Consider the following 43986-nt stretch of genomic DNA (forward strand, 5'->3'; position numbering starts at 1 on the left):
GCCCGAGGCGGCGAAGCCCGCGCCTGCCGCTCCGGCCGCGAAGCCGGCGGCCGCCGGCGGCCCGAACGCCAAGCAGCTGGCCGATGCCTTCGGCATCCCGTACAGCGAGCAGAAGCACAGCAACATGCGCAAGACGGTGGCGCGCCGGCTCCTGGAGTCGAAGCAGACCGTCCCGCATTTCTACCTGACGGTCGACATCGAGCTCGACGCGCTGCTGAAGCTGCGCAAGGAGCTGAACGACCGCGGCGACGTCAAGCTGTCGGTCAACGACCTGATCATCAAGGCGGCGGCGCTGGCGCTGCGCAAGGTGCCGGCGGCCAACACCTCCTGGACCGACGAGTCGATGATCCAGTACGAGCGGGTCGATATCTCGGTGGCGGTGGCGACCCCGGGCGGCCTGATCACCCCGATCATCAAGGACGCCGACCGCAAGGGCCTGGGCACGATCTCGGGCGAGATGAAGGACCTGGCGGCGCGCGCCCGCGACGGCAAGTTGAAGCCCGAGGAGTACCAGGGCGGCACCTTCTCGATCTCCAATCTCGGCATGTTCGGGGTCAAGGATTTCGCGGCGATCATCAACCCGCCGCAGTCCTGCATCCTGGCGGTTGGCGCCGGCACCCAGCGGCCGGTGGTCAAGGACGGCGCGCTCGCCATCGCCACGGTGATGAGCTGCACGCTGTCGGTCGACCACCGCGCGGTCGACGGCGCTGTCGGGGCCGAGTACCTGGCCGCCTTCCGGGCGCTGGTGGAAGCCCCGCTGAGCATGATGCTCTGATCGCTCGCGGGGGCCGGGCCCGGTCCGGCCCCCGACCGGCGACCCCGTGATCGCCTCCGCCGGGATGCGGGTGGCAGCAAGGAGACACGACAGTGGCTGATACCAGCTTCGACGTCCTGGTGATCGGCGGCGGCCCGGGCGGCTATGTCGCCGCGATCCGCGCTGCCCAGCTGGGGCTGAAGACCGCGCTGGTCGAGCGCGAGCATCTGGGCGGCATCTGCCTGAACTGGGGCTGCATCCCGACCAAGGCGCTGCTGCGTTCCTCCGAGATCTCCCATCTGCTGAAACATCTCGACCAATATGGCTTTTCTGCCAAGGACATCAGCTTCGATCTTAAGAAAGTGGTTGATCGGTCGCGCAAGGTGGCCGCGCAGCTGTCCGGCGGCGTCAAGCATCTGCTGAAGAAGAACAAGGTGCCAGTGTTCGACGGCAGCGCCAAGCTGCTCGGCGGCGGCAAGGTCGAGGTGGCGCTGAAGGCCGGCGGCAAGGAGAGCCTGGCGGCCAAGCACATCATCATCGCCACCGGCGCGCGGGCCCGGAACCTGCCGGGGCTGGAGGCCGACGGCAAGCTGATCTGGAGCTACAAGGAGGCGATGGTCCCGCCGACCATGCCGAAGTCGCTGCTGGTCATCGGCTCGGGCGCCATCGGCATCGAATTCGCCAGCTTCTACCGCAACATGGGCGCCGAGGTGACCGTGGTCGAGATGCTCGATCGCGTGCTGCCGGTGGAGGATGAGGAGATCTCGGCCTTCGCCAGGAAGCAGTTCGAGAAGCAGGGCATGCGCATCCTGGTCGGCGCCAAGACCCAGAAGCTGGAGAAGGGCGCCGACAACGTCACCGCCACCATCGAGGTCGGCGGCAAGACCGAAAAGATCACCACCGACCGGGTGATCCTGGCGATCGGCATCGACGGCAATGTCGAGAACATCGGCCTGGAGAACACCAAGGTGAAGGTCGACCGCGGCCACATCGTGGTCGGCCCCTACCTGGAGACCGACGAGCCGGGCGTCTACGCCATCGGCGATGTCGCCGGCGCGCCCTGGCTGGCACACAAGGCCAGCCATGAGGGCGTGATCTGCGTCGAGAAGATCGCCGGCCAGCATCCGCACCCGATCGAGGTCACCAACATCCCGGGCTGCACCTACTGCACGCCGCAGGTCGCCTCGGTCGGGCTGACCGAGGCCAAGGCCAAGGCCGCCGGCCACGACGTCAAGGTCGGCCGCTTCCCCTATATCGGCAACGGCAAGGCGATCGCGATGGGCGAGCCGGAGGGCATGGTCAAGACCGTGTTCGACGCCAAGACCGGCGAGCTGCTGGGCGCCCATATGGTCGGCGCCGAGGTCACCGAGCTGATCCAGGGCTATGTCGTCGCCAAGACCGGCGAGCTGACGGAAGCGGAGCTGATGCACACCATCTTCGCGCATCCGACGCTCAGCGAGATGATGCATGAGAGCGTCCTGGACGCTTACGGCCGCGCAATCCACTATTGAGCAAAGCGAGCTTGGCTTCGTGCGGCGTTTCCCCATCTTTGGGTGAGGCGCCGCCGGAATCGGCCGCAACCCCGCAAGGACGATCATGTCCGCTGTAGAGCCCCATCTCCGCCACCCCGAAAAGGCCAACCGCCCGGACAACCCGATCCAGCGCAAGCCTGCCTGGATCCGGGTCAAGGCGCCGGTCTCGGCCGAGTACAACCAGACCCGCCGGCTGATGCGGGACCTTAAGCTGAACACGGTGTGCGAGGAGGCGGCCTGCCCCAATATCGGCGAGTGCTGGGCCAAGGGCCACGCCACGGTGATGATCCTGGGCTCGGTCTGCACCCGCGCCTGCGCCTTCTGCAACATCGCCACCGGCCGGCCCGACCAGCTCGACCCGCATGAGCCGCAGCACGTCGCCGAGGCCGCCGGCCGTCTTGGGCTGAGCCATATCGTCATCACCTCGGTCGACCGCGACGACCTCGACGATGGCGGCGCCCGGCATTTCGCCGAAACCATCCGCGCGGTCCGCGCCGCGGCGCCGGATACGACCATCGAGATCCTCACTCCCGACTTCAAGAACAAGCCGGGAGCTGTTGAAATCGTTGTCGAAGCGCGGCCGGACGTCTTCAACCACAACCTCGAGACCGCGCCCCGGCTGTATCCCTCCATCCGGCCCGGCGCCCGCTATTTCACCTCGCTGCAACTGCTGTCGCGGGTGAAGGAGCTCGACCCGACCATTTTCACCAAATCCGGCATCATGGTCGGGCTCGGCGAGACGGCGGAGGAGGTCGGGCAGGTGATGGACGACCTGCGCGCCGCCGATGTCGACTTCATGACCATCGGCCAGTACCTGCAGCCGACCACCAAGCACGCCAAGCTGGACCGTTTCATCACGCCGGAGGAATTCCAGAGCCACGAGAAGATTGGCCGGGCCAAGGGCTTCCTGATGATTTCGGCCTCGCCGCTGACCCGGTCCTCCTATCACGCCGGCGCCGATTTCGAGAAGCTGAAGGCCGCCCGCCTGGCCAAGCTGGCCGCGGCCTCCGGCTCGATCGACCTGGTCGCGCTGGCACAGGGCGCCTGAAGGTCGCACTGGCGGGAGGCCGTCGACGGTCTAATCTAGGTCGTCGAGCCGTCCCGCGGATGCATCATGCCATCATACACCGAACGCCGCGTCCTGCCCTTCACCCCCCAGCAGCTCTACGAGCTGGTGGCGGATATCGAGGCCTATCCCAGCTTCCTGCCCTGGTGCCTGGCCGCGCGCATCCGCAAGCGTGAGGGCAATGTGCTGACGGCAGATCTGGTCATCGGCTTCAAGATGATCCGCGAGCGTTACACCAGCCGGGTCACGCTGACCCCCGGCAGCCGGATCGACGTCGCCTATGTCGACGGGCCGATGAAACGACTGACCAATTGCTGGCACTTCCTGCCGCATCCGAACGGCTGCGAGATCGACTTCCATGTCGATTTCGAGTTCCGCTCGCGGGTGCTGCAGACCCTGATCGGCGCGGTGTTCCACGAGGCCTTCCGCCGCATGGTCGCCGCCTTCGAGACGCGGGCGCGGGCGCTCTACGGCGATCGCGCTTCGGTGCCTGAGGCGGCGGCCGAGGGCTGATCCAGGCCGGCCGTGGCGAAGCGCGGCGCCAGGGTGCGGTCGGCGCAGAGCGTGTCCAGCGGCGCCGCCGGCATGTCGAAGAAGCGGGCCACCAGCTCCGGCGCGCAGCTCTCCGTGCTCAGGATCGAATGGCTGCCGGCCCGGAACTCGACCACACGGCCATTGGTCAGGGTCCGCGCCGTGATATAGGCATATTCCGGCGGCGTGATCGGGTCGAAGCTGCCCGCCAGCAGCAGGGTGGGCGTGGCGCTCGACACCGCCACCGCATCGACCGCCGAGATCGGCGGCACATGCCAGGAATCGCAGACCTGCCACTCCAGCGCATAGGCGGCGTCGCCGCCATAGGGCTCGGAGGCGGCCACCGATGCGGCCAGCGTGTCGCGGGTGGCGAAGGGCCAGCTCTCGCTGCAGGCGACGCTCAGCGCCAGCCCGTCCGCCCGGTTCGGCCCGCCGCTGAACACCGGCCCGATCCAGGGGGCGAGGGCGCTCAGGTCGCCGCGCGCCACCTTGTCGATCAGCTCCGGCAGGTCGGACAGCATTGTGGGATCGTAGAAGGTGGCATAGAGCGCATCGAGCACGATGCCGTCATCAACCCGGATGCTGCGCCGGCCCTGGCGGATCGTCTCCGGCTGGGACCGCAGCTGCGCCAGCATGCCGTCGAAGCGGGCCTCCAGCAGCGGGTACTGGGCGTCACAATCGGGGCTGGACTTGCACTCGCCGAACAGCCGGCGGAACACGCGGGCGATCAGCGCCGGCTGGGTGTCGAGATCGAAGATCCCCGGCGGGTAGACGCTGTCCAGCACGGCGCTGCGCACCCGGTCGGGGAAATCGCGCATCACCGCCAGCGCTACCCGGGTGCCGTAGGATACGCCGACCAGGTTGTAGCTTTCGTAGTTCAGCGCCGCGGCGATGTCGTCGACATCGGCCGCGGCCTCGGCGGTGGTGTAGGCCGACAGGTCGATGCCGGACCGGGTCAGGCGGTCGTGGCAGCGCACTGCCGCCGGCCGTTCCAGTGCCAGCACCTCGGCCCGGCCCATCCCCGGCTTCCAGTTCCGCTCGGAGATGCGGTCGAGCTCCGGGCAGTCCAGGCTGGGCCGCGACTGACCGACGCCGCGCTGGTCGAACACGATGAAGTCGCGCGCCTCGCGGATCGGCCGGCTGATCTGCCACCAGGTGTCGGCATCGTCGCCGAAGGCGGCGTCGCCTGGGCCGCCGTTGAGGAAGATCACCGGGTCCGGCAGCGGCGACGGGGCCTGGCTGTGCAGCACCGCGACATACAGGCGGAGGCTGCGACCGCGCGCACCCTCGCGATGCGCCGGCACGGCGACGAAGCCGCAGGTCGCCCGCTCACCGCGCGGCACGGCGAAGACGCAGCGCGTGCTCTCGAAGCCGGGAGCTGCGGAGGCCGGAAAAGCGAACAGGAGAAGGGCGCCGAAGGCAAGGAGGGGCCAGAGGTTCGAGGCCGAGGACGCACGCACTGGCTCTCTACTTCCTTCGGGTGAATCTCATCGGCCATGATGCGGTGTGCTCCGCCGGCCGGCAACCCGCGTCAGCCGGCGTGGGGGGATGCGGTTTTCGCAGCCTGCGCGCCGGAGATCCGATCCGGATCCCCGGCTGTTCGGTAGGACCAGTCCTGACGGTCGACGGTAGCGGAGGCGTTGGCCAGCACAGCCTCCTTGAATGCGACGGCAATCTTGTTCACGAACGAGGCGCCGAAAGCCCCAATCGGATCGGCGGCGGGGTCGAGATAGAACGAGCACTCGGCCACGTCGCGATTGTACTCGTTGACGTAGACCCAGCAACGGGCTTTCCATTCAGAAAGTCCGCCCCTTCGGCACTCGATCTCAGGCACCTCGATCGCACCGTCGCGATCGGTCGGTGCAACCGTGCTGACCGCCAGCAGATAGAGAACGGTTTCCTTCGATCCCGCCTTCTGTACCGGCAGCAGCATGCAACAGGGGCGATCCTTCCGCCCCTCGGTCTCGCCGGCTGCCTGTTGCCGGGCCCAAAGGTACGGATACCAGATGAGTTGCCCGGTCCTAGGCGTCGCCATCAGGCTTGCCGTCGATGATGTCGTCCAAGGCCACAAGAAGCTCTGCGCGAACATCGGCAGGTTCCTTGCCCGAGACATACACCTTGCGCGGGTCTTCCGCCCGGCGGGTCAAGCGCTCGAAATCCTCGATCGCCATAAGGACCAGCCGAGGCTTGTTCCGCTGGGTGATCGTGACCGGGTGCCGCAGGGCCTCGGCGATGATGTCGCCTGACCTGCGTGACAGGTCACTGGTGGAGTATGACGACATGGCAGCGATCTCCTGTGATGCTGCAAAATACAGCAAAAGCAGCATTGCTGCAAATTCCAGAAGCGAAAATGCTATCCCTCGGACCGTGTCTGATCCAGGGGATCGATGACAGGGCCGATGCCCGCACCATACGTCAGCCGGCGTGGTGGGATGCGGTTTTCGCAGCTTGCGCGCCGGCCAGCAGCAGCTCCAGCGCCAGCCGCAGCGCCTGGGCCCGGACCGCGGCCCGGTCGCCGGCGAAAACGCGTTGTTCCGTGCGCGTCTCGGCACCCTGGCCGGCGAGGCCGAAATGCACCAGCCCGACCGGCTTGCCGGGGGTAGCGCCGCCCGGCCCGGCGATGCCGGTGACGGCCACGGCCAAGCCGACCCGGGCGTGGATCACCGCGCCCTCGGCCATCGCCGCCGCGACCTCGGCGCTGACCGCGCCTTTGTCGGCGATCAGCGGCATCGGCACGCCCAGCAGCTCGGCCTTCGCCGCGTTGGAATAGGTGACGAAGCCGCGCTCGACCACGTCGGAGGAGCCTGCGATCGCGGTCAGCGCCGCCGCCACCAGCCCACCGGTGCAGCTTTCCGCCGTCGCCAGCGTCAGCCCGCGAGCCCGGCAGGACTCCAGCACCTGCGTCGCCAAGGCGAGGTCCGCATCGTCGATCATGCCAGCCCTCCTGCCACGACCGCCGCGCAGACCACGGCGGTGACCGCGCCGGCGGCGATGTCGTCCAGCATCACGCCCCAGCCGCCGCCGAGCTCGCGGTCGAGCCAGGAGATCGGCCAGGGCTTGGCGATGTCGAGCAGCCGGAACAGGGCGAAGGCGAGGGGGTAGAGCCACGGCAGCCCCGCCACCGGAGTCAGGGCCAGCAATTGGCCGGCCACCTCGTCGATCACGATGGCGCTCGAATCCGCCTCGCCGCCGCGGCAGACGGCGCCGGCCGCCCATATGCCAGCCAGGCCGATGACGACACCGGCGATCGCCACCGTTGCCGGTCCGCCCAGCCGCCACAGCAGCCAGGCGAGGGGCAGGGCGGCGAGCGATCCCCAGGTGCCGGAGGCCACCCGGATCAGCCCGATCCCGCCCACCGTCGCCAGCAGCGTCGAGGGCTGCCAGAAGGTGCAGCCGGGCGGGAGCGGCCGGAATGACGGCATCAGCGCTCGATCCGCACGCTCGCCGAGGCCTGGGCGGCGATGCCCTCCTCGCGGCCGGTGAAGCCCAGCCGCTCGGTCGTGGTCGCCTTGACGCTGACCCGCTCGGCATCGATGCCGAGGATCTCGGCGATCCGGACCACCATGGCGGTGCGGTGCGGGCCGATCTTCGGCCGCTCGCACAGCAGCGTCACGTCGACATTGAGGATGGTGCCGCGGGACCGCACCAGATCGGCGGCATGGGCCAGGAAGGCGGCGGAATCGGCGCCGCGCCAGCGTTCGTCCGAGGGCGGGAAATGCTGGCCGATGTCGCCGGCGCCGATAGCGCCCAGCAGCGCGTCGGTCAGGGCGTGCAGCCCGACATCGGCATCGGAATGACCTTCCAGCTTGGCGAAGTGGGGGATGCGAATGCCGCACAGGATGACGGCGTCGCCGGTGATCAGGCGATGCACGTCGAAGCCGGTGCCGGTCCGGATGTCGGCGGCGCCGCCGAGCAGTCGTTCCGCGCGGGTCAGGTCCGCCTCCGTGGTGATCTTGAAGTTGTCGACATGGCCTTCGACCAGGCGCACGGCGATGCCCTGGCGTTCAGCCACCGCGGCATCGTCGGTCAGGGCCTCGCCGGCGGCGGCGCGGTGTGCGGCCAGCAGGGCGGGGAAGCGAAAGCCCTGCGGCGTCTGCGCCTGCCACAGGCCGCTGCGGTCGACCGTGCCGGCGGCGATGCCGGACTCGGCCCGCTTGATCGTGTCCACCACCGGCACCGCGGCGATCGCCGCCTCGGCGTCGGCCAGGGCGTCGAGCACGCGGTCGATCGTCGCGCGGTCGACCAGCGGCCGGGCCGCGTCATGCACCAGGACAAGCTCCGGTGCCCGCGGCGTCAGCCACTCCAAGGCCGCGCGGACGCTGTCCTGCCGGGTGGCGCCGCCGATGACCGGCTCGGGCAGGCCGAGGCCGGCAGTGGCGGTCTCGTAGATCGGCCGGTGCTCGTCACGGATCACCACGACGATGTCGTCGAACCGGCCGGTGGCGCGGAACGCCTCGACCGACCGGCGCAGCACCGAGCTGCCGGCCAGCGGGCGATACTGCTTGGGCAGGGAGCCGCCGAACCGCTCGCCGGTTCCGGCGGCGACGATGACGGCGGCGTGGCGTGGCATGATCCGCTGGGTCTCCTGGACGAAAGGCGCCGCACGATAGGGCGGCGCCCACGGTGAGACAAGCGGAAGCGGCCCGCTACTGCGGGATCAGCTCGACCCGGCGGTTCTTGGCCCGGTCCTCGTCGCTGTCGTTCGGCGCCACCGGCGCCAGCGGGCCGACGCCCGCCGGATTCAGCCGGTTGGCGGAGACACCGTATTGCGTGACCAGCGCCGCCACCACCGCCGCGGCGCGGGCTCGCGACAGCGTCATGTTGGTCTCCGTGCCGCCGACATTGTCGGTGTGGCCAACGACATGGATCTTCATGGCCGGATCGTCCTTCAGGAACTGCGCCACCTGGTCCAGCGCCGGCCTGGAGTTCGGCTTCAGCTCGGCCTTGGCGAAGTCGAAAGTGATGCCGTAGAGGGCGATGTGGCCCTGCGCCGCCAAGCCCTTCCCGATCTCGGCGGCCGACACCGTCACCATCTTGTCCTGCAGCACGCCGGATTCGATGACGTCGAGCTGGACGATGGCCTGGCCTTTCTCGACCTCGATGCCCGGGGTGTAGCCGTCCTCGAATTCGGTGACGTAGAGGACGACGTCCACCGTCGCGCCGTCCTTGGCCAGTTCGGCGGTCAGGAAATGCGCCGCCTCGGTGCTGAAGTCGAACAGCTGGGTCCCGATCCCGCTGAAGATGGCGTCCTGGCGCTTGCCGATGGCGTCGCCGTCGGCCTTGAACAGCACCGTATAGCCCTTGGCCGCCAGTTCGTTCCGGTAGTTCTCGAACACGTCGTCGGAGGAGATGCCGGCCGGGACCGTGTAGCTGAGGCGGGTCAGGGCGCCGCTGACCTCCTTCGAGCCGGTGAAGACCGGCTTGTCGCCGGCCTCGACCTCATCGGCCGGGCCAAGCGGCAGGATGTAGCGGGTGAATTTCTGGGTGCTGTAGACCACGATCGACGCGCCTTCGTAGCGCTTGATCCCAGGATAGTCCTTCGCCCCCTTGATGTCGGCGGCCACTGCCGGCGCCGCAACGGCGGCAGCCAGTGCGAACGCCAGGACGGCGATGCGGCCATACGTCCCGATCATCGAGTTCATAGGATTCTGCTCCATCGTCGCCATCGGCCTCGGGCGGCCGATCTACCGGCAGAGAAAGGCGTCAGTGCCTGTCCCGACCTTGATCAGATTTCATGTAGCGCTGCCCGCAAGGAACTTCTTCCCCCTTAGAATCGGGGGGCGAGCGTCATTTCTGCTTATTGGTTAGGCAAAACTTTCATTGGACAAAATTTAGGCGATAGGTTGATCTGGCKCCTGCCAATCCTTTCGCCGCCCATGCCCAACCTGAAACCGATCTCCATCGCCGCGGCCCAGCCGCAACCGGATCCTTTCGCGCTTCTCGCCTCGCTGCCGGTGGCGGTGCTGGCGGTCGGCCGCGACCGGGTGATCCGCTTCGTCAACCTGGCCGCGCAGCAGCTGCTCGACGCCAGCGAATCCGCCCTGCTGGGCCAGGACCTGACCGGCTTCGTGCCGGGCGACAGCCCCCTCTTCGCCCTGATCGACCAGGCGATCCAGCAGGATCGCAGCGTCGGCGATTACGGCATGCTGCTGGAGAGCCCGCGGATCGGGCGCCGCACCGTCTCGGTGACGGTGGCGCCGCTGGTCGACCCGCCGGACCTCGCCGTGCTCAGCCTGTTCGAGGAATCGGTGGCGCGGCGGATCGACACCCAGCTGAACCGCCGCCATGCCGCCCGGTCGATGACCGCCATGGCGGCGATGCTGGCGCATGAGATCAAGAACCCGCTCTCCGGTATCCGTGGCGCCGCCCAGCTGCTGGAGCAGACGGTCGGCGACGAGGACCGGGCGCTGACCCGGCTGATCTGCGAGGAGACCGACCGCATCGTCCGGCTGGTCGATCGCATGGACGCCTTCTCCGACCCCAGCCCGCTGAATCGCGACCCGGTCAACATCCACGAGGTGCTGGAGCGGGCGCGCCAGGTGGCGCAGACCGGCTTCGGCCGCCATGTCCGCTTCATCGAACGGTACGACCCGTCGCTGCCGCCGGTGTCGGGGCACTTTGACCAGCTTGTCCAGGTCTTCCTGAATCTGATCAAGAACGCGGTCGAGGCGGTGGCAGAGGATGGCGAGATCATCCTGACCACCGCCTATCAGCGCGGCGTGGCGATCGCGGTGCAGGGCACCAGCCAGCGGCTGAACCTGCCGCTGATGGTGTCGATCCAGGACAACGGCCCGGGCATCCCGGACGATCTGAAGGACCACCTGTTCGACCCCTTCGTCACCACCAAGGCGGAAGGCTCCGGCCTCGGCCTGTCGCTGGTGGCCAAGATCGTCGGCGACCACGGCGGGCTGATCGGCTTCGAGAGCGAGCCGCGCCGCACGGTGTTCAAGATTTCCCTGCCGATTCACGCCGGACCGGCGCCGACCGGCGAAGACAACGGAAGCGAAGCATGACCAGCGGGACCATTCTGGTCGCGGATGACGATCGCGCCATCCGCATGGTGCTGACCCAGGCCCTGTCGCGCCTCGGCCACGAGGTGCGCAGCACCGGCACCGCCTCGACCCTGTACAAATGGATCCAGGACGGCGTCGGCGACCTGATCATCACCGATGTTATGATKCCGGACGAGAACGGGCTGGACCTGCTGCCGCGGATCAAGAAGCTGCGGCCGGAGCTGCGCGTCATCGTCATGAGCGCGCAGAACACCCTGCTGACCGCGGTCAAGGCGACCGAGCGCGGCGCCTTCGAATACCTGCCCAAGCCGTTCGACCTGAAGGAGCTGGTCGGGGTGGTCGAGCGCGGCCTGACCCTGCCGCGCCAGGACGGGGGCGAGCGTCGGGAGCCCGAGGACGGCGAGGAGGCGATGCCGCTGATCGGCCGGTCGCCGGCGATGCAGGAGATCTACCGGGTGATGGCCCGGCTGATGGCGACCGACCTGACCGTGATGATCGCCGGCGAGAGCGGCACCGGCAAGGAGCTGGTGGCCCGGGCGCTGCACGATTACGGCCGCCGCCGCTCCGGCCCCTTCGTCGCCATCAACATGGCGGCGATCCCGCGCGACCTGATCGAATCCGAGCTGTTCGGCCATGAGAAGGGTGCCTTCACCGGCGCGCTGTCGCGCTCCACCGGCCGGTTCGAGCAGGCCCAGGGTGGCACGCTGTTCCTGGACGAGATCGGCGACATGCCGATGGAGGCGCAGACCCGGCTGCTGCGGGTGCTGCAGGAGGGCGAATACACCACGGTCGGCGGCCGCACCCCGATCCGGGCCGATGTCCGCATCGTCGCCGCCACCCATCGCGACCTGCGCACCATGGTGCGGCAGGGGCTGTTCCGCGAGGATCTGTTCTACCGCCTCAACGTCGTGCCGATCCGGCTGCCACCGTTGCGCGAGCGGTCGGAGGATATCCCGGCCCTGGTCAGCCACTTCATGCGCCGCGCCGCCGCCGAGGGGATGAGCGAGAAGGCGCTGGACAAGCGGGCGATGGAGCGGCTGACGCGGCACCGCTGGCCCGGCAATGTCCGCGAGCTGGAGAATCTGGCCCGGCGGCTCTGCGCCCTCTATTCGCAGGAGACGATCGGCATCGACGTGGTCGAGGCCGAGCTGAGCGATGCTTTGCCGCACGCCGGGATGGTCGAGCCCGGCGTGGAGCCGGCCGGAGAGGGGTTGTCGGCCGCGGTCGAGCGCCATCTGCGCGACTATTTCGCCGCCCATGCCGGCAGCCTGCCGGCCAGCGGCCTGTACGACCGGGTGCTGCGCGAGGTCGAGCGGCCGCTGATCACGCTGAGCCTGGCCGCCACCCGCGGCAACCAGATCCGGGCGGCCGAGCTGCTCGGTCTCAACCGCAACACCCTGCGCAAGAAGATCCGCGAGTTAGACATTCCGGTCGTCCGTGGCCTAAGCTAGGCCGCTTGACCGTAGCGCCTGCAGAACCGCCGATGACAACCAACGCCGCGAGCCCGACCTCTCTCTGGCGGCAGCTTTACCAATGGGCGGCCCGGGTCGGGCTGGAGAACAAGCTGGCGGTGGTGCTGATCTTCGCCGCCGTCGCGTCCGGCATCGCCACCTACACCGCGCTCAGCAGCAACTCGCTGTTCGGCAAGGATGCCGACCGGGTGTCGCTGCTGCTGGTGCTCGACCTGACCATCCTCCTGATGCTTGGCGCCATCGTGGCGCGGCGGCTGGTCGGGATCTGGGCGGAGCGGCGCCGCGGCTCGGCCGGGTCGCGCCTGCATGTCCGGCTGGTGGCGCTGTTCGCCGTGGTGGCGGTGGCGCCGGCCATCCTGGTGGCGATCTTCTCCGCCGTGATCTTCAACATCGGCGTGCAGACCTGGTTCTCCGAACGGGTCTCGACCGCGATCAACGAATCGCTTTCGGTCGCGCAGGTCTATCTCGAGGAGAACCAGAAGAGCATCCGCTACGCCGCGCAGAGCATCGCCTACACGGTCGAGCGGGCCTACGCCCAGTATCCGGAGTTCATTTCCGGCAACCGGTCCGCCCTGGTCGGCATCCTCAGCAGCATGACCTCGACCTACGGCATCCCGGACATCCGGATCATTGACCGCAAGGGTCAGATCGTCGCCGAATCCGCCTTCGCCAAGGGCCTGAAGCTGGAGATGGTCGGCCAGGAGCATTTCGAGCGGGCGATGTCGGCCGACAGCACCGGCTACGGTCCGGTCGAGCTGATCGTCGACAGCGAGAGCGACCGGGTGCGGGCGCTGGTGCGGCTGAACGGCTTTCCGTTCGAGGCCTTCCTGCTGATCGGCAAGCAGGTCGATTCGGAAGCGCTGGCCTATGTCGAGCAGACCAAGGGCGCGGTCGCCGACTACCGGGCGCTGGAGGGACGTCGGTCGCAGCTGCAGCTGATCTTCACCGCGATCTACGTCACCGTGGCGGTGCTGCTGCTGATGGCCGCGGTGTGGATCGGCCTGGTCTTCGCCGACACGCTGGTGCGGCCGCTGCGCGAGCTGATCATGGCGTCGGAACGGGTGCGGGCGGGCGACCTGTCGTACCGGGTCCAGGGCAGCGACAGCACCGACGAGCTCGGCAGCCTGGCTCGGTCGTTCAACCGCATGACCAACCAGCTGGAAAGCCAGCGCCGCGAACTGATCGAGGCCAACCGCCAGCTCGATCAGCGCCGGCAGTTCACCGAGACCGTGCTGTCCGGCGTCTCGGCCGGCGTGCTCGGCCTCGACCAGGACGGCCGGGTGCATCTGCCGAACCGCTCCGCCACCGATCTGCTCGGCCGCTCGGTCGACGAGCTGGTCGGCCATTCCCTCGAGGCGGCGGTGCCGGAGATGACCGATCTGATCGAGAGCGCCCGCAGCCGTCAGGGCCGGGTGGTCGAGGGCCAGGTGAAGATCCGCCGCCATGGCGAGATGCGCACCCTGCTGGCCCGCATCGCCGCGGAACGGCTGGATGGCGAGATCCAGGGCTTCGTCGTCACCTTCGACGACGTCACCGAGCTGCTGTCGGCACAGCGCAAGGCAGCCTGGGCCGACGTGGCCCGCCGGATCGCGCATGAGATCAAGAATCCGCTGACCCCGATCCAGCTCTCGGCCGAACGGCTGAAGCGCAAATACCTCAAGCAGATCACGGATGATCCGCAGACCTTCATCACCTGCACGGAGACCATCGTGCGGCAGGTCGGCGACATCGGCCGGATGGTCGACGAGTTCTCGGCCTTCGCCCGCATGCCGACGCCGGTGATGAAGACGATCGACCTGTCGGAGACCTGCCAGCAGGCGATGTTCCTGCAGCGCAACGCCCATGCGAAGATCGGCTTCGCCTTCAGCCAGCCCGACTCCCGTCCATTGGTGCCGTGCGATTCCCGGCAGCTGTCCCAGGCGGTCACCAACCTGCTGCAGAATGCCGCGGACGCGATCGAGGGCCGCCTCGCCGAGGGCCACGACCTGCCGAAGGGGCAGGTGCGGATGGTGCTGGATTATGCCGATGGCGAGGCCTGGATCACGGTCGAGGACAACGGCAAGGGCCTGCCCACGGTCGACCGCGACCGGCTGACCGAACCCTATGTCACCACCCGCACGAAGGGCACCGGATTGGGGCTCGCCATCGTCAAGAAAATCATGGAGGATCACGGCGGCCGGCTGGTCCTCGAGGACCGCCCGGGCGGTGGGGCCCGGGTGAGCCTCGTCTTTCCGTTGGAACAGGCGGGCGTGCCGGCCGTTCCAACCGGCGACGAGCCGGATGCATCGACCGATCGGGTGACAGCTGCGGGCTCCAAGGACGCGGTGGGCCATGGCGCATGACATTCTCGTCGTCGACGACGAGGCGGATATTCGGATGCTCATCTCGGGCATCCTGGACGATGAAGGCTATACGACGCGGGAAGCCGGCGACACGACGCAGGCGCAGCACGAGCTTGCCTCCCGCCAGCCCAGTCTGGTGATCCTCGACGTCTGGCTGCAGGGCAGCCCGATCGACGGGCTCGAGCTGCTCGACATCATCCGGCGCGACCATCCCGGCGTGCCGGTGCTGATGATCAGCGGCCACGGCAACATCGAGACTGCGGTCACCGCGATCAAGCACGGCGCCTACGATTTCATCGAGAAGCCGTTCAAGTCGGACCGGCTGCTGCTGATGGTCGAGCGCGCCATCGAGGCGGCGCGGCTGCGGCGCGAGAACGCCGAGCTGCGGCTCCGCGCCGGCACCGAGGTCGAGCTGGTCGGCGCGTCGCCGATGATCAGCCAGCTGACCCAGCAGATCGAGCGCGTGGCGCCGACCGGCAGCCGGGTGATGATCACCGGCCCTGCCGGCGTTGGCAAGGAGGTGGTGGCCCGCCAGCTGCACGCCTTGTCCAAGCGCGCCGAGGGGCCCTTCATCGCTCTGAACTGCGCCGCGATGCATCCGGACCGGCTGGAGGAGGAGCTGTTCGGCGTCGAGACCATGGTCGACGGCGCCATCACCACCCGCAAGGTCGGCACCTTCGAGCAGGCGCATAGCGGCACGCTGCTGCTGGACGAGGTGGCGGACATGCCGCTCGCCACCCAGGGCAAGATCGTCCGGGTGCTGCAGGAGCAGACCTTCGTCCGCGTCGGCGGCGCCACCAAGGTCGAGGTCGACGTTCGGGTCATCGCCTCCTCGAACAAGGACCTGCCGAGCGAGATCGCCGAAGGCCGGTTCCGTGAGGACCTGTACTACCGGCTGAACGTCGTGCCGATCGCGGTGCCGCCGCTGGCCAGCCGGCGCGAGGACATCCCGCTGCTGGCCCGCCATTTCATGCAGCGTGCCGCCGACGGCCAGGGGCTGATGCCGCGCCAGGTCGGCGAGGACGCCATGGCGGCGCTGCAGGCCTACAGCTGGCCCGGAAACGTCCGGCAGCTGCGCAACGTCGTCGAATGGCTGCTGATCATGGCGGCGGGCGACAACTCCATGCCGATCCATGCCGACATGCTGCCGCCGGAGATCGGCGCCATCGCCCCGGCCGTGCTGCGCGGCGACCGCGGCAGCGAGATCATGGGGCTGCCGCTGCGCGACGCCCGCGAGCTGTTCGAGCGCGAGTACCTGATCGCCCAGGTCACCCGCTTCGGCGGCAACATCAGCCGCACCGCCGAGTTCATCGGCATGGAGCGTTCGGCCTTGCACCGCAAGATGAAGAGCCTGGGCGTGCATGGCGCCGGCGACCGCAAGCTGGTCGACTGACGGCCGCAGAGGAACGGGAGACATCGGGGAATGGCGCGCGACGCCTATGTCAACGGGCGCTATGTGCCGCATGCCCGGGCGGCGGTGCATATCGAGGATCGCGGTTTCCAGTTCGCCGACGGCGTCTACGAGGTGGTGTGCGTCCGCCGAGGGCTCCTGATCGACGAGGACGGGCATCTCGACCGGCTCGACCGCTCGCTGCAGGAGCTGCGCATCGCCTGGCCCTGCGAGCGGCGGGTGCTGCGGCTCCTGATGCGGCAGCTGTTGCAGCGCAACGGCGTGCGTGACGGGCTGATCTACCTCCAGGTCACCCGCGGCGTCGCACCGCGCGACTTCCGCTTTCCGGCCGCGGCCAAGCCGACCCTGGTGATGACCACGCGGCGGGCGACACTGGCGCCGCATGGCCGCACCGGCGTGCGCGTCATCACCATTCCCGACATCCGCTGGAAGCGCCGCGACATCAAGTCCGTCGGCCTCCTGCCCCAGGTGCTGGGCAAGCAGGAGGCGGCGGAGCGCGGCGCCTTCGAGGCCTGGCAGGTGGACGAGGACGGCTTCGTCACCGAGGGCACCTCGTCCAACGCCTGGATCCTGACTGCGGACGGCGCGCTGGTCACCCGCCCGGCCAGCCACGAGATCCTCAACGGCATCACCCGCCAGTCGATCCTGAAGATCGCGGCGGCGGAAGGGGTGCGCTTCGAGGAGCGGCCGTTCAGCCTTGAAGAGGCTTTTGCCGCGCGCGAGGCCTTCCTCAGCAGCGCCACCAGCTTCGTCACGCCGATCCTGCAGATCGATGACCGCTCGATCGGCGACGGCACGCCCGGGCCGCTCGGCCGACGGCTGCTGGAGGCCTATGTCGCCCATGCCTCCAGTGCCGGCGCAACATGACAATGCACCATTGTTCCCTTTTCTCCGGGCCGGCGCTTCCCATATTGTCGGACGGTGCCACATCGTGTGGCTCGGGCCCCTCGGGGCTCCAATAAAATCAAGCAGCAGGATCCAACTAATGTCGGAAAAGGCACAGAACGTTCAGGACGTGTTCCTCAACAACGTCCGGAAGAACAAGATCCCGGTGACCATCTTCCTCGTCAACGGGGTGAAGCTGCAGGGTATCATCACTTGGTTTGACAACTTCTCGGTCCTGCTCCGCCGCGACGCCCATTCGCAGCTTGTGTACAAGCATGCGATCTCGACGGTGATGCCGGCGCATCCGATCCAGCTGTTCGAACCGCAGAAGGAAGAGGCCTGATCCCTTTGGGCCAGACTTCAGGGCCAAATCCCGGTGCGGATGGCGCGTCCTCGGGGCGCGCCATCGTCATCCACCCGGTTCTGCCGGGCACCCGCAACGACTCAGGGCGGACCGCCGAGGCCTCGCTGGAGGAGGCGGTCGGGTTGTCGCGCGCCATCTCGCTCGACATCGCCGAGGCCCGCTGCGTCCGGGTGTCGCGGCCGCAGCCCTCGACCCTGATCGGCGAGGGCGCGCTGGAGGAGCTGGCGAGCGTGGTCGCCGCCACCGAAGCCGGGTTGGTGGTGGTCGACGCCACCCTCAGCCCGGTGCAGCAACGCAACCTCGAGCGGCGCTGGAAGGTCAAGGTAATCGACCGCACCGGCCTGATCCTCGAGATCTTCGGTGAGCGCGCCCGCACCCGCGAGGGCCAGCTGCAGGTCGAGCTGGCGCATCTCAGCTATCAGCGCTCGCGCCTGGTGCGGTCCTGGACCCATCTCGAGCGGCAGCGCGGCGGCGCCGGCTTCCTCGGCGGTCCTGGTGAAACCCAGATCGAGCTGGACCGCCGCCAGATCGACGACCGCATCATCCAGATCAAGCGCCAGCTCGACGACGTCCGCCGCACCCGGTCGCTGCACCGCGACGCCCGGGCCCGGGTGCCGTACCCGGTGGTGGCGCTGGTCGGCTACACCAATGCCGGCAAGTCGACCCTGTTCAACCGCCTGACCCGGGCCACCGTGCTGGCCAAGGACATGCTGTTCGCCACGCTGGACCCGACCATGCGGGCGATCGAGGCGGGGCAGGGGCGGCGGATCATCCTGTCCGACACCGTCGGCTTCATCTCCGACCTGCCGACCCATCTGGTCGCCGCCTTCCGGGCGACGCTGGAGGAGGTGCAGGCCGCCGACCTGATCCTGCATGTCCGCGACATCGCCCATCCCGACACCGAGGCCCAGCGCGAGGATGTCGAGGGGGTGCTGCGCGACCTGGACATCGACATCGATTCCGACGGCAGGGTGATCGAGGTCCTGAACAAGGCCGACCTGCTGCCGGAGCCTGAGCGCGAGACCCTGTCGACCGCGGTGCGCCGGCGTGGCCATGACGCGGCGGTGATCTCGGCCCTCACCGGCGAGGGCTGCGACGGGCTGATGGAGCTGATCGCCCGCCGCATCAACGCCGACCGCGAGACCATGACGGTCAAGCTCGACATCGCCGACGGCCGCACCCTGGCGTGGCTGCATGAGCATGGCGAGGTGCTGGAGGCGCGCGACGACGGCGCCCATCTCTTCATCCGCGTCCGTCTCCACCCCAACGACGCCGCGCGGCTGCACCGCCAGCTCGGCATCGCCCCCCGTCACTGAGGACTTCACTCGGATGCGCCTGCCCGAGATCGACACGGTCGCCGCCCTGATCGCGGAGACCGCGCAGGAGCTGATCCTGCCGCGCTTTGGCCGGCTGGAGGAAGGGGCGGTGATGGAGAAGGCGCCCGGCGACCTCGTCACCATCGCCGACCAGGAGAGCGAGATCCGCCTGGCCGAGCGGCTGCCCGGGCTGCTGCCCGGCTCCCTGGTGGTCGGGGAGGAGGCCTATGCCAAGGACCCCGCCGTGCTCGATCTCTTGGATGGCGACGACCCGGTCTGGATCGTCGACCCGGTCGACGGCACCGCCAACTTCGTTGCCGGCCGGCCGCGCTTCGGCACCATCGTCGCCCTGGTGCAGCGGGGCGAGACGCTGATGGGCTGGATCCACCTGCCGATCCAGAATCGCACAGCCTGGGCGATCCGCGGCGAGGGCGCCTTCATCGACGGGCAGCGCCAGACTCTGGCCGCACCAGGACCGTTGGCGACGCTGCGCGGCGGCTTCAACCTGGCCAAGCGCCCGCCCGGCTATGCCGTGGCGGTGATGCGGCTGCGCGACGCCATGGCCTCGCACATCCATGTCAACTGCGCCGGCGCCGACTACATCGATGCCGTCGAGGGCCGGATCGACATCCTGGCCTATCGCAAGCTGTTTCCCTGGGACCACGCCGCCGGCACGCTGCTGCATGCCGAGGCCGGCGGCTGGGCCGCGGTGCTGGACGGCACCCGCTACCGCCCGACGCTGCGCCAGGGCCCGATCCTGGTGGCGCCGGACCAGGCCAGCTGGCGCGCCGCCCGTGCCGCCATGGGCGAGATCGCGGCCGCGGCCTGAGCCCGGCCGAACCCGACACCAACCCGAGAAGGAAGCACCATGTCCCGCACCACCACCGCCTCCGGGCTGGAAATCGAAGACCTCGAGGTCGGCACCGGCGACGAGGCGAAGGCCGGCGTCACCGTGACCGTGCACTACACCGGCTGGCTGCAAAACGCCGACGGCAGTGCCGGCAAGAAGTTCGATTCCAGCAAGGACCGTCACGAGCCGTTCCGTTTCCCGCTCGGCGGTGGCCGGGTGATCCGCGGCTGGGACGAGGGCGTGCAGGGCATGAAGATCGGCGGCAAGCGCCGCCTGGTGATCCCGGCCGCTTTGGGCTACGGCGCCCGCGGCGCCGGCGGCGTGATCCCGCCGAACGCGACCCTAATCTTCGACGTCGAGCTGCTCGGCGTCTGATTCACGCCTCCCGCTTGACCTCGACCCGCCCCTGCTAGGACAATAGACCGAGCGGGGGCGGCAGGCTGCCCTGAACCTAGATATTTGTCTCAATATTTTGACGTCTTATCGGGGAGAGGCACGTGGCGATTTTCAACGGCGACGACAATCCGAACGTTATCGACGGCACGTCGGACAACGACACGATCAACGGATTCGGCGGCGGCGATACCCTCTCCGGGCTGGCTGGAGACGATGTGCTGAATGGTGGCGACGGCGACGATGTGCTGAACGGCGGCAGCTTCTCCGACCCGCAAGGGGCTGATCTGCTGCACGGCGGGGCCGGCGCCGACACGCTCACTGGCGACTACTCAAAGGACGTCGCAACCTATTACGACAGCGCGTCGGGAGTGACGGTCGATCTTCTGGCTGGCACAGGCGCGAACGGCGACGCCGAAGGCGACACCCTGATCTTCTTTCTGAATGTCACAGGCTCGGATATCGGCGGCGATACCCTGACCGGCAATTACGGCGACAATGTCCTTCGGGGCGGCGGCGGCGATGATGTGCTTAACCCCGGGCTCAGCGGCCGTGACATCCTTGATGGCGGTGATGGGATGGATACCGCGACCTATTACGACTGGTCGTGGATAAAGGTCGATCTCGCTACAGGGAAAACGGATGAGTACTATGCCGATACCTTGATCGGCATCGAGAATCTGATCGGCTCTGGTACCGGCAACGACGAGCTGACTGGAAACAGCGTCGCCAATGTCCTGCGGGGCGAGGGCGGCAACGACCTGCTCCGCGGCGGGGCCGGTGCCGACACGCTCAACGGCGGTGACGGGTATGACACCGCAAGCTATTACGCCAGCGCGTCGGTGGTGACGGTMAATCTCACCACTGGCAGCGGCACAGGCGGCGATGCCCAGGGCGACACGCTGGTCGGGATAGAGAATATCACCGGCTCGAATGCCGGCGGTGACACCCTGACCGGCGACGGCAACGGCAATACCCTGATCGGCCTGGCCGGCGCCGATGTGCTGCGCGGCGGGGCCGGGAGCGACTCGCTCGAAGGCGGGACCGGCAACGACACCCTCGATGGCGGGGACGGGGTGGACACGGCGAACTATATCAACGATGCCGCGGGGGTGACGGTCGATCTCACCCTCGGGATTGGTGCGGGCGGCGACACCCTGACCGACACTCTGATCAGCATCGAAAATGTCCTCGGCTCCAATATCGGCGGCGACAAGCTGACCGGAGACAGCGGCGCCAATATCCTGCGCGGCTACAAAGGCGACGACGTGCTCCATGGTGGCGCCGGCGCCGACGTTCTCGATGGCGGTTACCTGGACCAGGACACTGCGACCTATTCCGACAGTGCGTCGGGGGTCACGATCAATCTCGCCGCCGGCGCCGGCCCGTACGGCGACTCCGGTACCGGCACGGGCGGCGACGCCCAGGGCGACCTGCTGACGGAGATCGAGATTGTCATCGGGTCCGCCTTCAACGACACCCTGACCGGCACCTGGCGCTACTACGAGACCCTGCAGGGCGGGGGCGGCAACGATCTGCTCCGCGGCGGGGCCGGCGCCGACAAGCTCTTCGGCGGTGACGGAGTGGACACCGTGACCTATTACGACAGCGTCGCGGGGGTGACGGTCAATCTCGCCAGCGGCAAGGGTGGCGACGCCCAGGGCGACACCCTGAGCGGCATCGAGAATCTCACCGGCTCGAATATCGGCGGCGACACCCTGACCGGCGGCAGCGGCGCCAACGTCCTGAGCGGCTGGGGCGGCGACGACAAGCTCTATGGCGGGTCCGGGGCCGACAGGCTCGAYGGCGGCGCTGGCATCGACTTCACGTCCTATTACAACAGCAACGCCGCGGTGCGGGCGAATCTGGCGGCCGGCACTGCCTCCGGCGGCTTCGCCCAGGGCGATGTCCTGGCCTCGATCGAGAACGTCAACGGCTCCAGCTTCAACGACACCCTGRCCGGCAGCAGCGCCGCCAATGCGCTGGGCGGCCTGGCCGGCCGTGACACGCTCACCGGCGGCGCCGGCGCGGATAGCTTCATCTATAAGGCGATCAGCGACAGCGCGGTCGGGGCCAATGCCGACCGGATCACCGATTTCAGCCACGCCCAGGGCGACCGGATCGACCTGTCGGCGATCGACGCGAATGGCGCGGGAATCGGCAACGCGGCCTTCACCTTCATCGGCACCGGCCTCTTCACCGGCGTGGCGGGGCAGCTCCGCTACGCCGTGACCAGCCCCGGCGTCACCACCATCGCCGGCGACGTCAACGGCAACGGCACCTCGGACTTCCACATCACCCTCACCGGCAACCTGACCCTCGTCGCCGGCGACTTCGTGCTCTGACAGGGCCGGCTTGACCCGGCTCCCATCCCGGCCGCCCTGGGCTACGGCGCGAAAGGCGCCGGCAGCGTGATTCCGCCGAACAGTTCGGGTCAGGCTCGCCGACCCGGTGTTCGGCGATCAGCCCGGCAGCCGTCGAAACCTTGAGACGACCACCAGCTCCTGCGGATAGGTCACATCGGGCTTGGCCTGCCCGCCGGACTTCTTCAGCTCCTCAGCCGAGAGCGTCACCGTCAGCGTGAGTTGCCGGTCATCGACCTCAACGGACAAGGTCCGCCTGGCGCCATTGCCGGCTGGGATCGGAGCCTTGATGGTTGTCGACTCGATTCGACCAGGGCCCAGCCATCGATAGGTGCCGCGCGATCCCTTGTGCGAACTGGCGGAGATCCGCCACGTCCCATCGGTGCTGAAGTCGATGGTCGAGCGATTCTGGTCCGAGACGGGCTGATCCGGATTGCCCTTTCCATCGACGACCCGGCGCTGGGAGACCAATTCCCATCGGCCGATCAGCAGCTCCGCAGGTGTCTGGGCAAAGGCCGCGGCGCAAGCCAGGAATGCGGCCAGCATCGCGGTGACGGCGGGGAGGCGGATCCTGCCTGACAGCATCGCCATTCTTACGTCGCCGTCTCGGCCTGCTTGGCGGCGACCCACAGCGCCTCCATCTCGTCCAGGCTGGCCCCGGCGGGATCGCGGCCCTCGGCCCGCAGCGCCGCTTCCAGATGGCGAAAGCGGCGCTCGAACTTGGCATTGGTGCGGCGCAGCGCGGAATCGGGGTCGACCTCATAGCGCCGGGCCAGGTTGACGGCGCAGAACAGCAGGTCGCCGATCTCGTCCTCGATCCGCTCCTTCGGCGCCCTGCCGTCGATCTCCGCCCGGATCTCGCCGACCTCCTCCTCGATCTTGGCGAGGATGTCGGCTGGGTCGGTCCAGTCGAAGCCGACCCGCGCCGCCCGCTTCTGCAGCTTCAGCGCCCGAGTCAGGCTGGGCAGGCCGCCGGCGATGCCGTCCAGCACCCCGGCCGGCCGGCCTTCGGCCTCGGCCTTGGCAGCGCGCTCCTGCGCCTTCTGCCGCTCCCACTGCGCCGGCATGCCGTCGGCATCGACCGGCGCGTCGCCGAACACATGCGGGTGGCGGCGGATCATCTTGTCGACAATCCCGGCGGCCACATCGGCGAAGTCGAAGGCGCCGCGCTCTTCCGCCATGCGCGAATGGAAGGCGACCTGGAACAGCAGGTCGCCCAGCTCGTCCTTGAGCTCGTCCATGGCGTCGCGCTCGATCGCGTCGGCCACCTCATAGGCCTCCTCGATCGTATAGGGCGCGATGGTGCGGAAGCTCTGCTCCACATCCCAGGGGCAGCCGGTCTCGGGATGGCGCAGCCGCGCCATCACCTCGATCAGGTGGCGCGTGGCCTCGGCGGCATCGGGGGGAGCGTCGGGACGGTCGGTCATCTTCGGTCTCCGGGCGGATCCCCTCTGGTATCGCATCAGGGCGGCGCCGGTAAATCGCGCTCTCGCCTTGCCAAGCAGGCATCTCCGCATTCCTATATCCGGCCGGGGCGCTTCGCTCCGGTCCGGAGGGGACAATCATGACATTCCTGCGATCTCTCAGAACCGTCGCGCTCGCGACCAGCCTGGCCACCACCGTCGCGCTCGCGGCCTGCGGCCCGAAGCCGGCGCCGGCACCGGAAGCGCCGGTCGGCCCGACCCAGCTGTTCTCCTACGAGGCGCTGACCTTCAAGCCGCTCGGCCTCGACGGCAAGAAGGCCACCTATGCCGACCGTGCCGCCTTCACCGAGCAGGTGAGGGATGCCGAGCTGCCGAAAATCCTCGCGCTGCTCAACGTTCCGGCCGACCAGGTGCAGACCGAGGTGACGCCGGGGGGCTATCAGCTCGAGACCAACGCCTCGCTGCAATCGGCCTTCGAGACTGACGCGAAGACATCCGACCTGTTCGCCGCCGCGGTCGGCTACACCTTCCGCCAATGGAGCGTGCTGGTCACCGACTTCACGCCGGAAGGGCAGGGCAACACCGCCTATGCCGTGGTCACCTTCAAGGACCACGCCCCAAGCGGGGACGAGGCGCAGGCCTTCTTTCAGCATGCGGCGTCGGTGAACAAGGGGCTCGGCGGCGGCTACACTGCTTTCGGCCGCGACCTGTTCTTCCTCAACATCGGCGATTCCGAGGGCAAGGCCTATAGCGGCCTGGACGACGCCACCTTCGTCGCCGAGCTGAGCAAGGCGGCGCAGAGCTTCACCGGCACGCCGGTATCGGTCAGCCGATCCGGCCGAGTCGACGCCCGCTTCGTCGAGAATGACTGGGACAAGTCCAAGACCGGCCAGGATTACGGCAAGATCCTCGGCCGCGACCTGACCCGCAAGCTGACCCAGCTGCGCCGCGAGCACGAGAAGGCGTTGCGCAAGTTCGGCACCGAGCACGGCTGGAAGTAGGCGAAGACGGCGCCGCCCGCTGCGGGTGGCGCCGCTTCACTCTGCGGCGGCCGGCACCGCAGCGCGCCGCCGGCCGAAGCGCTGGGCCAGGACGACGCCCAGCAGCACCAGGGCGCCGCCGGCCAGATGGTACGGGTGCAGGCTTTCGCCCAGCACCGCCACCGCGATCGCCGCCGTCATCACCGGGGACAGGTTGATGAACAGGCTGGTGCGGCTGGGGCCGAGCAGGCGGATCGCCTGCATCCACAGATACGGCGCCAGGATCGAGGTCGGGATCCCGGCATAGAGGATCATCCCGATCGCTGTCATGCTGTGCGGCGCCGCCGGCGCCAGCAGCCAGCCGGGCAGCAGGAACAGCGCGGCGAAGGCGATCTGCAGGTACAGCGACGGCCAGGCCGGCAGCGGCATCGGCCAGCGCCGCAGCAGCACGCCATAGCCGGAATAGGCGACGCAGGCGATCAGCATCATGCCGTCGCCCGGCACCAGGCCGCCGTTGAACGGCGCCAGCGGATCGCCCTGGCCCAGCAGCAGCGCCATGCCGAACAGCGACAATGCCCCGCCGCCCACCATGCCCAGGGTCGGCGCCTCCCCCAGCAGCAGGCTCGACAGTGCCATGGTCAGCAGCGGCACCAGCGAGACCACGAAGCCCATCTTGGTGGCCGAGGTGGTCTCCGCCGCGAAATAGGCGAGCCCCTGATAGGCCGCCATGCCGAGCAGCCCGAGCACCGCCAGCTTTGGCAGATGCGGTAGGATCTGCCGCCGCAGCCGCCACACCGGGCGGATCAGGAACGGCGTCAGCAGCAGCAGCGCCAGGGCCCAGCGCTCGAAGGCGATGACGCTCGGGTAGACTTCGGTGGCCGCCAGCTTGGTGACGACCACGTTGCCGGACCAGATCGTGACGGTGACGATCGGCAGGGCGAACCAGCGCAAGGGAGTGTTCGATGCGGACATGACGCGACCCTAGCGCCTGGCCGGTTCGAGATATATAACGATGATCAGACAGACGATCGGGAGGACAGGACATGGATCACATGCCCGCGCTGCGCGGCGAACCGCCCGATCCGCTGTCCTTCCGCACCGAGGATTATCCGGCCGGCATGATATGGCCGGAAGCATGCCTGCCTTGGGGCAAGCTGAACTACGCCGTCCGCGGCCTGATGGTGGCGACGGTCGGCGGGGTGCGCTACCTGTCGCCGCCGCATTACGCGATCTGGACCCCGCCCGACGTGGTGCATGCCTGCCACAACCGCGACGCGGTGCGTTACGTCTCGGTCTATGTCGTGCGCGAGCTCTGCGCCGACCTGCCGGCCGAGCCTTGCACCCTGGCGCTCAGCCCGCTGATCAAGGCGATCCTGGCCGATGTCGACGCCCGCGGCGTGAAGGTGCCGAAAAGCGACGCCGACCTCCGGCTGGCGCAGGTTCTGGTCGACCAGATCCGGCTGGCGCCGCGCCACTCCTCCTACCTGCCGCTGTCCGACGACCCGGCCCTGCGCATCGTGCTGGAGGCGCTGCAGCGCGAGCCGGGCGACCGCCGGTCGCTGGCCGAATGGGCGCGGATCACCGGCACCACCGAGCGCACGCTGTCGCGCCACTGCCAGCGCGACCTCGGCATGTCCTTCGCCGAGTGGCGCCAGCGGATGAAGCTGGTCGCGGCGCTGTCGCGGCTGGAGGAGGGGGCGTCGGTCGGCGCGGTGGCGCGCTGGCTCGGCTACGGCAACGCCTCGGCCTTCATCGCCATGTTCCACCGCCTGACCGGCACGACGCCGGAGCAGATGCGCAAGGACGGGCTGCGCCGCGACCGCGAGGCGGCGTGAAGGCCGCGAAGCCATCGGCAGGGCTGATGCCAATGGCCGAAGGCGCACGCGTTGCCTCTCCCGCCTGACAGGACCTGTTCACAATGCCCATCCCTCGCCGTCATTGCGAGGAGCGGAGCGACGAAGCAATCCAGAGGCCGGTGCGAGCGGCCCTGGATTGCTTCCCCCGGCTCAAGGCCGGGGTCGCAATGACGGTATGGGATAATTGTCAGGTCAAGTCGCCAGCCACACCCTGTTCAGGTGCATCTCGCGGGCGAAGTGGTATTCGAAGCCCTGCACCTTGTCGGTGCTGGCGGTGAAGATCTTCAGCCAGAACGGGATGATGGCGATCGCGTCCTCCTGCATGATCTCTGCCAGCCGGTGCACCAGCACCTTGCGCTTCTCGATGTCGAGCGTCGCCTGGGCCTGGTCGAGGATCTTGTCGAACTCCGGATTGGCATAGCCGGTCTCGTTCCAGGCGACGCCGCTGCGATAGCCCAGCGCCAGCACCTGCACCGCCAGCGGCCGGGTCAGCCATTGGGTCACCGAGAACGGCCATTTGGTCCAGCGGTCCCAGAAGGTGGCGCCGGGCAGGACGTTGACCTTGAGGTCGATGCCGGCCGGCTTGACCATCTCCGACAGCACCTGGGCGGTGTCGATCTCGTGCTTCAGCGCGTCCTGGCAGTTGATCTCGATCGACAGTCCGTTCGGATAGCCGGCCTCGGCGAGCAGCTTCTTGGCCTTGTCGATGTCCGGCGCCGGCAGCGGCAGGGCGGTGTATTCCGGATGGATCGGCGAGACGTGGAAATCCTCACCCGGCGTGCCGAAGCCCTGATAGGCCAGTTCGGTCAGGCGCTTATGGTCGACGCAGGCCTGGATCGCCTGGCGCACCGCCTTCTTGTCGAAGGGCGGCTCGCTGAGGCGGAAGCGGGCGACGCCGGTCTCCGCCGTCAGCTTCTCGTACTGCTTCAGCCCCGGCACGCCCTGCACCGCAGGCAGCAGGTTGACCGGCACCTGGCTCACCAGGTCGACCTGGCCGGAGCCCAGCGCCGCCAGCCAGGCGGCCGGGTCGCTGCCGAGGTCGATGTATTCGACGCCGTCGAGATAAACCTCCTCGCCCCAGTATTCCGCCGCCGGCCGCTTCTCGAACACCGCGCGCGACCCGACCGCCACGTCCTTCAGCCGGAACGGGCCGGTGCCGACCGGGGTCTTCATCAGGTTGGCGCCGGATTTGGCGAAGTCGCGATGGGTGATCAGCGCCGGATAGTCACCGAGGCTCTCCGGGAACTGCAGCATCGGGCTCTGCAGATGGAAGCGCACGGTGTGGTCGTCGACCCGCTCCAGCGCGTTCGGCGCGATCTTGACGGTATCGCCCTCCTTCACCGTCAGGCCGCTGAACCGGCCCTGGTTGGAGGAGCCGGTCTTGCTGTCGAGCCAGCGCTCGAAGGTCTTGATCACGTCGTCGGCGTTGAAATCGTCGCCGTTGTTCCATTTGACGTTCTTGCGGAGATGGAAGGTCCACTCGCTGACATCGTCATTCGCCTCCCATTTCTCGGCCAGCCAGGGCCGGGAGACGTCGTCGGTGCCGATCGACACCAGCGGCTCGACGATCAGCCGCCCGATATTGCCCTTCTCCGACCAGTCGTAGATCGCGGGGTCGGCGCAATCCATCACCGGCATGCCGATACGCAGGATCCCGCCCTTGCGCGGCGTGTCCTGCGCCAGAGCCTGCGGGATCATGGCCTCGCCGGTGATCCGCCCGGCCATGGCATAGGCGGCCGGCGCCGCCATGCCCAGCAGGGCGGCGGTGCGGATGAAGTCGCGCCGTCCGATCCGGCCGGCCTTCAGCTGCTCGGCCATCGGCGGAATGGCCGGATGCAGGCGGCCCGGGGTCTCGTCGTTGCTCATGGTCAGCTCCCTGTTTGTTGGTTCAGCTTTGTTGGGCCCGGCCGACGGCCAGGTCGTGGAAGGCGCGCGCGACCATCAGGTCGAGATGGCCGCCGCCGGCATTCTTGAACAGCGTGATCTCCTCGGCCGAGCGGCGGCCGACGGCGGCGGCGCAGAGCTCCGCCAGCTCGGCCACGACGTCCGCCGCCGTGATCGCGCCGGCGGCGATTGCCCGGGTGAACTCGCCGCAATGGCCGACCGCGAAGCGCCGGGTGTCGACGAACAGCCGGGCCCGGCGCATCGCCTCGCCATCGGCCTCGCGCATCTCCGGGGTGAAGGACCCGACCAGGTCGACATGCGCCCCCGGCTTCAGCCAGGCGCCGCGCAGCACCGGTGTGCGAGAGGCGGTGACGCAGGAGACGATGTCGGCCGCGCGCACCGCCGCCTCGGCATCCTCGACCGCGCCGATCTCGACGCCGGGGACGGAGAGGGCGGCCGCCAGCGCCCTGGCCTTGTCCGCCGTGCGGTTCCAGATCGCCACGCGGCGGATCGATGGCCGCACTGCCAGCATGTATCGGATCTGCATCTCGGCCTGCGCGCCGGCGCCGAGCACCGCCAGCGTCGCCGCGTCCGGCCGGGCCAGCAGGTCGGCGCCGAGGGCGGAATCGGCCGCGGTCTTGGCGCGGGTGAAGCTCTCGCCGGTGATCACCGCCTGCGGCCTTCCGTCCCGGCCGTCGAACAGCACGACGACCGACCGGATGTTCGGCCCGGCGCCGCGCCCCTCATTGCCCGGGAACACCGCGGCCAGCTTGGCTCCCAGCGCGGCACCTGGCTGCCAGGCCGTCCAGGTCAGCAAGCCGTTGGGGGCGCCCGGCTCCTCCAGCAATAGGCGCTCGACCACGCCGATCCCCTGCCGGTGCCCCTCGCGTAGCCGCCCGACCAGCCACAGCGGGTCGACTGCAAGCGCGTCGGCATCGATGGCGAGGATCGTGGCCATCAGACGTCCTTCAGCAGCCGCAGCGCGTCGTACACCGCGGCGTGGATGTTGCGCGAGGAGACGGCGTCGCCGATCCGCCACAGCACGAAGCGGCCCTCCGGATTGCGCCGCACCGCCTGCGGCCGGGCGGCGATCATCGCCTCGTAATCCACCGCGCCGAGATTGGACGACAGCGGCTTCAGCGCGAAATACAGCTCGTCCAGCGGCAGGGTGCCGTGCTCGACCACCACCTGGTCGGCCTGCTTCTCGACCCGGCGATGGCCGTATTCGTCGAGGAAGCTGGCGACCAGCCGGTTGCCGTCGCGGCGCACGCTCTCCAGCCGCAGGTTGATCGTGACCTGCACGCCGTGCTCGGAGAAGGCGCGGAAATAGGCCGGGTAGCTGGTGCCGCCGACATCCGGGGCCAGCATCCGCTCCGGCGTCACCAGCTCCAGCCGGCTGCCGGCCTGGGCGATGAACTCGGCCGCGGTCAGGCCGGGATGGGCGCCGTTGTCGTCGTACAGCAGCACGGTCTCGGCCGGCTTGACGGCGCCGGACAGGATGTCCCAGCTGGTGGTCACCAGATCCTCGCCGGCATCGAGGAAGCTGGTGTTCGGCAGGCCGCCGGTCGCCACCACCACGACATCGGGCGCCTCGGCCAGCACGTCGCTGGCCTCGGCATAGGTGTTGAACCGCATCGCCACGCCGTGGCGCTCGCATTCGGCCATGCGCCAGTCGACGATGCCCATAATCTCGCGCCGGCGCTGCAGGCCCGCGGTGATGCGGATCTGGCCGCCCGGCTGGTCCGCGGCCTCGAACAGGGTGACGGCATKGCCGCGCTCGCCGGCCACCCGCGCCGCCTCCAGCCCGGCAGGGCCGGCGCCGACCACCACCACCTCGCGCCGCGGCCCGGTCGTGCGGGGCACGACATGCGGCATCGTTGCCTCGCGCCCGGTGGCGGCGTTGTGGATGCAGGCCGCCTGGCCGCCATAGATGCTGTCGATGCAGTAGCCCATGCCGACGCAGGGCCGGATCTCGGCCTCGCGCCCCTCGATCACCTTGCGGGCGATGTGCGGGTCGGCCATGTGCGGCCGGGTCATCCCGACCATGTCGAGCTTGCCGCTCTCGATCGCGTGGCGGGCGGTGGCGACGTCCTGGATCCGCGCGGCATGGAAGGTCGGCACCTTCGTCGCCGCCCGCACCTCGCCGGCGAAGTCGAGATGGGGGGCGGAGCGGGCGCCCATGCCGGGGATCACATGCGACAGCGCCTCGTCGGTGTCGATATGGCCTTTGATGACGTTGACGAAGTCGATCAGGCCGGAGGCGACGAGCCGGCGCGCGATCTCCAGCCCCTCGGCCTTGGACAGGCCGCGCTGCCAATCCTCGTCGCAGACCATGCGGGTGCCGACGATGAAATCCGGCCCGACCCGGTCGCGGATGGCGCGCAGCACCTCGAAGGCGAAGCGCAGCCGGTTGTCCAGGTCGCCGCCGTATTCGTCATCGCGCTGGTTGGTGGCTGGCGACCAGAACTGGTCGATCAGATGGCCGTAGCATTCGAGCTCCAGCCCGTCGAGCCCGCCGGCCTGGACCCGCTCGGCGCCGTCGGCATAGGCGGTGACGATGCGCTCGATATCCCAATCCTCCATCGCCTTGGGGAAGGCGCGGTGCGCCGGCTCGCGCACCGGGGAGGGGGCGACGACCGGCAGCCAGTCCTCCTTCGACCAGCTGGTGCGGCGGCCGAGATGGGTGACCTGGATCATCACGGCGGCGCCGTGCGAGTGCACGTCGTCCGCCAGCTCCTTCAGCCAGCGCACCACCTCGTCCTTGTACAGCAGGATGTTGCCGAAGGCCTGCGGGCTGTCCGGCGCCACGACCGAGGAGCCGCCGATCATCGTCAGGGCGATGCCGCCCCTGGCCTTCTCGGAATGGTACAGGCGGTACCGCTCCTTCGGCAGGCCGTCCTCGGTGTAGGCCGGCTCATGCGCAGTCGACATGAAGCGGTTGCGCAGGGTCAGATGGCGCAGTGTGTAGGGCTGCAGCAGGGGATCGGCGTTCGACATGTCGTCCGGTGGCGGATCGTTGTGACGGTTTCACTCTTTCGACCGGCCGGCCGATGGTAAACCGAATTTCCTTCACGCCGGCATGAGCCCAGTCGATGCAAACCCTCCGCGGCAGCCTGCCCTCGCTCAACGCCCTGGCGGTGTTCGAGGCGTCGGCGCGGCGGCTCAGCTTCTCCAGGGCGGCGGAGGATCTGGCGATCACGCAATCAGCGGTCAGCCACGGCATCCGCCAGCTCGAGGCCTCGCTCGGGCTCGACCTGTTCATCCGCCATCACCGCCGGCTGGAGCTGTCGCYGGAGGGCGAACGGCTCTACGCCGCAGTCGCCACCAGCCTGTCCGCCATTGCCCAGGCGGTCGACGACATCACCGGGCGGTCCATGGCGGCGGCGCAGCGTGAGATCGTGATCGGAGTCTCGACCTCGATGGCCGCCCATTGGCTGCTGCCGCGCTTCGCCGTCTTCCGCGCCGCCTTTCCGGTGGTGCCCCTGCGCATCCAGACCATCGACCGCGACGCCGACCCGGGCGAGGACGGCATCGATGTCGTGATCCGGCTCGGCGACGGCAAATGGCCCGACCACGACACGATCCCGTTGTGGGAGGAGCATGTGCACGCCGTGGCCAGCCCGGCCTATCTGGCTGAGCACGGCCCGTTGCGCGACGCCGCCGACCTGCACCGCTGCCAGCTGATCCATTACGAGGATCCGCTGCGCCGCCGGGCCACCTGGGGCGAATGGTTCGCCGCGCTCGGCCTGCCGGCGCCCGGGCCGGCGCGGTCGCTGCGGGTCACCGACCATACGGTGGCGCTGCAGGCGGCGATGGACGGGCAAGGGGTGACGCTGGGCTGGCGCCCGATCATCGACGACCTGATCCGGACCGGCCGCCTGGCCGACGCCTTCCCCCGGCACGTCGCGACCGGCCGGCACTTCTACATCGTCACCGTCCGCGGCGCGACGCTGCGCAAGCCGCTGTCGCTGTTCTGCGACTGGCTGGCCGCCCAGGCCGCGGCGATGAAGGGCTGGTAAGTCCGGCCCCGCCGACCATGTCCGAAAACCGCGAGCGCGATCGTGCCGGACGTGAGATCGTCGAGGCATGGAATCGCTCGATCCCGAAGCCTGCTACCGCGCCCTCGTGACCCGCGACCCGCGGTTCGACGGGCGCATCTTCGTCGGCGTGACCTCCACCGGCATCTACTGCCGCCCGGTCTGCCCGGCCCGCACGGCGAAGTTCGAGAACTGCCAGTTTTACGCCTCCGCCGCCGCGGCGCAGGAGGCCGGATTCCGGCCCTGCCTGCGCTGCCGGCCGGAGACGGCGCCGGACCTCGCCTCATGGCGCGGTACCTCCAACACCGTGTCGCGCGGCCTGGCGCTGATCGCCGACGGCGCGCTGGACGGCGGCGAGGCCGGGGTAGAGGCGCTGGCCGAGCGGCTCGGCGTCGGCGGCCGCCAGCTGCGGCGGCTGTTCAAGCAGCATCTCGGCGCCACGCCGGTCGCCGTGGCCCAGACCCGGCGCGTGCTGTTCGCCAAGCAGCTGATCCAGGAGACGCGGATGCCGATGGCCGAGGTGGCGCTGGCCGCCGGCTTCGGAAGCATCCGCCGCTTCAACGAGACCTTCCACGACCTGTTCCGCCGCCCGCCCAGCGCGCTGCGCCGGCGGGCCTGGGCCGGGCTGCCGGTCGATTCGGTCGCCGCCGGCGGGGTGACGCTGCGGCTGCGCTACCGCCCGCCCTATGACTGGCCGGCGATGCTGGCCTATCTGCGGGCCCGCGCCATCGACGGCGTGGAGCAGGTGGTGGGCGAGGTCTACCGGCGCAGCGTCGCCGAGGGCGAGGAGATCGGCACCGTCGAGATCCGGCACGAGCCGGCGCGCGACAACTTGGCGGTGCTGGTGCGCTTCCCCTCGGTCCAGCGCCTGCCGGGCATCCTGGCCCGGGTCCGCCGCGTCTTCGATGTCGGTGCCGATATCGAGGCGATCGGCGCCCATCTGTCGCAGGACCCGTTCCTGGCGCCGCTGGTGGCGCAGCGGCCGGGCCTGCGCGCCCCCGGYGGCTGGGACGGGTTCGAGCTGGCGGTGCGCGCCGTGCTGGGCCAGCAGGTCACCGTGGTCGCGGCGCGGCAGCTGGCCGGCCGGCTGGTGGGGATCTGCGGCGCCGAGGTGCCGGCGGCGGCACGGCTGAACCCGGCCCTGTCCCGTGCCTTCCCGTCGCCGCAGCGGGTGGCCGCGGCCGATCTCGGCACGCTCGGCATGCCCGGGTCACGCCGGGCGACGCTGACCGCGCTGGCCGAGGCCGCCATCGCCGACCCGCATCTGTTCCGGCCCTTCGGCACGGTGGAGGAGGCGATCGCCCGGCTGCGCCGGATCCGCGGCATCGGCGACTGGACGGCGCAGTACATCGCCCTGCGCGCCCTGCGCGAGCCCGACGCCTTCCCGGCCAGCGACATCGGCCTGCTGCGCGGCGCCGCCGACGGCGACGGCGTGCGGCCGACCCCGGCTGATCTGTTGGTACGGGCCGAGCCCTGGCGGCCCTGGCGCGCCTATGCCGCACAGCATCTCTGGGCCGCCGATGCCGTGCCGGTGACGAGGGCGAAGCATGGCTGAGGCGCTGGTCTTCGACCGCCTGCCGAGCCCGCTCGGCGAGTTGCTGATCGTCGTCGATTCCGCCGGCCGGCTGCGAGCCATCGACTGGGCCGAGGAGGAGGGGTTGCGCGACCGGCTGGCCCGCAGCCTCGGCGGCGACGATTTTACCCTGGCGCCGCAGCGCGACCCCGCCGGCCTGACCGCGGCGCTGGAGGCGTATTTCGCCGGCGACCTCGCCGCGATCGACACGCTGCCGGCCGAGGCCGTCGGCACCCCGTTCCAGCGTTCGGTGTGGGCGGCGCTGCGCGGCATCGCCTGCGGCACCACCGTGTCCTATGGCGAGATCGCGCGGCGGATCGGCCAGCCCGGCGCCATGCGCGCCGTCGGCCTGGCCAACAATTCCAACCCGATCCCGATCGTGGTGCCCTGCCACCGCGTGATCGGCGCCGACGGCTCGCTGGTCGGCTTCGGCGGCGGCCTCGACCGCAAGCGCTGGCTGCTGGACCATGAAGGCGCCGGCAGCCGGCAATTGTCCCTGGCCATCTGAAACCAAAATCCTGGGAGAGAACCGCTCATGACCGCCACCCGTCAGGCCGATGCCCTGCAGCAGTTCCGCCGCCTGCACCAGGACGGCATCCTGCTGCTCGCCAATGCCTGGGACGCCGGCAGCGCCCGGCTGATCGAGAGCCTCGGCGCCAAGGCCATCGCCACCACTAGCGCCGGCGTCGCCTGGGCGCATGGCTATCCGGACGGCGACGTGCTGCCGTTCGACCTGCTGGCCGCCACCACCGCCGGCATCACCCGCATCGTCAAGGTGCCGCTGACCGTCGATTCCGAGGGCGGCTACAGCGACGACCCGGCCGCCGTGGGCGAGTCGATCGCCCGGCTGATCGGCGCCGGCGCCGCCGGCATCAACATCGAGGACGGGGCGGGAACGCCCGACCTGCTCTGCGCTAAGATCGCGGCGATCAAGCGCGCCGCCGCCCGCAGCGGCCAGGACGTGTTCATCAACGCCCGCACCGACGTCTATCTGCGCGGCCTGGCGCCGGAGGGCGGTAAGGTGGCGGAGGTGCTGTCCCGGGCCGGGCGCTACCGCGACGCCGGCGCCGACGGCATCTTCGTGCCCGGCGTAACGAGGCCGGACGAGATCGAGGCGATCGCCACCGCGGCGCCGCTGCCGCTGAACGTGATGTCCCGGCCGGGGCTGCCCGGCGCGACGGAGCTTGCCGCCCTCGGCGTCCGCCGCCTCAGCGCCGGCTCCGGCATCAGCCAGACGGTCCTCGCCCGGACCGCGGAGCTAGCCCGGTCGTTCCTGCAGGATGGCGTCTCCGGCCCGCTGGTCTCGGGCGCCATGCCCTATCCGGAGATCAACGCGCTGATGACGGAGCGGTAGCGGCACGACAGCCTTGGCGATCAGGCTCCGGCGCTGCCGCCCGGCCGCGCCGCCAAGCTGTCCCGGCTACGGTCAACCGGCAGGCGAACTCGGTTGCGCGGCATAGAAGGCGCGCTTCGCTTCATACATCAGCATGTCGGCGCGACGGACCACGGATTCCAGCCGCTCTCCGGGCTGGCTGCTCGCGATCCCGATCGAGAAACTGAGGGGCGGGCCCGGATAGAACTGGTTATTGATGTCCACCAGTTGATTGAGTTTATCGACGAGGGCCTCGCCCTCCTTCTCCTCGGTCCCGGGCAGGAGGATCGCGAACTCGTCGCCTCCGATCCTGGCGGCATGGGCCGGCTTATCGATCAGCTTGCCCAGCACCTCGCCCGACCGGCGGAGAAGCCCGTCGCCGGCGAGATGACCGAGCTCGTCATTCGTCGCCTTGAGGCCGTTGACGTCGGCGACGATGATCGTCACCGGGAACGGGCCTTTGCGCTCCAGACGATTGAGCTCGTCCGCATAGAAGGATCGGTTGAACAGCTTGGTCAGCTCATCGTGCTGCCCCAGATATTCGAGATATTCCTCGGCCTTCTTGCGGGCCGTGATGTCGGTGAGGGCGAGCTGGACGAGAGACCAGTCGTTCTCATGTCCCGGCAGCACCGAGAACTGTAGATGGACATGAAGCTGGGTGCCGTCGAGCGCATAGTTTACGACCTCGCGCTGCTGGAACAGCTTGCCTTCCCAGAGATCCACGAGCTGGCCTCGGAAGTGCGGCAGCATGTCAGCCCGGAAAACCTCGCCGACCCGCCGGAGCAGGGTCCTCTTGTCCGGGGAGGCGAACAGTTTGAGCGTATGCTCGTTGACATCGATTACCCTGATTTCACTGAGGCAGCGTTCGACGAAATCGGGATGAACGTCGATGAACACCCGCAGATCGCTGATGCCCCGGTCCCTCAGTCCGTCGAGCAACAGCTTGATCCGGCTGAAATCCTCCACCCACAGCGAGATCGGGGAGTGCTGAAACAGGCCCTGAGCGAAGTTCTCGCTTGCGGCGAGTGCGCGACGTGCAGTCTCCCGCCCGGTGACGTCCTCGATCGCGACCAGTACCCGGTCCCATTGCTCCTCATGGCCCGGCAACAGAATGCCTCTCAGCTGAACGTCCAGGCGCTGGCCGGAGAGGGTGTAGTTGACGGTGTGGCTGGAGAACTCGCGCTCACCATTCCACAGCTGGTCGAGTTCATCGACATGCGTCGCAAGCATGTCGGCCTGAAAGATGAGGTCAAGATTGTCTCGCAGATGCTCGAAATCCTTGGCCCCGAGGAGGGTCAGTGTCCGCCTGTTGACCTTGATCAAGCGGATGCAGTTCGAGCAGGCCTTGGTCAGTTCGGGATGCTGCGTGAGATGGGAGCGCAGATCCAAGACCCCGTCACCGCGCCAGCTCTCGAACAGAAGGCGGAGCTCGCTGTAGTCCTCCAGCCACAGGGATACCGGGGCGAGTTCGAACATATCCACGTCGTCGACGGGTGAATCTGTGTTTTGGGGCATGGGTCAGGTCAGAAGGAGGATCTAGAAGGCAATGATCGTGGTCTTGCCGACCAATATGCAAGGCCAGTTTGTCCACGCGCCCGATAAGCCGAAAATCCGGTTTCGGCATGACGACGAGATACGCCGGTCTGAATGCTTCCTGGACAGAGACCCCGCCACTGGCTGGGCGAAATTTCCGTGGTGCAGTAGGGCATCATATGTCCAGATCTTTGAGAGTGCGCATGGGCCGGTAGCGTGCCGGAGCGCCGCACCGCCAGGAGAAGAGGAGAAGGGGGATGTCCAGAGTCTCGGCTTTCGCCGCGCTCGCCGGCACGGCGTTGCTGCTCGGCGCCTGTGCCAGTTCGGCCGATGTCATCGGCCGGCGGGAGGACATGCTGGCTGCCGCCGGCTTCAGCCTGCGGCCTGCAGACACGCCGGACCGTATCGCCTCGCTGAAGGGACTGCCACCCCACAAATTCGTCTCCAGCGTTCGCAGCGGCGTCGTGACCTATGTCTATGCCGACCCGACGATCTGTGGCTGCCTCTATGTCGGCGACCAAGCCGCCTATGGCCGCTATCAGAAACTGGTGTTCGACAAGAAGATCGCCGATGAGCAGCAGATGGCAGCGCAACTGAACGACAATGCCGCGCTGAACTGGAGCGTCGGACCCTGGGGAGCGTGGCCACCCTACTGGTGACGCGCCGCTCGTCCGTAACGCAAGGCTGGCGGATGGGGTGGGATTCGAACCCACGGTGACGTTGCCGCCACGCCGGTTTTCAAGACCGGTGCCTTAAACCGCTCGGCCACCCATCCGGACCGGCCGCACCATACGGATTTGCCCCGCCGGTTTCAAACCGCTTCGTATCGTCAGCACCGCCGAGACCGTGCCGGCAACATCCGACGATTGAAATCGTGAGTTGTCGGTTTTCGCTGCGAACCGAAGCGGTTACGGGCCGTGCTGTCAAACCGGTCTGCACGCCAATACAACCTATGAGCGCAGGCAGAAATTCACAGAAATACTAGGCGCCGACCGGCGCCGTGGATCGGCCGCCCAGCACATGCTCAGATATGCCGGAGCGAGACGGGACGAATATGCTGGACCATTGACCGGATGTTGTGACATACGGTTTGACATGACTGCCGAACCGATCCTGCCCCGGTCCGGACGCCGTTCTTTTTGCGTGAGATCTAGCCGCACGAAGTCGGATCGTTCCCTGGGACTCGCCGTCGTTGCAGCCATCGGCGTGGCGCTGCTTGCCACCGGATGCGCTCCCTCCCAGCCGGGGAAGGGGAGCATCGCCGAACGGCCCGTTCTCGCTCGCCCCGCTGATCCGGGTGTCGTCGCCATCAACGGTGTGCGCTACGTGGCGCGGACCGACCGCGATTCGGTGCAAGTCGGCACCGCCACCTGGTATGGCCCCGGCTTCCACGGCCGTAAGACGGCTAGCGGTGAGCGCTTCGACAGCGGCCTTGTCACCGCCGCGCATCGCAGCCTGCCGCTGCCCAGCCTCGTCAAGGTCACCAACCTCGACAACGGCCGGACGCTGATCGTGAAGATCAACGACCGCGGCCCGTTCGTGCGGTCGAAGATCATCGACATGTCCGCCCGCGGCGCGGAGCTGCTGGGCTTCCGCGGCAACGGCTCGGCCCGGGTCAAGATCCAGGTGCTGGAGGAGGCGGACCGCTTCCAGGCGCTGCAGCAGCAGCGCGACCAGGCGCGGAAGAGCCAGGTCGCCTCGGCCGGCAAGGACGACGACCTCGTCGACACGCGCTACATCCCCGTGCCGCCGGCGCCGGCGGTGCCCGACCGGCTGCCCGAGATCGTCGGCAATGCCGGGGACGAGGCGAAGCCGAACCCGGCCGGCCTGTTCGTCGCCGCCGCCAAGGCCACCCGGCCGCAGCAGGTCGCCTCGCTGTCCGACGCCCTGCGCCGCTTCGGTCCGGTCTCGACCGCCGCCGCGTCCGGCGCGGTCGAGTTGCGCATCGGACCCTTCATCGACCCCAAGGCCGCATCGAGCGCCTTGAAGCAGATCGCCAGCGCGGGCTATTCCGGAGCACGCATCGTCGCCGAGTGACCCTTCGGTTCGCGGTGCGACGAGGCCGCAACCGAGGACGGATCGCTTGGGCACGCGCGGACAGTTCATCACGCTTGAAGGCGGTGAGGGCTCGGGCAAGAGCACCCAGGTCAGGCGCCTTGCCGCCGATCTCGCCCGGCGCGGCGTCGAGGTCGTGAGCACGCGCGAGCCCGGCGGGTCGCCGGGGGCGGAGGCGATCCGCAACCTGCTGGTCAAGGGCGACACCGACCGCTGGGACCCGGTGACGGAGGCACTGCTGCATTTCGCCGCTCGGCGCGACCATCTGCGGGTCACCGTGCGCCCGGCGCTGGAGCGCGGCGCCTGGGTGGTGTCCGACCGCTACGCCGACAGCTCGATGGTCTATCAAGGCTGGGGTATGGGCGTGGACCGCGCCGCCCTCGACACCCTGTTCCGGATCGCCACCGACGGCCTGAAGCCCGATCTGACCCTGATCCTCGATGTGCCGGTCGAGACCGGCCTGGCCCGCGCCGGCGCCCGCCGCGGCGGCGAGGACCGCTATGAGCGGATGGGCGAGGCCCTGCACCAGCGCCTGCGCGAGGGCTTCCTGGCCGTCGCCGCGGCCGAGCCGGAGCGCTGCGTCGTGATCGACGCCGGCGGCACGGTCGACGAGGTCGCGGCTGCGATCCGCGCGGCGGTCGACGCGAAGTTCGGGCCGGCGCCGTGAGTGCAGAGTTTCCCGCACCCCGCGCCAACCCGCGGCTGCTCGGCCATGAGGCGGCGGAGGCGGCGTTCCTCGAGGCGCTGCATGCCGGCCGGCTGCCGCATGCCTGGCTGATCACCGGCCCGCCTGGCATCGGCAAGGCCACCTTCGCCTACCGGGTCGCCCGCTTCCTGCTGGCCGGCGGCCCGCGCGGCGCCCAGAGTCTCGATATCCCGGCCGATCATCCGACCTTCCGCCGCGCCGCCGCGTCCGGCCATGCCGACCTGCTGACCATCGAGCGCAATGGTGGCGGCGAGGAGGAGAAGAAGCGCCGCAGCCGCGAGATCCCGGTCGAGCAGATCCGGCGGATCGAGCCGTTCCTGCGCCTGACCGCGGCCGAGGGCAATTGGCGCGTCGTCATCGTCGACGAGGCCGAGGCGATGAACCGCAACGGCGCCAACGCCCTCTTGAAGATCCTGGAGGAGCCGCCGGCCCACGCGATCCTGCTGCTGAGCTGCGGCAATCCCGGCGCGCTGCTGCCGACCATCCGGTCGCGCTGCCGCCATTTGGCGCTGGAGCCGCTGCCGGACGCGACGGTCGACCGGCTGCTGGCCGAGCACGCGCCCGATCTCGACCCCGGGGAACGGGCGTCGCTGGTCCGGCTGGCCGAGGGCAGCATCGGCCGGGCGGCGGCGTTGATCGAGGAGGGTGGGCTCGGCCTGTACCGCGACATGCTGGGCCTGCTCGACGACTTCCCGCGGGTCGATTTCCGCGCCGTGCACAAGATGGGAGACCGGATCGGGCTGGTCGCGGCGGAGTCCAGCTGGCGCCTGTTCACCGGGCTCCTGATCTGGTGGATGGAGCGGCTGGCCCGCGCCGCCGCCCGCGGCACCGCCCCGGCCGAGATCGTGGCGGGGGAGGGTGCGGTGATGCAGCGCGTGGTCGGGGCCCTGGGGCGGGCCGGCGGCCTTGATCGCTGGGTGGAGCTGTGGGACAACACCCGCCGCCTGTTCGCTCAGGCGGACGGGTCCAACCTCGATCGGAAGCAGGTTCTCCTGCAGGCGTTCATCGGCATCGAGCGCGCCTGCAACGGCTGACCGCCGCCGTAGCACGGAAAGAGGCCGCGATGCCGGCGCCGAAGACATTCTACATCACCACCCCGATCTACTACGTCAACGACAAGCCGCATATCGGCCACGCCTACACCACGCTGGCCTGCGACGTGCTGGCCCGGTTCAAGCGGCTGGACGGCTATGACGTCCATTTCCTGACCGGCACCGACGAGCACGGCCAGAAGGTGCAGAAGGCGGCTGAGGCGGCCGGGGTGGACCCGCAGGCCTTCACCGATCGGGTCAGCCAGAACTTCCGCGACCTGGCCGCGGCGATGAACTTCAGCAACGACGACTTCATCCGCACCACCGAGCCCCGCCACATCAAGGCGTCGCAGGCGATCTGGGAGGCGATGAAGGCCAATGGCGACATTTATCTCGGCGGCTATGCCGGCTGGTACTCGGTGCGCGACGAGGCGTTCTACGGCGAGGACGAGCTGACCGTCGTCGACGGCAAGCGCATCGCCCCGACCGGCGCCGAATGCGAATGGGTGGAGGAACCGAGCTATTTCTTTCGCCTGTCCGCCTGGGGCGACCGCCTGCTGGCCTTCTACGAGGCCAATCCGGACTTCATCGCGCCGGAGTCCCGCCGCAACGAGGTGATCGCCTTCGTCAAGTCGGGCCTGCGCGACCTCTCGATCAGCCGCACTACCTTCAACTGGGGCATCGAGGTGCCGGGCGACGAGGCGCACATCATGTATGTGTGGGTCGACGCGCTGACCAACTACCTAACCGCCGTCGGCTATCCCGACACCGGGTCCGAGAGCTTCGAGCGCTGGTGGCCGGCCGACCTGCACATGGTCGGCAAGGACATCCTGCGCTTCCACGCCCTGTACTGGCCGGCCTTCCTGATGTCGGCCGGGTTGCCGGTGACGAAGCGGGTCTTCGCCCATGGCTGGTGGACCAACGAAGGCCAGAAGATCTCGAAGTCGCTCGGCAACGTGATCGACCCGCTGGAACTGATCGAGACCTACGGCCTGGACCCGGTGCGCTATTTCCTGCTGCGCGAGGTCTCCTTCGGCCAGGATGGTGACTTCTCCCGGCGCGGCATGATCCAGCGCACCAATGGCGAGCTCGCCAACGGTTTCGGCAACCTGGCGCAGCGCGTGCTGTCGATGATCGGCAAGAACTGCAACGGCCAGGTGCCGCAGCCCGGCACTCTGACCGATGAGGACCGCGCGCTGTCGGCCCAGGTCCCGGCGCTGCTGGAGACGCTGCGCCGTGAGTTCGACGTCCAGGCCTTCCACCGCGGCCTCGACGCCGTCTGGGCGGTGGTCGGCGAGGCCAACCGCTATGTCGACGAGCAGGCGCCTTGGACCCTGCGTAAGACCGATCCGGCGCGGATGGCGACGGTGCTGTGGGTGCTGGCCGAGACGGTGYGGCGCCTGTCGATCCTGATGCAGCCGGTGATGCCGCAGTCGATGGCGAAAATGCTCGACCAGTTGGCCGTGGCCGCCGACGCCCGCGGCTTCGATCGGGTCGGCGACGACCACGCGCTGGTGCCCGGCACGGCGCTGCCGGCGCCGCGGGGCGTTTTCCCACGCTATGTCGAGCCGGAGGCCACGCCGTAATGCTCGTCGACAGCCACTGCCATCTGGACTTCCCGGACTTTGCGGCGGAGATCGATGACGTGGTCGGCCGTGCCCGGTCGGCCGGGGTCGGCTGCATGCTGACCATCTGCACCCGGCCGGACCGGCTGGCGGCCACGATCGCGTTGGTCGAGCGCTTCCCGATGCTCTACGGGGCGGCAGGGGTGCACCCACACGAGGCCAAGGATTTCACCGATCTGACGGTCGAGGGCATCCTCGCCCTCGTCGCGCATCCGAAGATGGTTGGCATCGGCGAGACCGGCCTCGACTATCACTATGGCCTTAGCCCGATCGAGGCGCAGCAGGAGAGCTTCCGCCGCCATATCCGGGCGGCACGGATCGCCGACCTGCCGGTGATCGTGCACACCCGCGAGGCCGAGGCCGACACGCTTCGGATCCTGGGGGAGGAAGGGCAGGGTGGCGACCGCCCACCGCTGCGCGGCATCATCCATTGCTTCAGCGGAACGCGGCAACTGGCTGAAGAATCAATGAAACTCGGACTTCACATTTCCCTGTCCGGGATCGTCACCTTCAATCGGTCCGAGGACATCCGCGCCACGGCGAAGGACCTGCCGCTCGACCGCATCCTGGTCGAGACCGACGCGCCTTACCTGGCGCCAGTGCCGAAGCGCGGCAAGCGCAACGAGCCGGCCTTCGTCGCGCACACCGCCCAGCGCGTGGCCGAGCTGCACGGGCTGTCGGATTCAGATTTCGCTCAAAGGACGAGCGACAACTTCTTCAGTCTGTTCACGAAGATCCCGAAGCAAGAGGCCTGAGCGATGCGTGTGACGGTGCTCGGCTGTGGCGGTTCGATGGGCGTGCCCATGGTCGGCGGCGTCTGGGGCACCTGCGACCCGGCCAATCCGCGCAACCGCCGGCGGCGCCCGTCGATCCTGGTGCAGAGCGACAGCACGACGATCCTGATCGACACCTCGCCGGACCTGCGCGACCAGCTGCTCGACAACGACGTCAAGCGGGTCGACGCGCTGCTCTACACCCATGTCCATGCCGACCATATCCACGGTATCGATGACCTGCGGCCGCTGGCCTTCAAGCAGCCGATCAATGCCTATATGGACACAGCGGTGCGGCAGGAGTTGGAGGAGCGCTTCGGCTACATCATGACCTCGGTCGAGATGGACCGCGGCTTCTACCATCCCTTCCTGGTGCCGCATCTGCTGGACGGGCCGTTCCGGGTCGGCGACATCGACATCGTGCCGTTCGAGCAGGACCATGGCCGCGTCGTGTCGATGGGCTATCGCTTCGGCCGCTTCGCCTATTCGACCGATGTCGTCCGCCTCGACGACCGCGCCTGGGCGGCGCTGGAAGGGGTGGAGATCTGGATGGTGGATGCGACGCGGCCGGAGCCGCATGTCTCGCACGCCCATCTGGCGCTGACAGTGGAGTGGATCGAGCGGCTCAAGCCCAAGCAGGCCTGGCTGACCCACATGAATCACCAGATGGACTACGATTGGCTGTGCCGGCAGCTGCCGGGCCATGTCCGGCCGGCCCATGATGGGTTGGTGATCGAGGTCTGAGTTCGGGGCGGCGGTCCGGCGCCGCCCCGGTACCGGTTCAGCGGCGCGGCGGCCGGCGCGGCTGCGGCGCCGGATTGGCGGCCTGGTTCGCGGCGGCGCGG

41 protein-coding genes and 1 tRNA gene are annotated in these 43986 nt (G+C 68.8%); 27 read left to right on the forward strand and 15 right to left on the reverse strand.

Features of this window, described 5'->3' with window-relative positions:
• The 4 genes from AB4Z01_RS23735 to AB4Z01_RS23750 all read left to right on the forward strand — a co-directional run.
• Positions 1-775: 2-oxo acid dehydrogenase subunit E2 (locus AB4Z01_RS23735; RefSeq protein WP_441698193.1), on the forward strand; the 775-nt coding region annotated here is incomplete at its 5' end.
• A 92-nt stretch (positions 776-867) separates the two neighbouring features.
• Entirely contained in the window at positions 868-2265 is a 1398-nt protein-coding gene (gene lpdA / locus AB4Z01_RS23740) for a dihydrolipoyl dehydrogenase (protein ID WP_441698194.1), read from the forward strand.
• 85 nt (positions 2266-2350) lie between these two features.
• A complete protein-coding gene (gene lipA / locus AB4Z01_RS23745) occupies positions 2351-3334 on the forward strand; it encodes a lipoyl synthase (protein ID WP_441698196.1) in 984 nt (327 codons plus the stop codon).
• 66 nt (positions 3335-3400) lie between these two features.
• Positions 3401-3865: a type II toxin-antitoxin system RatA family toxin gene (locus tag AB4Z01_RS23750; RefSeq protein WP_441698197.1), complete on the forward strand. Its 465-nt coding sequence runs from the start codon at positions 3401-3403 to the stop codon at positions 3863-3865.
• On the opposite strand, the gene AB4Z01_RS23755 is transcribed toward AB4Z01_RS23750, so the two are convergent.
• The 7 genes from AB4Z01_RS23755 to AB4Z01_RS23785 all read right to left on the reverse strand — a co-directional run bounded on the left by AB4Z01_RS23755 (position 3820) and on the right by AB4Z01_RS23785 (position 9525).
• Positions 3820-5343: an alpha/beta fold hydrolase gene (locus tag AB4Z01_RS23755; protein WP_441698199.1), complete on the reverse strand. Its 1524-nt coding sequence runs from the start codon at positions 5341-5343 to the stop codon at positions 3820-3822. The genes AB4Z01_RS23750 and AB4Z01_RS23755 overlap by 46 nt on opposite strands.
• Before the next feature lie 71 nt (positions 5344-5414).
• Positions 5415-5816 (reverse strand): hypothetical protein, encoded by a 402-nt coding sequence (locus AB4Z01_RS23760; protein ID WP_441698200.1) that lies wholly within the window; start codon positions 5814-5816, stop codon positions 5415-5417.
• An 88-nt stretch (positions 5817-5904) separates the two neighbouring features.
• Positions 5905-6210, reverse strand: a complete 306-nt coding sequence (locus AB4Z01_RS23765; RefSeq protein ID WP_441698201.1) for a type II toxin-antitoxin system prevent-host-death family antitoxin — start codon at positions 6208-6210, stop codon at positions 5905-5907.
• An 88-nt stretch (positions 6211-6298) separates the two neighbouring features.
• Complete coding sequence (locus tag AB4Z01_RS23770) at positions 6299-6817, reverse strand: CinA family protein (RefSeq protein ID WP_441698203.1); 519 nt, start codon at positions 6815-6817, stop codon at positions 6299-6301.
• Positions 6814-7305 carry a phosphatidylglycerophosphatase A family protein gene (locus tag AB4Z01_RS23775; RefSeq protein WP_441698205.1) on the reverse strand — a complete coding sequence of 164 codons (492 nt, stop codon included), beginning with the start codon at positions 7303-7305 and terminating at the stop codon, positions 6814-6816. The genes AB4Z01_RS23770 and AB4Z01_RS23775 overlap by 4 nt, the downstream gene beginning before the upstream one ends.
• Positions 7305-8453, reverse strand: a complete 1149-nt coding sequence (locus tag AB4Z01_RS23780) for a bifunctional 2-C-methyl-D-erythritol 4-phosphate cytidylyltransferase/2-C-methyl-D-erythritol 2,4-cyclodiphosphate synthase (protein WP_441698207.1) — start codon at positions 8451-8453, stop codon at positions 7305-7307. The genes AB4Z01_RS23775 and AB4Z01_RS23780 overlap by 1 nt, the downstream gene beginning before the upstream one ends.
• 76 nt (positions 8454-8529) lie before the next feature.
• On the reverse strand, positions 8530-9525 hold the full coding sequence (locus AB4Z01_RS23785; protein ID WP_441698208.1) for an OmpA family protein: 996 nt from the start codon (positions 9523-9525) through the stop codon (positions 8530-8532).
• Between the two features lie 234 nt (positions 9526-9759).
• Between AB4Z01_RS23785 and AB4Z01_RS23790 the strand changes: the two genes are divergently transcribed.
• From AB4Z01_RS23790 to AB4Z01_RS23835, 10 genes are all read left to right on the forward strand, one after another.
• On the forward strand, positions 9760-10896 hold the full coding sequence (locus AB4Z01_RS23790) for a two-component system sensor histidine kinase NtrB (protein ID WP_441698210.1): 1137 nt from the start codon (positions 9760-9762) through the stop codon (positions 10894-10896).
• On the forward strand, positions 10893-12347 hold the full coding sequence (gene ntrC, locus AB4Z01_RS23795; protein ID WP_441698212.1) for a nitrogen regulation protein NR(I): 1455 nt from the start codon (positions 10893-10895) through the stop codon (positions 12345-12347). Before AB4Z01_RS23790 ends, ntrC begins: the two co-directional genes overlap by 4 nt.
• Before the next feature lie 32 nt (positions 12348-12379).
• Positions 12380-14710 carry an ATP-binding protein gene (locus AB4Z01_RS23800; protein WP_441698214.1) on the forward strand — a complete coding sequence of 777 codons (2331 nt, stop codon included), beginning with the start codon at positions 12380-12382 and terminating at the stop codon, positions 14708-14710.
• Positions 14700-16103 carry a nitrogen assimilation response regulator NtrX gene (ntrX, locus tag AB4Z01_RS23805; protein WP_441698216.1) on the forward strand — a complete coding sequence of 468 codons (1404 nt, stop codon included), beginning with the start codon at positions 14700-14702 and terminating at the stop codon, positions 16101-16103. The genes AB4Z01_RS23800 and ntrX overlap by 11 nt, the downstream gene beginning before the upstream one ends.
• Before the next feature lie 30 nt (positions 16104-16133).
• Positions 16134-16988 (forward strand): D-amino-acid transaminase, encoded by an 855-nt coding sequence (locus AB4Z01_RS23810; protein WP_441698218.1) that lies wholly within the window; start codon positions 16134-16136, stop codon positions 16986-16988.
• Positions 16989-17106: 118 nt separating this feature from the next.
• Positions 17107-17349, forward strand: coding sequence for an RNA chaperone Hfq (gene hfq, locus AB4Z01_RS23815; RefSeq protein WP_026870608.1), 243 nt, complete (start codon positions 17107-17109; stop codon positions 17347-17349).
• A 62-nt stretch (positions 17350-17411) separates the two neighbouring features.
• A complete protein-coding gene (gene hflX / locus AB4Z01_RS23820; protein ID WP_441698262.1) occupies positions 17412-18686 on the forward strand; it encodes a GTPase HflX in 1275 nt (424 codons plus the stop codon).
• A 13-nt stretch (positions 18687-18699) separates the two neighbouring features.
• A complete protein-coding gene (locus AB4Z01_RS23825; protein WP_441698220.1) occupies positions 18700-19515 on the forward strand; it encodes an inositol monophosphatase family protein in 816 nt (271 codons plus the stop codon).
• Between the two features lie 39 nt (positions 19516-19554).
• On the forward strand, positions 19555-19911 hold the full coding sequence (locus AB4Z01_RS23830) for an FKBP-type peptidyl-prolyl cis-trans isomerase (protein ID WP_441698222.1): 357 nt from the start codon (positions 19555-19557) through the stop codon (positions 19909-19911).
• Positions 19912-20033: 122 nt separating this feature from the next.
• Positions 20034-22274 (forward strand): beta strand repeat-containing protein, encoded by a 2241-nt coding sequence (locus tag AB4Z01_RS23835; RefSeq protein ID WP_441698223.1) that lies wholly within the window; start codon positions 20034-20036, stop codon positions 22272-22274.
• A gap of 117 nt (positions 22275-22391) precedes the next feature.
• Here the strand turns inward: AB4Z01_RS23835 and AB4Z01_RS23840 are convergent, their stop codons facing one another.
• Both AB4Z01_RS23840 and mazG read right to left on the reverse strand, forming a co-directional pair.
• On the reverse strand, positions 22392-22883 hold the full coding sequence (locus tag AB4Z01_RS23840) for a hypothetical protein (RefSeq protein ID WP_441698225.1): 492 nt from the start codon (positions 22881-22883) through the stop codon (positions 22392-22394).
• A gap of 2 nt (positions 22884-22885) precedes the next feature.
• Positions 22886-23719: a nucleoside triphosphate pyrophosphohydrolase gene (gene mazG, locus AB4Z01_RS23845; RefSeq protein ID WP_441698227.1), complete on the reverse strand. Its 834-nt coding sequence runs from the start codon at positions 23717-23719 to the stop codon at positions 22886-22888.
• A gap of 137 nt (positions 23720-23856) precedes the next feature.
• On the opposite strand from mazG, the gene AB4Z01_RS23850 reads away from it, so the two are divergent.
• Entirely contained in the window at positions 23857-24717 is an 861-nt protein-coding gene (locus tag AB4Z01_RS23850) for a hypothetical protein (RefSeq protein WP_441698229.1), read from the forward strand.
• A 36-nt stretch (positions 24718-24753) separates the two neighbouring features.
• Here the strand turns inward: AB4Z01_RS23850 and AB4Z01_RS23855 are convergent, their stop codons facing one another.
• On the reverse strand, positions 24754-25668 hold the full coding sequence (locus AB4Z01_RS23855) for a DMT family transporter (RefSeq protein ID WP_441698231.1): 915 nt from the start codon (positions 25666-25668) through the stop codon (positions 24754-24756).
• A gap of 71 nt (positions 25669-25739) precedes the next feature.
• Between AB4Z01_RS23855 and AB4Z01_RS23860 the strand changes: the two genes are divergently transcribed.
• Positions 25740-26531 (forward strand): AraC family transcriptional regulator, encoded by a 792-nt coding sequence (locus AB4Z01_RS23860; RefSeq protein ID WP_441698232.1) that lies wholly within the window; start codon positions 25740-25742, stop codon positions 26529-26531.
• 213 nt (positions 26532-26744) lie between these two features.
• On the opposite strand, the gene AB4Z01_RS23865 is transcribed toward AB4Z01_RS23860, so the two are convergent.
• Genes AB4Z01_RS23865 through AB4Z01_RS23875 form a run of 3 tightly spaced genes read right to left on the reverse strand, consistent with a single transcriptional unit; the run spans position 26745 to position 31433 of the window.
• Positions 26745-28418, reverse strand: a complete 1674-nt coding sequence (locus tag AB4Z01_RS23865) for an ABC transporter substrate-binding protein (protein ID WP_441698234.1) — start codon at positions 28416-28418, stop codon at positions 26745-26747.
• Positions 28419-28440: 22 nt separating this feature from the next.
• On the reverse strand, positions 28441-29394 hold the full coding sequence (locus tag AB4Z01_RS23870; RefSeq protein WP_441698236.1) for an ornithine cyclodeaminase family protein: 954 nt from the start codon (positions 29392-29394) through the stop codon (positions 28441-28443).
• Positions 29394-31433: an oxidoreductase gene (locus tag AB4Z01_RS23875; RefSeq protein WP_441698237.1), complete on the reverse strand. Its 2040-nt coding sequence runs from the start codon at positions 31431-31433 to the stop codon at positions 29394-29396. Before AB4Z01_RS23875 ends, AB4Z01_RS23870 begins: the two co-directional genes overlap by 1 nt.
• Before the next feature lie 95 nt (positions 31434-31528).
• Between AB4Z01_RS23875 and AB4Z01_RS23880 the strand changes: the two genes are divergently transcribed.
• From AB4Z01_RS23880 to AB4Z01_RS23895, 4 genes are all read left to right on the forward strand, one after another.
• Positions 31529-32455 carry a LysR substrate-binding domain-containing protein gene (locus AB4Z01_RS23880; RefSeq protein ID WP_441698239.1) on the forward strand — a complete coding sequence of 309 codons (927 nt, stop codon included), beginning with the start codon at positions 31529-31531 and terminating at the stop codon, positions 32453-32455.
• 67 nt (positions 32456-32522) lie between these two features.
• The gene (locus tag AB4Z01_RS23885) at positions 32523-34028 is read left to right on the forward strand and encodes a DNA-3-methyladenine glycosylase 2 family protein (RefSeq protein ID WP_441698241.1); all 1506 of its coding nucleotides are present in this window, start codon (positions 32523-32525) and stop codon (positions 34026-34028) included.
• On the forward strand, positions 34021-34554 hold the full coding sequence (locus AB4Z01_RS23890) for a methylated-DNA--[protein]-cysteine S-methyltransferase (RefSeq protein WP_441698243.1): 534 nt from the start codon (positions 34021-34023) through the stop codon (positions 34552-34554). The genes AB4Z01_RS23885 and AB4Z01_RS23890 overlap by 8 nt, the downstream gene beginning before the upstream one ends.
• Positions 34555-34581: 27 nt before the next feature.
• Positions 34582-35400: an isocitrate lyase/PEP mutase family protein gene (locus AB4Z01_RS23895; protein WP_441698245.1), complete on the forward strand. Its 819-nt coding sequence runs from the start codon at positions 34582-34584 to the stop codon at positions 35398-35400.
• Positions 35401-35472: 72 nt separating this feature from the next.
• Here the strand turns inward: AB4Z01_RS23895 and AB4Z01_RS23900 are convergent, their stop codons facing one another.
• Positions 35473-36894 (reverse strand): diguanylate cyclase domain-containing protein, encoded by a 1422-nt coding sequence (locus AB4Z01_RS23900; RefSeq protein ID WP_441698247.1) that lies wholly within the window; start codon positions 36892-36894, stop codon positions 35473-35475.
• 314 nt (positions 36895-37208) lie between these two features.
• Between AB4Z01_RS23900 and AB4Z01_RS23905 the strand changes: the two genes are divergently transcribed.
• Positions 37209-37610, forward strand: coding sequence for a hypothetical protein (locus tag AB4Z01_RS23905; RefSeq protein WP_441698249.1), 402 nt, complete (start codon positions 37209-37211; stop codon positions 37608-37610).
• 26 nt (positions 37611-37636) lie between these two features.
• Here the strand turns inward: AB4Z01_RS23905 and AB4Z01_RS23910 are convergent.
• Positions 37637-37726 (reverse strand) — tRNA-Ser (locus AB4Z01_RS23910).
• Positions 37727-38277: 551 nt separating this feature from the next.
• On the opposite strand from AB4Z01_RS23910, the gene AB4Z01_RS23915 reads away from it, so the two are divergent.
• The 6 genes from AB4Z01_RS23915 to AB4Z01_RS23940 are packed head-to-tail and all read left to right on the forward strand — an operon-like array spanning position 38278 to position 43885.
• Positions 38278-38988: a septal ring lytic transglycosylase RlpA family protein gene (locus AB4Z01_RS23915; protein ID WP_441698251.1), complete on the forward strand. Its 711-nt coding sequence runs from the start codon at positions 38278-38280 to the stop codon at positions 38986-38988.
• 46 nt (positions 38989-39034) lie between these two features.
• Positions 39035-39673 (forward strand): dTMP kinase, encoded by a 639-nt coding sequence (tmk, locus tag AB4Z01_RS23920; RefSeq protein WP_441698253.1) that lies wholly within the window; start codon positions 39035-39037, stop codon positions 39671-39673.
• Positions 39670-40746, forward strand: coding sequence for a DNA polymerase III subunit delta' (locus AB4Z01_RS23925; protein ID WP_441698255.1), 1077 nt, complete (start codon positions 39670-39672; stop codon positions 40744-40746). Before tmk ends, AB4Z01_RS23925 begins: the two co-directional genes overlap by 4 nt.
• Positions 40747-40775: 29 nt before the next feature.
• Positions 40776-42329, forward strand: a complete 1554-nt coding sequence (gene metG / locus AB4Z01_RS23930; RefSeq protein WP_441698256.1) for a methionine--tRNA ligase — start codon at positions 40776-40778, stop codon at positions 42327-42329.
• On the forward strand, positions 42329-43123 hold the full coding sequence (locus AB4Z01_RS23935) for a TatD family hydrolase (RefSeq protein ID WP_441698258.1): 795 nt from the start codon (positions 42329-42331) through the stop codon (positions 43121-43123). Before metG ends, AB4Z01_RS23935 begins: the two co-directional genes overlap by 1 nt.
• Positions 43124-43126: 3 nt before the next feature.
• Complete coding sequence (locus tag AB4Z01_RS23940; RefSeq protein ID WP_441698260.1) at positions 43127-43885, forward strand: MBL fold metallo-hydrolase; 759 nt, start codon at positions 43127-43129, stop codon at positions 43883-43885.
• Positions 43886-43986: the final 101 nt, after the last annotated feature.

The organism is Inquilinus sp. YAF38, assembly GCF_052113205.1.
GTDB lineage: Bacteria > Pseudomonadota > Alphaproteobacteria > DSM-16000 > Inquilinaceae > Inquilinus.

What these genes read in the sequence shown, in the direction of transcription:
- AB4Z01_RS23940 (WP_441698260.1), top strand. Translation starts at nt 43,127, where the DNA reads ATGCGTGTGACGGTGCTCGGCTGTGGCGGTTCGATGGGCGTGCCCATG.
- AB4Z01_RS23810 (WP_441698218.1), top strand. Translation starts at nt 16,134, where the DNA reads ATGGCGCGCGACGCCTATGTCAACGGGCGCTATGTGCCGCATGCCCGG.
- AB4Z01_RS23900 (WP_441698247.1), bottom strand. Translation starts at nt 36,894, where the DNA reads ATGTTCGAACTCGCCCCGGTATCCCTGTGGCTGGAGGACTACAGCGAG.
- AB4Z01_RS23760 (WP_441698200.1), bottom strand. Translation starts at nt 5,816, where the DNA reads ATGCTGCTGCCGGTACAGAAGGCGGGATCGAAGGAAACCGTTCTCTAT.
- ntrX (WP_441698216.1), top strand. Translation starts at nt 14,700, where the DNA reads ATGGCGCATGACATTCTCGTCGTCGACGACGAGGCGGATATTCGGATG.
- AB4Z01_RS23775 (WP_441698205.1), bottom strand. Translation starts at nt 7,305, where the DNA reads ATGCCGTCATTCCGGCCGCTCCCGCCCGGCTGCACCTTCTGGCAGCCC.
- AB4Z01_RS23890 (WP_441698243.1), top strand. Translation starts at nt 34,021, where the DNA reads ATGGCTGAGGCGCTGGTCTTCGACCGCCTGCCGAGCCCGCTCGGCGAG.
- AB4Z01_RS23785 (WP_441698208.1), bottom strand. Translation starts at nt 9,525, where the DNA reads ATGAACTCGATGATCGGGACGTATGGCCGCATCGCCGTCCTGGCGTTC.
- AB4Z01_RS23865 (WP_441698234.1), bottom strand. Translation starts at nt 28,418, where the DNA reads ATGAGCAACGACGAGACCCCGGGCCGCCTGCATCCGGCCATTCCGCCG.
- mazG (WP_441698227.1), bottom strand. Translation starts at nt 23,719, where the DNA reads ATGACCGACCGTCCCGACGCTCCCCCCGATGCCGCCGAGGCCACGCGC.
- AB4Z01_RS23770 (WP_441698203.1), bottom strand. Translation starts at nt 6,817, where the DNA reads ATGATCGACGATGCGGACCTCGCCTTGGCGACGCAGGTGCTGGAGTCC.
- hfq (WP_026870608.1), top strand. Translation starts at nt 17,107, where the DNA reads ATGTCGGAAAAGGCACAGAACGTTCAGGACGTGTTCCTCAACAACGTC.
- AB4Z01_RS23935 (WP_441698258.1), top strand. Translation starts at nt 42,329, where the DNA reads ATGCTCGTCGACAGCCACTGCCATCTGGACTTCCCGGACTTTGCGGCG.
- AB4Z01_RS23780 (WP_441698207.1), bottom strand. Translation starts at nt 8,453, where the DNA reads ATGCCACGCCACGCCGCCGTCATCGTCGCCGCCGGAACCGGCGAGCGG.
- AB4Z01_RS23790 (WP_441698210.1), top strand. Translation starts at nt 9,760, where the DNA reads ATGCCCAACCTGAAACCGATCTCCATCGCCGCGGCCCAGCCGCAACCG.
- AB4Z01_RS23840 (WP_441698225.1), bottom strand. Translation starts at nt 22,883, where the DNA reads ATGGCGATGCTGTCAGGCAGGATCCGCCTCCCCGCCGTCACCGCGATG.
- AB4Z01_RS23850 (WP_441698229.1), top strand. Translation starts at nt 23,857, where the DNA reads ATGACATTCCTGCGATCTCTCAGAACCGTCGCGCTCGCGACCAGCCTG.
- AB4Z01_RS23750 (WP_441698197.1), top strand. Translation starts at nt 3,401, where the DNA reads ATGCCATCATACACCGAACGCCGCGTCCTGCCCTTCACCCCCCAGCAG.
- AB4Z01_RS23830 (WP_441698222.1), top strand. Translation starts at nt 19,555, where the DNA reads ATGTCCCGCACCACCACCGCCTCCGGGCTGGAAATCGAAGACCTCGAG.
- AB4Z01_RS23800 (WP_441698214.1), top strand. Translation starts at nt 12,380, where the DNA reads ATGACAACCAACGCCGCGAGCCCGACCTCTCTCTGGCGGCAGCTTTAC.
- AB4Z01_RS23895 (WP_441698245.1), top strand. Translation starts at nt 34,582, where the DNA reads ATGACCGCCACCCGTCAGGCCGATGCCCTGCAGCAGTTCCGCCGCCTG.
- AB4Z01_RS23855 (WP_441698231.1), bottom strand. Translation starts at nt 25,668, where the DNA reads ATGTCCGCATCGAACACTCCCTTGCGCTGGTTCGCCCTGCCGATCGTC.
- AB4Z01_RS23905 (WP_441698249.1), top strand. Translation starts at nt 37,209, where the DNA reads ATGTCCAGAGTCTCGGCTTTCGCCGCGCTCGCCGGCACGGCGTTGCTG.
- AB4Z01_RS23870 (WP_441698236.1), bottom strand. Translation starts at nt 29,394, where the DNA reads ATGGCCACGATCCTCGCCATCGATGCCGACGCGCTTGCAGTCGACCCG.
- AB4Z01_RS23825 (WP_441698220.1), top strand. Translation starts at nt 18,700, where the DNA reads ATGCGCCTGCCCGAGATCGACACGGTCGCCGCCCTGATCGCGGAGACC.
- AB4Z01_RS23860 (WP_441698232.1), top strand. Translation starts at nt 25,740, where the DNA reads ATGGATCACATGCCCGCGCTGCGCGGCGAACCGCCCGATCCGCTGTCC.
- AB4Z01_RS23765 (WP_441698201.1), bottom strand. Translation starts at nt 6,210, where the DNA reads ATGCTGCTTTTGCTGTATTTTGCAGCATCACAGGAGATCGCTGCCATG.
- lipA (WP_441698196.1), top strand. Translation starts at nt 2,351, where the DNA reads ATGTCCGCTGTAGAGCCCCATCTCCGCCACCCCGAAAAGGCCAACCGC.